This is a genomic window from Stenotrophomonas sp. Sm10 (assembly GCF_030985515.1).
Classification (GTDB): domain Bacteria; phylum Pseudomonadota; class Gammaproteobacteria; order Xanthomonadales; family Xanthomonadaceae; genus Stenotrophomonas; species Stenotrophomonas hibiscicola.
This window is the reverse complement of sequence record NZ_JAPTFO010000006.1, coordinates 1-56,411: the sequence shown is the minus strand read 5'-3', so window position 1 is coordinate 56,411 and position 56,411 is coordinate 1. Positions and strand designations below refer to the sequence as shown.

51 protein-coding genes and 3 pseudogenes are annotated in these 56,411 nt (G+C 66.6%); 40 read left to right on the top strand and 14 right to left on the bottom strand.

Translation table 11 applies throughout. The features are described 5' to 3' along the window. The first annotated feature begins 26 nt into the window (after positions 1-26). Positions 27-1,055 (top strand): methionine synthase, encoded by a 1,029-nt coding sequence (locus tag O0J15_RS03110; protein WP_308305060.1) that lies wholly within the window; start codon positions 27-29, stop codon positions 1,053-1,055. Positions 1,056-1,795: 740 nt separating this feature from the next. Here the strand turns inward: O0J15_RS03110 and O0J15_RS03105 are convergent. Together O0J15_RS03105 and O0J15_RS03100 are read right to left on the bottom strand one after the other, a co-directional pair. Beyond that, positions 1,796-2,539 (bottom strand): FadR/GntR family transcriptional regulator, encoded by a 744-nt coding sequence (locus O0J15_RS03105; RefSeq protein ID WP_021202377.1) that lies wholly within the window; start codon positions 2,537-2,539, stop codon positions 1,796-1,798. A 107-nt stretch (positions 2,540-2,646) separates the two neighbouring features. Next, positions 2,647-5,538, bottom strand: a complete 2,892-nt coding sequence (locus O0J15_RS03100; RefSeq protein ID WP_308305059.1) for a TonB-dependent receptor — start codon at positions 5,536-5,538, stop codon at positions 2,647-2,649. 241 nt (positions 5,539-5,779) lie between these two features. On the opposite strand from O0J15_RS03100, the gene O0J15_RS03095 reads away from it, so the two are divergent. From O0J15_RS03095 to O0J15_RS03065, 7 genes are all read left to right on the top strand, one after another. Further along, the gene (locus tag O0J15_RS03095; RefSeq protein WP_308305058.1) at positions 5,780-7,219 is read left to right on the top strand and encodes a polysaccharide lyase 6 family protein; all 1,440 of its coding nucleotides are present in this window, start codon (positions 5,780-5,782) and stop codon (positions 7,217-7,219) included. After that, on the top strand, positions 7,216-9,444 hold the full coding sequence (locus tag O0J15_RS03090) for an oligoalginate lyase (protein ID WP_308305057.1): 2,229 nt from the start codon (positions 7,216-7,218) through the stop codon (positions 9,442-9,444). Before O0J15_RS03095 ends, O0J15_RS03090 begins: the two co-directional genes overlap by 4 nt. Beyond that, the gene (locus O0J15_RS03085) at positions 9,441-10,745 is read left to right on the top strand and encodes an MFS transporter (RefSeq protein ID WP_155029579.1); all 1,305 of its coding nucleotides are present in this window, start codon (positions 9,441-9,443) and stop codon (positions 10,743-10,745) included. The genes O0J15_RS03090 and O0J15_RS03085 overlap by 4 nt, the downstream gene beginning before the upstream one ends. A 46-nt stretch (positions 10,746-10,791) precedes the next feature. After that, positions 10,792-11,544: an SDR family NAD(P)-dependent oxidoreductase gene (locus tag O0J15_RS03080; RefSeq protein ID WP_021202372.1), complete on the top strand. Its 753-nt coding sequence runs from the start codon at positions 10,792-10,794 to the stop codon at positions 11,542-11,544. A 14-nt stretch (positions 11,545-11,558) separates the two neighbouring features. Next, a complete protein-coding gene (locus tag O0J15_RS03075; RefSeq protein ID WP_308305056.1) occupies positions 11,559-12,746 on the top strand; it encodes a GDSL-type esterase/lipase family protein in 1,188 nt (395 codons plus the stop codon). A 10-nt stretch (positions 12,747-12,756) separates the two neighbouring features. Continuing rightward, positions 12,757-13,776 (top strand): sugar kinase, encoded by a 1,020-nt coding sequence (locus tag O0J15_RS03070; RefSeq protein ID WP_308305054.1) that lies wholly within the window; start codon positions 12,757-12,759, stop codon positions 13,774-13,776. Positions 13,777-13,837: 61 nt separating this feature from the next. Further along, on the top strand, positions 13,838-14,767 hold the full coding sequence (locus O0J15_RS03065) for a DUF6708 domain-containing protein (RefSeq protein ID WP_308305053.1): 930 nt from the start codon (positions 13,838-13,840) through the stop codon (positions 14,765-14,767). A gap of 4 nt (positions 14,768-14,771) precedes the next feature. Here the strand turns inward: O0J15_RS03065 and O0J15_RS03060 are convergent, their stop codons facing one another. Then, positions 14,772-16,346: an alpha/beta fold hydrolase gene (locus tag O0J15_RS03060; RefSeq protein ID WP_227844313.1), complete on the bottom strand. Its 1,575-nt coding sequence runs from the start codon at positions 16,344-16,346 to the stop codon at positions 14,772-14,774. A 799-nt stretch (positions 16,347-17,145) separates the two neighbouring features. Here O0J15_RS03060 and O0J15_RS03055 point away from each other — a divergent pair. Both O0J15_RS03055 and O0J15_RS03050 read left to right on the top strand, forming a co-directional pair. Continuing rightward, entirely contained in the window at positions 17,146-17,886 is a 741-nt protein-coding gene (locus O0J15_RS03055) for a DNA/RNA non-specific endonuclease (protein WP_308305052.1), read from the top strand. Between the two features lie 104 nt (positions 17,887-17,990). Then, positions 17,991-18,686, top strand: a complete 696-nt coding sequence (locus O0J15_RS03050; protein WP_134729206.1) for an HAD family phosphatase — start codon at positions 17,991-17,993, stop codon at positions 18,684-18,686. 7 nt (positions 18,687-18,693) lie between these two features. Here O0J15_RS03050 and O0J15_RS03045 read toward each other — a convergent pair whose 3' ends face one another. The 4 genes and pseudogenes from O0J15_RS03045 to O0J15_RS03030 all read right to left on the bottom strand — a co-directional run bounded on the left by O0J15_RS03045 (position 18,694) and on the right by O0J15_RS03030 (position 20,741). Then, on the bottom strand, positions 18,694-18,924 hold the full coding sequence (locus O0J15_RS03045) for a hypothetical protein (protein ID WP_021202364.1): 231 nt from the start codon (positions 18,922-18,924) through the stop codon (positions 18,694-18,696). Beyond that, positions 18,921-19,346 (bottom strand): annotated as a pseudogene (locus tag O0J15_RS03040) (VOC family protein). The gene O0J15_RS03045 and the pseudogene O0J15_RS03040 overlap by 4 nt, the downstream one beginning before the upstream one ends. 10 nt (positions 19,347-19,356) lie before the next feature. Further along, positions 19,357-19,818 (bottom strand): helix-turn-helix transcriptional regulator, encoded by a 462-nt coding sequence (locus O0J15_RS03035; RefSeq protein ID WP_180876850.1) that lies wholly within the window; start codon positions 19,816-19,818, stop codon positions 19,357-19,359. After that, entirely contained in the window at positions 19,815-20,741 is a 927-nt protein-coding gene (locus tag O0J15_RS03030) for a LysR substrate-binding domain-containing protein (protein ID WP_021202361.1), read from the bottom strand. The genes O0J15_RS03035 and O0J15_RS03030 overlap by 4 nt, the downstream gene beginning before the upstream one ends. A 91-nt stretch (positions 20,742-20,832) precedes the next feature. Here O0J15_RS03030 and O0J15_RS03025 point away from each other — a divergent pair, with 91 nt between their 5' ends. The 4 genes from O0J15_RS03025 (at position 20,833) to O0J15_RS03010 (ending at position 23,657) form a co-directional block, all read left to right on the top strand. Next, the gene (locus O0J15_RS03025; protein ID WP_155029586.1) at positions 20,833-21,873 is read left to right on the top strand and encodes a twin-arginine translocation signal domain-containing protein; all 1,041 of its coding nucleotides are present in this window, start codon (positions 20,833-20,835) and stop codon (positions 21,871-21,873) included. Beyond that, entirely contained in the window at positions 21,870-22,751 is an 882-nt protein-coding gene (locus O0J15_RS03020) for a hypothetical protein (RefSeq protein WP_308305051.1), read from the top strand. Before O0J15_RS03025 ends, O0J15_RS03020 begins: the two co-directional genes overlap by 4 nt. A gap of 68 nt (positions 22,752-22,819) precedes the next feature. Further along, positions 22,820-23,356, top strand: coding sequence for a GFA family protein (locus tag O0J15_RS03015; protein ID WP_111101928.1), 537 nt, complete (start codon positions 22,820-22,822; stop codon positions 23,354-23,356). Next, entirely contained in the window at positions 23,349-23,657 is a 309-nt protein-coding gene (locus O0J15_RS03010) for a hypothetical protein (protein WP_308305050.1), read from the top strand. Before O0J15_RS03015 ends, O0J15_RS03010 begins: the two co-directional genes overlap by 8 nt. Here the strand turns inward: O0J15_RS03010 and O0J15_RS03005 are convergent, their stop codons facing one another. Next, on the bottom strand, positions 23,658-25,013 hold the full coding sequence (locus tag O0J15_RS03005; protein ID WP_111101926.1) for a sigma-54 dependent transcriptional regulator: 1,356 nt from the start codon (positions 25,011-25,013) through the stop codon (positions 23,658-23,660). A gap of 396 nt (positions 25,014-25,409) precedes the next feature. On the opposite strand from O0J15_RS03005, the gene O0J15_RS03000 reads away from it, so the two are divergent. From O0J15_RS03000 to O0J15_RS02925, 16 genes and pseudogenes are all read left to right on the top strand, one after another. Further along, positions 25,410-25,940, top strand: a complete 531-nt coding sequence (locus tag O0J15_RS03000) for a hypothetical protein (protein ID WP_197575001.1) — start codon at positions 25,410-25,412, stop codon at positions 25,938-25,940. Further along, a complete protein-coding gene (locus O0J15_RS02995; protein WP_171953057.1) occupies positions 25,937-26,554 on the top strand; it encodes a hypothetical protein in 618 nt (205 codons plus the stop codon). Before O0J15_RS03000 ends, O0J15_RS02995 begins: the two co-directional genes overlap by 4 nt. 43 nt (positions 26,555-26,597) lie before the next feature. Then, positions 26,598-27,914 carry a hypothetical protein gene (locus tag O0J15_RS02990; RefSeq protein ID WP_049409613.1) on the top strand — a complete coding sequence of 439 codons (1,317 nt, stop codon included), beginning with the start codon at positions 26,598-26,600 and terminating at the stop codon, positions 27,912-27,914. A gap of 100 nt (positions 27,915-28,014) precedes the next feature. Next, on the top strand, positions 28,015-28,719 hold the full coding sequence (locus O0J15_RS02985; protein WP_308305049.1) for a C39 family peptidase: 705 nt from the start codon (positions 28,015-28,017) through the stop codon (positions 28,717-28,719). Between the two features lie 12 nt (positions 28,720-28,731). Beyond that, the gene (locus O0J15_RS02980) at positions 28,732-29,481 is read left to right on the top strand and encodes a hypothetical protein (protein WP_021202351.1); all 750 of its coding nucleotides are present in this window, start codon (positions 28,732-28,734) and stop codon (positions 29,479-29,481) included. A gap of 46 nt (positions 29,482-29,527) precedes the next feature. After that, the gene (locus O0J15_RS02975; RefSeq protein WP_308305048.1) at positions 29,528-30,820 is read left to right on the top strand and encodes a transporter; all 1,293 of its coding nucleotides are present in this window, start codon (positions 29,528-29,530) and stop codon (positions 30,818-30,820) included. A 45-nt stretch (positions 30,821-30,865) separates the two neighbouring features. Then, positions 30,866-31,339, top strand: a pseudogene (locus O0J15_RS02970) (NAD(P)-dependent oxidoreductase); the annotation flags it as partial. Beyond that, on the top strand, positions 31,328-31,756 hold the full coding sequence (locus O0J15_RS02965) for an NAD-binding protein (RefSeq protein ID WP_306341177.1): 429 nt from the start codon (positions 31,328-31,330) through the stop codon (positions 31,754-31,756). The pseudogene O0J15_RS02970 and the gene O0J15_RS02965, both read left to right, overlap by 12 nt. Positions 31,757-31,857: 101 nt before the next feature. Continuing rightward, positions 31,858-32,997, top strand: coding sequence for an SPFH domain-containing protein (locus tag O0J15_RS02960; RefSeq protein WP_308305047.1), 1,140 nt, complete (start codon positions 31,858-31,860; stop codon positions 32,995-32,997). A 20-nt stretch (positions 32,998-33,017) separates the two neighbouring features. After that, the gene (locus O0J15_RS02955) at positions 33,018-34,370 is read left to right on the top strand and encodes a TFIIB-type zinc ribbon-containing protein (protein ID WP_308305046.1); all 1,353 of its coding nucleotides are present in this window, start codon (positions 33,018-33,020) and stop codon (positions 34,368-34,370) included. Next, positions 34,367-34,624, top strand: coding sequence for a hypothetical protein (locus O0J15_RS02950; protein WP_308305045.1), 258 nt, complete (start codon positions 34,367-34,369; stop codon positions 34,622-34,624). Before O0J15_RS02955 ends, O0J15_RS02950 begins: the two co-directional genes overlap by 4 nt. Positions 34,625-34,833: 209 nt before the next feature. Beyond that, the gene (locus O0J15_RS02945) at positions 34,834-35,418 is read left to right on the top strand and encodes an AprI/Inh family metalloprotease inhibitor (protein WP_308305044.1); all 585 of its coding nucleotides are present in this window, start codon (positions 34,834-34,836) and stop codon (positions 35,416-35,418) included. A 69-nt stretch (positions 35,419-35,487) separates the two neighbouring features. Then, positions 35,488-36,447 carry a cation diffusion facilitator family transporter gene (locus O0J15_RS02940; RefSeq protein WP_134729180.1) on the top strand — a complete coding sequence of 320 codons (960 nt, stop codon included), beginning with the start codon at positions 35,488-35,490 and terminating at the stop codon, positions 36,445-36,447. A 72-nt stretch (positions 36,448-36,519) separates the two neighbouring features. Then, entirely contained in the window at positions 36,520-37,155 is a 636-nt protein-coding gene (locus O0J15_RS02935; protein ID WP_155029598.1) for a DNA-3-methyladenine glycosylase, read from the top strand. Beyond that, positions 37,155-37,349 (top strand): hypothetical protein, encoded by a 195-nt coding sequence (locus tag O0J15_RS02930; RefSeq protein WP_111200977.1) that lies wholly within the window; start codon positions 37,155-37,157, stop codon positions 37,347-37,349. Before O0J15_RS02935 ends, O0J15_RS02930 begins: the two co-directional genes overlap by 1 nt. Before the next feature lie 120 nt (positions 37,350-37,469). Continuing rightward, entirely contained in the window at positions 37,470-39,188 is a 1,719-nt protein-coding gene (locus tag O0J15_RS02925; RefSeq protein ID WP_164143798.1) for a diguanylate cyclase, read from the top strand. Here the strand turns inward: O0J15_RS02925 and xth are convergent, their stop codons facing one another. Next, positions 39,189-39,980 carry an exodeoxyribonuclease III gene (gene xth, locus O0J15_RS02920; protein ID WP_308305043.1) on the bottom strand — a complete coding sequence of 264 codons (792 nt, stop codon included), beginning with the start codon at positions 39,978-39,980 and terminating at the stop codon, positions 39,189-39,191. It abuts the gene before it with no gap. On the opposite strand from xth, the pseudogene O0J15_RS02915 reads away from it, so the two are divergent. Next, positions 39,931-41,727 (top strand): annotated as a pseudogene (locus O0J15_RS02915) (alpha-amylase family protein). The gene xth and the pseudogene O0J15_RS02915 sit on opposite strands and share 50 nt — an antisense overlap. Here the strand turns inward: O0J15_RS02915 and O0J15_RS02910 are convergent. Continuing rightward, positions 41,697-42,683 (bottom strand): TIGR03885 family FMN-dependent LLM class oxidoreductase, encoded by a 987-nt coding sequence (locus O0J15_RS02910; RefSeq protein WP_308305042.1) that lies wholly within the window; start codon positions 42,681-42,683, stop codon positions 41,697-41,699. The pseudogene O0J15_RS02915 and the gene O0J15_RS02910 overlap by 31 nt on opposite strands. Positions 42,684-42,742: 59 nt before the next feature. Here O0J15_RS02910 and O0J15_RS02905 point away from each other — a divergent pair, with 59 nt between their 5' ends. The 3 genes from O0J15_RS02905 to O0J15_RS02895 all read left to right on the top strand — a co-directional run bounded on the left by O0J15_RS02905 (position 42,743) and on the right by O0J15_RS02895 (position 44,693). Then, complete coding sequence (locus O0J15_RS02905; protein WP_058982857.1) at positions 42,743-43,126, top strand: sensory rhodopsin transducer; 384 nt, start codon at positions 42,743-42,745, stop codon at positions 43,124-43,126. Positions 43,127-43,226: 100 nt separating this feature from the next. Continuing rightward, positions 43,227-44,093 (top strand): SDR family oxidoreductase, encoded by an 867-nt coding sequence (locus O0J15_RS02900; protein ID WP_308305041.1) that lies wholly within the window; start codon positions 43,227-43,229, stop codon positions 44,091-44,093. 6 nt (positions 44,094-44,099) lie between these two features. Beyond that, positions 44,100-44,693: a mechanosensitive ion channel domain-containing protein gene (locus O0J15_RS02895; protein ID WP_164143801.1), complete on the top strand. Its 594-nt coding sequence runs from the start codon at positions 44,100-44,102 to the stop codon at positions 44,691-44,693. A 252-nt stretch (positions 44,694-44,945) separates the two neighbouring features. Here the strand turns inward: O0J15_RS02895 and O0J15_RS02890 are convergent, their stop codons facing one another. Together O0J15_RS02890 and O0J15_RS02885 are read right to left on the bottom strand one after the other, a co-directional pair. Continuing rightward, positions 44,946-46,058: a crosslink repair DNA glycosylase YcaQ family protein gene (locus tag O0J15_RS02890; RefSeq protein WP_239502409.1), complete on the bottom strand. Its 1,113-nt coding sequence runs from the start codon at positions 46,056-46,058 to the stop codon at positions 44,946-44,948. Between the two features lie 12 nt (positions 46,059-46,070). Next, on the bottom strand, positions 46,071-46,673 hold the full coding sequence (locus O0J15_RS02885; RefSeq protein ID WP_164229131.1) for a TetR/AcrR family transcriptional regulator: 603 nt from the start codon (positions 46,671-46,673) through the stop codon (positions 46,071-46,073). Positions 46,674-46,929: 256 nt separating this feature from the next. On the opposite strand from O0J15_RS02885, the gene O0J15_RS02880 reads away from it, so the two are divergent. Further along, complete coding sequence (locus tag O0J15_RS02880) at positions 46,930-49,125, top strand: TonB-dependent siderophore receptor (protein WP_308305040.1); 2,196 nt, start codon at positions 46,930-46,932, stop codon at positions 49,123-49,125. A 97-nt stretch (positions 49,126-49,222) separates the two neighbouring features. Here the strand turns inward: O0J15_RS02880 and O0J15_RS02875 are convergent, their stop codons facing one another. Both O0J15_RS02875 and O0J15_RS02870 read right to left on the bottom strand, forming a co-directional pair. Further along, positions 49,223-49,579 carry a hypothetical protein gene (locus O0J15_RS02875; RefSeq protein WP_111098504.1) on the bottom strand — a complete coding sequence of 119 codons (357 nt, stop codon included), beginning with the start codon at positions 49,577-49,579 and terminating at the stop codon, positions 49,223-49,225. A 458-nt stretch (positions 49,580-50,037) separates the two neighbouring features. Next, positions 50,038-50,703 (bottom strand): TraX family protein, encoded by a 666-nt coding sequence (locus tag O0J15_RS02870; protein ID WP_164143804.1) that lies wholly within the window; start codon positions 50,701-50,703, stop codon positions 50,038-50,040. Between the two features lie 114 nt (positions 50,704-50,817). On the opposite strand from O0J15_RS02870, the gene pip reads away from it, so the two are divergent. The 5 genes from pip to O0J15_RS02845 form a co-directional block, all read left to right on the top strand. Beyond that, entirely contained in the window at positions 50,818-51,765 is a 948-nt protein-coding gene (gene pip, locus O0J15_RS02865) for a prolyl aminopeptidase (protein ID WP_164143805.1), read from the top strand. Between the two features lie 206 nt (positions 51,766-51,971). Next, complete coding sequence (locus O0J15_RS02860; RefSeq protein WP_019337231.1) at positions 51,972-52,271, top strand: hypothetical protein; 300 nt, start codon at positions 51,972-51,974, stop codon at positions 52,269-52,271. Positions 52,272-52,561: 290 nt separating this feature from the next. After that, positions 52,562-52,861 (top strand): hypothetical protein, encoded by a 300-nt coding sequence (locus tag O0J15_RS02855; protein ID WP_155029611.1) that lies wholly within the window; start codon positions 52,562-52,564, stop codon positions 52,859-52,861. A gap of 63 nt (positions 52,862-52,924) precedes the next feature. Beyond that, positions 52,925-55,684 (top strand): magnesium-translocating P-type ATPase, encoded by a 2,760-nt coding sequence (gene mgtA / locus O0J15_RS02850; RefSeq protein ID WP_164143806.1) that lies wholly within the window; start codon positions 52,925-52,927, stop codon positions 55,682-55,684. Positions 55,685-55,714: 30 nt separating this feature from the next. Continuing rightward, positions 55,715-56,411: MgtC/SapB family protein (locus O0J15_RS02845; protein WP_308305039.1), on the top strand; the 697-nt coding region annotated here is incomplete at its 3' end.

Sequence of the window (56,411 nt, the reverse complement as noted above, 5' to 3'; positions counted from 1 at the left end):
TCGCATACCAGGACAACCCGACACCGATGAAGAAACTGCTCCCCACCTCCACCGCCGGCAGCCTGCCCAAGCCGTCCTGGCTGGCAGAACCCGAAAAGCTCTGGTCGCCCTGGAAGCTGCAGGACGAAGGCCTCGCTGAAGGCAAACAGGATGCGCTGCGCCTGTCGCTGCAGGAACAGCTACACGCGGGCATCGACATCGTCAGCGACGGTGAGCAGACCCGGCAGCACTTCGTCACTACCTTCATCGAGCATCTCAGCGGCGTTGACTTCGAAAAGCGCGAAACCGTGCGCATCCGTAACCGCTACGATGCCAGCGTGCCCACCGTGGTCGGCGCCGTGAGCCGTCCGAAGCCGGTGTTCGTGGAGGATGCGAAGTTCCTGCGCCGCCAGACTGCGCAGCCGATCAAATGGGCGCTGCCCGGCCCGATGACGATGATCGACACGCTGTACGACGCCCACTACAGGAGCCGGGAGAAGCTGGCCTGGGAGTTCGCGAAGATCCTCAACGAGGAAGCGAAGGAGCTGGAAGCGGCCGGCGTGGACATCATCCAGTTCGATGAGCCGGCCTTCAATGTGTTCTTCGACGAAGTGAACGACTGGGGCGTGGCCGCCCTGGAGCGCGCGATCGAAGGGCTGACGTGCGAGACAGCAGTGCACATCTGCTACGGTTACGGGATCAAGGCCAACACCGACTGGAAGCAGACGCTGGGATCGGAATGGCGCCAGTACGAGGAATCGTTCCCGAAACTGCAGGCCTCCAGCCTCGGCATCATTTCGCTGGAATGCCATAACTCGCACGTGCCGATCGACCTGATCGAGCTGGTCCGTGGCAAGAAGGTGATGGTAGGCGCGATCGACGTGGCCTCGAGCGCGGTGGAAACACCGGAAGAAGTGGCCGACACCCTGCGCAGGGCGCTGCAGTTCGTGGATGCCGACAAGCTTTACCCCAGCACCAACTGCGGCATGGCGCCGCTGGCCCGCACCGTGGCCAGGGGCAAGCTGCGCGCGCTCAGCGAAGGGGCCAGGATCGTGCGTGAGGAGCTTTCGGCGTAGCGCTTGCCAGGGCTGTGGGCGTCCTGCCGGGTACCGACCACGCCTGACACGTTAACTGCCCCAAGGGCCTGGCAGGCTGCCGCGGTGCGAGCGCCTGCTTGATGCGTGCCACCTCCCCTGTCCCGGCCTCGGCCAGGCGGCGCGCCTGCTGGCGCTGCTCCCGTGTGAGCGGCGGCGGCCGCGCCGCGCCTGCCGAAGGCGCGGCGCCCACAAGACAGGCGACCGCGTCGCGCAGCCGCAACCGGGGGCAAAGCCGAGCCGCGCACCAGCGCTCGGCATAGCGCCGGGCTTGCCGCGCATTCACCGCGTGCACCACCTTGGCCGGGGACATCCTGCGTGCATCCAGGTACACCTGGAAGCCGAGCAATGCGTGCGGGACGATGCTGGCCACGATGCGGCCGCTCCACCATAGATCCCAGCGCTCACCGCGTTGCACCCAGCCGGAGGACGCGTGGACTGCCGGGAGACCGCGAAGATCGGAGAAGGAATGCATGCAGGAAGGATACGGGCTGCCGTCGCAGGGGATGAGATTCGAATGGGCACGTAGCCGCGGCCGTGAATCGTTCAATGGAAACGCAACGGTGCAGTATGGTCGCTGCCCTCTCGGCACCGGCATGCATCATTGGCATGACACATCACCGGCGATCACCCGCCGGCATGCTCAACGATGCAACAGCCATTACCCCCGGCGCTGGCCAGGTCGCGGCACGCAGACGCTCGGCCGGTGTCCGCTCCGTCGTTCAGATCCGCGTCGTGGCCAGGAACCGTTCACGATCCTGCTGCGTGCGCCGGCGGATCTCCTCCAGCGCCTGGCTTTCGGTCGCCTGCAGCATGGCCTCGAACAGGCGCTGGAAGTGATGGCGCATCGCATTGCGCGCGGCCACCGGATCACGTGCGCGCAATGCTTCGAAGATGGCCATGTGCTCGTCGGCACGGCTGGCGCCATCATCATGGCAGACCCGCGCATAGACTTCGGTTACCCGCGGCAACTCGCTGCGCATGCGCCAGATCTGCTGCACGAAGAACTCCACCACCGGGTTGCCGGAGAGGCGCGCGATGGTCAGGTGGAAGCGGCGGTCGTACTCGCCGGCTTCCGCGTCGCTCAGGTCGCGACGGCACAGCGCTTCGGCCAACGCCTGAAGCTCGGCAATGCCGGCATCATCCAGATTGCTTGCCGCCAGAGCGGCGGCCTCGGCCTCGAATACCGCGCGGGCAGCGGTGAGGTCGAAGGCGCTGACATCCGGCAGCCCGCCGGACGCCTGCGTCGGGCGTGGCTTCACGTGCACGCCCGAACCGATACGGATTGCAATCCAGCCCTGTGCCTCCAGTGCAATCTCCGCTTCGCGGATGGTGACCCGGCTGACGCCAAACCGTTCGGCCAGCTCGCGCTCGCCCGGCAGCCGCGAGCCCGGCGGGAATTCGCCGTCCTCGATCAGCTTGCGGAGCTTGGCAGCGATGGTCTGGTAAAGGCGGTTGGCGGACATGCGGCTGACCCTTGGCAATTCAATTCCTTCCGGGTCCCTGCCCTGCCACCGCGGCCGGCGAGGGTCCGGTTGGAGCGACGGCGCGGCCACTGGCCGCGCCGCCCTGTTCAGAACTTGTATCGTACACCGAAATACGCACGCCGCCCGTAGGTCACTACTTCGCGGAAGTTCCCATAAAGCGGCTGGTAGGCCACGCGCGGCTCGTTGGTCAGGTTCATCAACTCCAGCGACAGCGACAACTGCTTGTTCACCCGGTAGCGCAGGCGCAGGTCCACGCTGGTGTTGTCATCGTAGTAGCGGTTCTGCTGCGCGGTGTTGCCGGTGAAGTCCTGGTAGTAGTGCGAGCGGAACTTGCCGATGGCCTGGATGTTGAAGCGCCCGACGTCCCAGTAGATCGAGCCGGACAGGACGTGCCGCGAGAAGCCGCTGAGACCGGCCGGCGGCACGATCGCCGGAATGATCGTGCCATCACCGGCCAACTGCTCACCCAGCCGTGAATCCTGGGTCTGGTAGTCGGCATCGGCATAGTTGTAGCTGACCTTGAAGCCCAGCCCGTCGAACGGCTTGGGCAGGTAAGACAGTCGATGGGTGGCGGTCAGCTCGAAGCCGGTCAGCGTGCTGTCCTCGTCGGTGGTTACCTGCTGCCGCACCGGCACGGTCACGCTCCGGCCGTCGATGGTGTAGGTCTCAGGCACCAGCGCGGTGGCGGTGCCGCCGTTGAACTGCTTCCAGTACACCGCGCCGGCCAGCATCGTGTCCGGGTTCGGGTACCACTCCAGGGAGAGGTCACCGTTCCAGGACATCAGCGGCTGCGCAGCGGGGTTGCCGCTGGCACTGATGTCATCCAGCGCGTCGGCCAGATTGCCGTAGGTGGCATCACTACTGACGTTGATGGTGCGCCCGGCGCCCAGCGCGGCGATGTCCGGCCGTGACATAGCGCGGTATGCACCGACCCGCAGCAGTACGTCCGGGCGCAGTTCGAAGGCCGCGTTGAGGCTGGGCAGCAGCTTGTCGTTGCCCGCCTTGAACACCTGCGTGCTGTACGCACCGGTGGGTTGCAGGCGGATCGTGCCGTCACCGTTGTCCTCGATACGCAGCCCCGTACGCACGCCTTCGGAGCGAACGTCGGTCTTGACCCAGCGCAGGCCCAGGTTGCCGGTCACCGGCAAGCCGAACAGGCTGCTGCTGAACTCACCCAGCAGATAGAGCGCGCGTGTCTTCTCGGTGATATCGACATTGTTCGGATCCTGGAAACCCGGATCCAGCCCGCTGTCGAGGCTGCCACGGAACGACTGGTACAGGCAGTCCGGATCGAAGTACGCCCACGAGGAGATCGTGTTGCCGCTGGCGGCATCCATGAAGTCATCCTGCGGGAACGGCGCACGGCAGGCCTGGTTGGCGGCGATGATCTTCGCCTTGTCGGCCGCCACGCGCTGGTCGTAGTCGGTTACCAGGGTGTTGTCGCGCAGGCGGTAGTCGGCCTGGCTGGCACGCACGCCGCCCTTGATGCGGGTGAAGAAACCGGACTCGGGCATGAAGCTGGCATCGAAGCGGCCGGCCTTGATCCTGTGGTCGTTCTCCGTTGCGCTGGACGTGACGCGCGCCGCGCCGGTGTAGGCGTCCCAGTTGTTGGGGTCGAAGTTCGGCGCCAGCGCAACACTGGGCACTTCGCCGCGCCAGTCCCAGTCATAGTCCACGTAGCCGGTGGCACCACTGCTGATGCCCGGCACGATGGCATTGTTGACGTCGCGCTGGTTGGCGCGCAGGCGGGTCATGCGCTCGCTGTCGAGGCGATTGGTGTGCGAGTACGAAAGATCGGTGGACAGTTCCCAGGCCGGGGTCGGTCGCAGGATCAGGTTCAGGCCACCCCCGGTGTATTCCTCGCCACGCCAGTAGCGGTTTGAGGTGGAATCAATCGAGGTGCTGCCATGCAGGTGGCGCACGATGCCGTCCTCGTCCACCTCGCGCCGGGTGATGCCACGGCGGGCGTTGGACAGGCTCAGGTCGCTGCGGTTCTCGTACCAGTTGCGCTCGGTGTGTTCGAAGTCGAGGTTCACTTCAACCACGTCATTGGGCCGCCACTGCAATGCGGCGAACTCGCTCTGCCGGTCGTTGCGCTCCTGCTTGAGCCGGTAGATGCGGCTGCTGGGCACCAGGTAATAAGGTGCGCCGTTGGCGATGGCCTGCGCGGACACTTCACTGCAGTTGGCATTGCTCACGTTCTGCGTGCCATCGCAGGCATACCAGGTGGAACCGCTGGTGATGCTCTCTTCCGGGTCGGTGCCATCCAGGCGCTGGAAGCCCAGCGAGATGCCCAGCTTCTGCCCGTTGCCGAACTCGAACTGGTCGATGTAGCTGGCGGTGCCGCGATAGCCGATGCCGTCGTCGTCGCGGTACTTCTTGTCATACTCGGCCCAGCTGCCGCGCAGGTCCAGCTGCGCCGCACGCTTGCCGTACTCCAGTGGGCGCACTGTTTCCAGGCCGATGGTGCCAGCCACGCCGCCTTCGATGATGTCGGCGCGCTGGGTCTTGTAGATGGCCACCGTATTGATCAGCTCGGCGGGGAACATGTTGAAGTTCACCGAGCGGTCGCCGCTGCCGTTGGTGATCTCGCGGCCATTGAAGTTGGTGCTGCTGAGGAAGGCCCCCAGGCCACGGATGGATATTTCCGAGGCGCCGGTCTTGTCGCGGGTCGAAGCGGCGCCGGTCAGGGTCTCGATCGCATCGGCCAGCGATGGCGCCGGCAGGTCGCCGATGTCATCGGCCGAGAGCACGTCGGCAATGACGGTGTCGTCGCGCTTCTTGTTGATCGAACTCTGCATCGATTCGCGGATGCCGGTGACCTGCACCTGGTCCAGCGTGGTGGGATCCTGCCCTGCCGCGTCCTTGCCGGATTGCGCGTGGGCAGCGGGCAGGCCAGCCAATGCGGCAAGCAGCGCCACGATCAGGGGTGTAGGGGACAACGAGATGCTGTGCACTGCTCCGGCGGGTCGCCGCATGGTTTCCTCCTCCCAAAGGATCGCCTGCATGCCAGGCGTGGGACGCAGCTTCGGCACGGCGACATGAAAATGTCAACCAATTGGTATGCGATTGTGCAAATGCCTTTGATCCATACCAGTTGATCGCAATTCAATGTGCTCATGCAGCATGACTTTGCGCGAAAGCTGGCTTACAACAGACCTGAAAGTGGTATGCAGGCCCACCCTGAAACGACGGCCCGGCCGTCCCTGGAAGGATTTCATGCGCATTCACTCGCTGGCGCGTCACCGATCCAATGGTTCATGGCTGTTTTGCCTGACCACTGGTCTGGCAATGTGCCTGACCACTCCAGCAGCAAGTGCAGCCAGCTGGCTCGTCCACGATGTCGCGGAGTTCGCTACCGCCGCCTCGGCGCTGCAGCCCGGCGATGAGATCGTGCTGGCTGACGGCACCTGGACCGACGCCCGGCTGCTGCTGAAGGGCCAGGGCACGGCGGATGCCCCGATCGTGCTGCGCGCGCAGACCGCCGGCAAGGTCATCTTCAGCGGGCGCTCGGACCTGCGCCTGGCGGGGAGCTACCTGCAGGTGTCCAACCTGGTGTTCCGCAGCGGCTATGCGCCGGGTGATGCGGTGGTGGCGTTCCGCGAATCCAGCAAGGCGGTGGCCAGCCACAGCCGGGTGACCGGCCTGGTGATCGACGACTACACCAACCCCGATGCCAGCGACCAGGACTACTGGGTGTCGCTGTATGGCAGCCACAATCGGTTGGACCACAGCCAGCTGCGCGGCAAGACCAATGCGGGACCCACAGTCGTGGTGGTGCGCGATGCAACCCAGGGCCTGGACAACCAGCACCGCATCGACCACAACTGGTTCGGGCCGCGCCCGGCGCTGGGCGTCAATGGCGGCGAAACCCTCCGCGTCGGCACCAGCGACAGCTCACTGAGCGATTCCAACAGCACGGTGGAGAACAACTGGTTCGAAGGCTGCGACGGCGAGACCGAGATCATCAGCAACAAGTCCGGCGGCAACACCTACCGCGGCAACGTGTTCTATCGTTCCGCCGGCGCACTCACCCTGCGCCACGGCAACGGCAACCGGGTGATCGACAATGTCTTCCTCGGCGATGACAAGGCCGGCACCGGCGGCGTACGCATCATCAACGCCGACCAGACCGTCAGCAACAACTACTTTGAACGGCTGGCCGGGTCCAGCAACCGTTCGGCACTGGCGGTGATGGATGCGCAGGCCAATCCGCCGCTGTCCGGCTATGCGCCGGTGGTGAATGCCACGATCAGCCGCAACACCTTCGTGGACGTGGCGAAGATCAGTTTCGGCGTCGGCCATGATGAGGCGAAGGGCATCGTGGTGGCCGCCAGCAACAGCCGCTTCACCGGCAACCTGATCGTCAACCGCGACAACCGGAATCCGCCCACTGCCGCCAGTTCGCTGGCCGGCATCGACTTCAGCGGCAACGTGCAGTCGCCGGCAGCCAGCGCCGTGTTCCCGGGGGGCATAGAGGGCCGTGGCGTCAGCCTGCAGCAGGCTGCCAGCGGACTGTGGGTGGCCACGTCTGCCCTGCCCGCCGTGGGCGCCGATCCTGCCTTGACGATGACCGCACGCGAGGCGACCGGCGTCGACTGGTATCCCAAGGTGGGCGAAGCCACCCTCTCACGCACCCGCACTGGAGTTGATCGATGAGGTTGCAGCCGCTGTTCGTTTCCTTGGCTTTGGCCGCCCCCTTCGCCCTGCTGCCGAGCGCATCGCTGTTCGCAGCCCCCACTGCTGCCGTGCGACAGGCCGAAGCCGCGCCGGTGCTGGTCACCGCCGCACAATGGCAGCAGATGGCCAGCGAAGGCCGCCGCTACCCGTGGTTTGCCAAAGAGCAGGCACGCACCGAGGCAACGCTGAAGAAGATGATGAAGGCCGGTATCGACGTGCCGGTACCCAAGGACAAGGGCGGCGGGCGCACCCATGAACAGCACAAGCGCAACTACCAGGCGCTGCTGGCGGCGGGCACGCTGTACCGGCTGACCGGCGACAGGGCCTACGTGGACTATGCGCGCGACATGCTGCTGCAGTATGCCCAGCTCTACCCGACGCTGGGCCCGCACCCGGAAGGCCGTGGGCAGATCCCCGGGCGCGTGTTCTGGCAGGTGCTCAACGATTCGGTATGGCTGGTCAACGCCATCCAGGGCTACGACGCGATCCGCGACGCGCTGTCCGCCGAGGACCGCGACACCATCGAATCGAAGGTGTTCCGGCCGATGGCAGAGTTCCTCGTCAGCGAACCGAAGAACTACGACCAGATCCACAACCACGCCACGTGGGCGGTGGCCGCCACCGGCATGACCGGCTACGTGCTGCGCGACCAGGAACTGGTGGAAAATTCCCTGCGCGGCAGCCGGAAGGACGATCAATTCGGCTTTCTTCGGCAGATTGACCTGCTGTTCTCGCCCGATGGTTACTACGAGGAAGGCCCCTACTACCAGCGCTATGCACTGGCGCCGTTCCTGCTGTTCGCCAATGCCATCGAACGCAACGAACCGCAGCGGAAGATCTTCGCGCGCCGCGGCGGCGTGCTGTTGAAGGCCGTGGATGTGCTGGTGCAGTCCAGCTACAACGGCTTGTTCTTCCCGATCAACGACGCCATCCTGGACAAGGGCATCGACACCGAAGAGCTGGTGGCCGGCATCGGCATCGCCTATGCGCGTACCGGTGATGACCGCCTGCTGTCCGTGGCCCAGCAGCAGAAGCGCCTGCTGTTGTCGCCCGAAGGCCTGCAGGTGGCGCAGGCGCTGGCGGCGAACAAGACCAGGCCCTTCGACTATCGGCCGATGCTGCTGCGCGATGGCCCCGACGGCGATCGCGGCGGCCTGGCGATCCTGCGCATGAACGGCGAACGCGGCCAGGCGCTGGTGCAGAAGGACACGATGCAGGGCATGGGCCATGGCCACTTCGACAAGCTCAACTGGCTGTTCTACGACAACGGCAATCCAGTGGTGACCGACTACGGCGCGGCCCGCTTCCTCAACGTGGAAGCCAAGCGCGGCGGCATCTACCTGGCCGAGAACCGCAGCTGGGCCAAGCAGACCGTGGCGCACAACACCCTGGTGGTGGACGAGCAGAGCCACTTCAAGGGCGACTGGAAACGCGGCGAGGAACACGCGCCGCAGGTGCGCTTCTTCCAGGCCGATGCCGATACCCAGATTGCCTCGGCAACGATGCGCGACGCCTACCCCGGCGTGGTGTTCACCCGCACCCAGGCGCTGCTGCGCCATCCCGACCTGGGCCTGCCGGTCGCGCTGGACCTGCTGCAGGTGCACGGCGGCAAGGCCGCGCGCTACGACCTGCCGCTGCACTTCAACGGCCACATCGTCACCACCGGCTTCGAAGCCGAACACTTCCCCGCCCAGCGCCCGGTGCTGGGCAAGGACAACGGCTACCAGCACCTGTGGCTGGATGCACGCAGCAAACCCGGCAGCGAGCCGCGGTCGCTGGCATGGCTGCTGGACGGGCGCTTCTACACCTACCGCTTCGGCAGCAGTGCGCCGGCACAGGCGCTGCTGGTGGAAAGCGGCGCGAACGATCCGGAATTCAACCTGCGCCGCGAACCGGCCCTGCTGCAGCGCGTGGACGGACAGAAGGACGTGACCTTCTTCAGCGTGCTGGAGCCGCACGGCGAGTACAACGGCACCGCCGAATACGTGCACGGCGCGGACAGCCGCATCAAGGACATCGTGCGCAGCCGGGGCAACGATGCCGAGGTGATCGAGCTGCGCCTGGCCAGCGGTGCACGAATCGCCCTCGGCGTGGCCGACGACAGCAGCGCCAAGGGCGAGCACAGCGTGAGCGTGGACGGCCATGCCTACCGCTGGAGCGGCAGCCATGCGCGCATGGACCGCAGCAAGGTTGACGGCAAATGAACGGCCCTGCGGTGGTGGCCAACCTGCGCAAGGTGCCGGTACGGTCGGCCGTGCGCTGGCTGATCGTGGGCCTGATCGCCGTGGCCACGGTGATCAACTACATCGACCGCAACGCACTGGCGGTAATGTGGCCGGAAATCGCCAGGGAAGTGGGCGCGACCAAGGATGACTACGCCCTGCTGGTGACGGTGTTCATGCTGTTCTACGCCGCTGGCCAGTTCCTGTTCGGGCGCCTGTTCGACATGATCGGCACGCGCCTGGGTTTCGCCCTGTCGATCAGCGTGTGGTCGATCTCCATCGCCCTGCACGCGATCACCCATTCGATGCTCTCCTTCAGCCTGGTGCGGGCGATGCTCGGCATCAGCGAAGCCGGGGCGTGGCCGGGCGCGGTCAAGGCCAATGCCGAGTGGTTCCCGGCGCGCGAGCGCGCATTGGCGCAAGGCGTGTTCAACGCCGGCGCGTCGATCGGCGCGATCGTCTCCGCGCCGGCCATCGCTGGCCTGTACCTGTGGCTTGGCTGGCGCGGCACCTTCGTGCTGGTCGGTGCGATCGGCTTCCTGTGGCTGCTGCCTTGGCTGTTTGTCTACCGCGCCGGGCCGGACAAACACCCATGGGTGAGCGATGCCGAGCGCCGGCTGATCCAGGAAGACCAGGCCGGGCAACAGGCGGTGGTGGCGCCGAAGGCCAGCGTACGTTCGCTGCTGGCCCATCGGCAGAGCTGGGGCATGCTGGCCTGCCGCTTCCTGCTCGACCCGATCTGGTGGCTGTTCGTGTCCTGGCTGCCGATCTATCTGGCTGAAACCTTCGGCTTCGACATCAAGCAGATCGGCCTGTTCGCCTGGGTGCCGTTTGTCGGCGCGATGCTGGGCAGCCTCAGCGGTGGTTGGCTGTCCGGGCGGATGATCCGCGCCGGGCACAGCGTGGACCGCGCCCGCAAGCTGTCCATAACGCTGGGCTGCGCGGTCATGGCTCCTGCCCTGCTGGGTGCCGTGCTGGCCAACCAGCCGCTGCTGGCGGTGCTGGCAATCGCTGCGGTGCTGTTCGGCTTCCAGGTGGCCATCGGCAACATCCAGACCCTGCCGGGCGACCTGTTCGACGGCCGCTCGGTGGGCACGCTGGCAGGCCTGGGTGGCCTGGCCGCCGTGGCCGGCACCTTGATCACCACCTGGCTGGTGCCGGTGCTGACCCGCCACTCCTATGCGCCGATCTTCATCCTCGTCGCCGCCCTGGTGCCGCTGTCGCTGGCCGCGCTGTGGTGGTGGACCGGCCCGATCCACAAGCTCGACCGCCGCGCCGGCTGAGCCTGCATCTCTCTTCAGTTCCCCCGCAAACCAAGGAGTTTTCCCCATGTCGTTCCAGGACAAGGTGGCCATTGTCACCGGCGGTGGCCGCGATATCGGTCGCGCCGTTTCGATCAAGCTGGCTGCCGCCGGTGCACGCGTCTGCATCAACTACGCCAATGATGAAGCCAGTGCCCAGGAAACGCTGGCACAGATCCGTGCGGCCGGTGGCCAGGCCATCGTGCACCGTGCCGACGTCACCGACGCCACGGCCGTCGCCGGCTTGGTCGCTGCGGCACAGGCCGCGTTCGGCGAGCGCATCGACCTGCTGGTGAACGTGGCCGGTGGCATGGTGCAGCGCCGGCCGCTGGCCGACATCGACCCGGCGTTCTTCCACACCGTGATGGATCTGAACCTCACCTCGACCTACCTGACCACGCACGCGGTGGTGCCGCACATGCGCGAAGGCGCGGCCATCGTCAACTTCGCCTCGCAGGCCGGTCGTGATGGTGGCGGCCCGGGCGCATCGATCTACGCCACCGCCAAGGCGGCGGTGATGACCTTCACCCGCGCCATGGCCAAGGAGCTGGGGCCGAAGGGTATCCGGGTGAACGCACTGTGCTGCGGCATGATCGCCACCCGCTTCCACGATGAATTCACCAAGCCGGAAGTACGCACGGCCGTTGCCGGCGCCACCCCGTTGCGCCGCCAGGGTGCGCCGGACGAAGCCGCTGACGCCGCTGTATTCCTGGCCTCGGATGCGGCGGCGTTCATTACCGGTGCGAATCTGGACGTCAACGGCGGCACCTACTTCTCCTGACTGGAATCCTGCCCATGCAGCGCTGGACACTTCTGTTTTCATTGACGCTCTGCTCCGCCATGACGGCGCCCGCTGCATGGGCCGCACCCGTGTGGGTCACTGCCTGGACGGCCGCGCCCGCGCCCGACCGCAAGGACGGAACGTCCGATGCGCCGGTTCAGTTCGCCGCGCAGACCGTGCGCCAGGACATGCGTGTCGGCAGCCGTGGCGATGCGCTGCGGCTGCGCATCAGCAACGAGCTCGGCACGGCGCCGCTGCGGGTCGAGGACCTGCGCGTGGGAGTGAAGAACGGCAAGGCCGCACCGCTGCCGGTAACGGTGGATGGCAGCGCGGTCATCGAGGTGCCGGTCGGCGCCGCGCTGCTGAGCGACCCGGTGCGGATGCCGGTGGCGGCGCTGCAGGAGATCAGCGTGAGTGCCTATTTCCCGCAGCCCACCCGCCCCGCCGTGCGCCGCACCGAGCTGCGGGTCGCAGATGGCAGGCAGACAGCCGTCGCCGACAGCGTGCGGCTGAGCTACCAGCAGAACGTGTTCTCGGCAGTGATGGTGCAGCGTGATGATCGTCCCCAGGTAATCGTGGCGCTGGGCGATTCCATCACGGAAGGCGCCACCGCACGTCGCGGCACCTTCAACCAGTGGCCGGAGCGATTGGCGCAGCGCCTGCAGCAGGCCTGCCCGAACCGGTTCGTGGTACTCAACCAGGGCATCAGCGGCAACAAACTGCTCGACCATGGCCGCAGCCACAGCGCCCTGTCACGATTGGATCGCGATGTGATCGCCGTGGCCGATGCCGATCAGGTGATCCTGTTCGAAGGCATCAATGACATCCGCCACGGCGGTGGCGCGCAGCCGCTGCCTGGACGCAGTGCGGCGGACATGCTGCTGGGCTATCAACAGGTCGCGGCGCGGCTGCATGCGCACGGCATCCGCGCCTGGCTGGGTACGTTGACCCCGTTCGGCGGTTCCGAGCGCTACGAGCCCGTGTCCGCCGCCACCCGCATCACGATCAACCAGTGGGCACGCGGCGGCAACAGCGGCTTCGACGGCATCATCGATTTCGATGCCGCGCTGCGTGACCCGAAGGCAGCCGAATCGCTGCCCGACGAGATCACCCGCGACCATCTGCACCCCAACGACGAAGGCTACCGGCGCATGGCCGATGCCATCGATCTGCGCATGCTGGGCTGCACTACCCCCGAGTGAGAGAGAACCGATGAACCACGTCGTTTGTTTCGGTGAGTTGCTGCTGCGCCTGGGCGCACCCGGTCGTGAACTGCTGCTGCAGACGCCGCAGCTGCAGGTTCACGTGGGGGGCGCCGAGGCCAACGTAGCGGTCTCGCTGGCATGCCTCGGCCACGATGTGCAGATGGTCAGCACGGTACCCGGCAACGCGCTGGGCCGGCATGCCGTGGCCGAGCTGCGGCGGCATGGCGTGGACGTGGCCGCCGTGCGTGAAGTGGCGGGTGACCGCATGGGCCTGTACTTCCTGGCGACCGGTGCGGTGCAGCGCGCCAGTGAAGTGGTGTATGACCGGGCCGGTTCTGCATTCGCAAACAGCAATGCCAGTGACCATGCGTGGCCCGCCCTGCTGTCCGGCGCGCACCTGTTGCATGTCTCGGGCGTGAGTCCGGCGCTGGGCGCCAACGTGGCCGAGTCGGTGCTGGGTGCCGTGCGTGCGGCTCGCGCGGCCGGTGTGCAGGTGTCCTTCGACGGCAATTATCGTCCCTCACTGTGGCGACGCTGGGATGGCGACGCAGCGGCGATCCTGCGCGAGGTCTTCGCCGAGGCCGACATTGTCTTTGCCGACCATCGGGACATCGAACTGGTGCTGGGGCTGCACTTCGCGCAGGACGATGCGGTCGCCCGAACCGAGGCCGCTGCGGCCGCTGCCTTTGCCGCGTTCCCGCACCTGCGGTGGCTGGCCTGCACCCAGCGCGAGGTGATCAGCGCCGACCATCACGTGCTCGGCGCGCTGCTGCTGGGACGCGATGGAACCCGCGCGCAGGCCGCTCCGAGGCCGCTGCCCGGCATCGTTGATCGCATCGGCGGTGGCGATGCCTTTGCCGCCGGCATCCTGCACGGATTGCTGTCCGGGCTGGACGCAGAAAGCACCGTGCGCTTCGGACTGGCCGCAGGCGCGTTGAAGCACGCCATTCCCGGCGACTTCAGCCCTGCCCGCGAAGCTGAAGTCCGGGCACTGATGGAGAGCCACCCGTTCGACGTTCGTCGCTGATCTCCCCCCGGGAGAATCCCGCTAGAATCCAACGGGCGCTGGAATCGCGCAGGGATCGCCCATGGATTACACCGGATACACGCGCAAGTTTCCCAACAACCGCCCGCTGAATGCGTTTGAACGCGAGCACCGCCTGCTGCAGAAGAAGCGGCTGGATGTCGTGCCGTTGGCGCAGCTGTGCGTGGTGAAGATGAATTCGAACGGCCTGGTTTCGGTGGATCGCTGGTTCGCCGCGCGTGGCTTTGCAGCCCTGCTGGGCGCGATCGGCATTGCCTTTGGGCTGGGCGGCATGCTGATGCTGCTCTGGTCGCTGGTCGTGAACAGGCTACCCAACGAAAACGGCCTGTGGGAGGCGATATTCATCGGCATGGCGATGCTGGCCGCCTTCACTGCAGCGAGCATCTGGGTGGCTTGCCTCGAGCTGTTCCGCTGGACGTACTATCCGATCGCGCTCGATCGCAAGCACCGGCAGATACACGTGTTCCGGCTGGATGGCACCACCCTCAGCGTGCCCTGGGACCGGGTCCATTTCACGCTTGGCCGCGGAACCGGAACCTTCGGATGGTACAACTGGGATGTCCGCGGACTGATCCTGGACGCGGATGGCGTGACAGTACGGGAGACGTTCGCGTTCTGCATCGCGACCTCCCGCATCGAGAACGCGCATGCCCACTGGGAGTTCCTGCGGCGCTACATGGAAGAAGGACCGGCAGCCGTCGTGGACGCGGTGCACTGCTGCATGCCGCTGGACGGCAAGCGCGAGAGCTTCGCGTCCGGCAAGGAGCGCATCTTCGCCGAAGACGCGCGCCTCCCGGGTTTCATGTGGCTCACGATGCTGCCACTCAACTACCTGCACACGATCATGCGCTGGGTGGTGATGCAGACCAGCAGGATTCCGCGGTTTCCACCGGACATCGAGGCGCGCCTGACACCGGGCGCCGGTGATCCCTGTGTCCGCGACGCTTCGATGAATCCACCGGACCTGCGATGACCCATCAGTGCAAAGGCAGCTTCAGTACCGACGGCGCGTTCGCCGGTGAACTGAAGGTTACCGTGCCACCCAACTGGCTGATGCCCGCATAACGCAGGTCCACCGTGTCCACCACCAGGGTCAGGCGAGTGCCGGCCGGCACCTCCCAGCTGCTGGCCTCCAGCCGCAGGTCGATGGTCTTCGCCTGCCCCGGCGTGGCACCCCGCAGCGTATAGGGCTTGTGACTGATCAGCTGGCCATTGCCCAGCACGTCCTCGGCATAGAGATAGGCATACAACGTGGTGTCGGCGCGGCTTGGCGTGACCGTCATCCGCACTTCCGGCGCGCCATCCAGACGGCGCGCACTCCAGTAGATCGGCCCTTGCCAGACTCCCGCGGCGTTGCGTCCGACGAACGGCACATACGCGCCCGGTGGCAGGTTGATCATCTGCAGCGCGCCGGACGCCATCACCACGCCGGAGTTGGCAGCCGTCAGCAGGCCGCTGCCGATGCGGTAGCTCCAGCCGGTGCCGCCACCGTTCGCCACCAGTCCACCGGTGGGTTGCAACAGCCCGCTCGGCGCGGTCAGCCCGTAGCTGACCGCGCCCGTCCGGGTAGCCTGCCAGTCCGGATAGTAGCTCCAGCTGCCCTTCTGCGACTTCAGCTGCACCGTCGCCTGGCGGTCGATTCCATTGGTCACCCCCTTCAGGTAGTGGTCGAACCAGTCGCCCGCGGCGGCATACACCTCATTGGGAATACCGAAAGCGCCAAGGGCCTCGTTGAGGGCGTGGTCGCCATGGCGCAGCTGCAGCTGCTTGGGGCCCTTCAAACGGTTGAAGAAGTCCACCAGCTGGCCCGGCGGGAACAGGCTGTCGTTGAAGGCGTTGGCCAGGAATACCGCTGGCTGGTTGGCGTTGATCTCATCGATGCTGGACCCGGGGCTGCGCTGCGCCGCCACCGGCAACAGCGAGTCCACCGCGCCCTGGTAGTTGCCGACCAGCACATTGCGATTGATGGTGGACAGCTCCGGTCCCGGGCGACCGGTGGCCAGGCCCGCGGCAACCAGCAGCGCGATGCCCTGCGCGCTGGGGGTGTCGTTGCTGTACAGCGAGGCCTGCAGGTCGGCCCAGCCGCTCAGTGCAGCCACTGCCTTGATGCGCGGATCGCGTGCCGCCGCCAGCAGACTGGTGCCGGCCCCATAGGAGATGCCCGATACGCCGATTCGTGACGGGTCGGCGCGGGTGTTGTCCAGCGCCCAGTCAATCAGCGCACTGACGTCCTCGACCGTGGCCGGCCCGGCGATGTCGATGCTGCCGCCGGACTCCCAGAAGCCACGCGAACTATAGCTGATGACCACATAGCCGCGCCGGGCCAGTGACTGCGCCACGCCCACGTATTCCACGCTGGGCACCGCCCAGCTGCTGGGCATCACCAGCAAGGGATACAGCCCGCTGCCCGCGTCCTGCGGTTCGATGACGAAAGCCCCGAGAGGCGTTCCATCCCAGCTGGGAATGGTGCGATGGGTGGTCTTGACCGTGGCCGCCCAGGCGGTGGGCGCCAGCCCAGTCAGCAGGATCAACAGCAGCACTACCTTGCGCATCGTGGTCTCTGCCCGTCGGTGGTGGTGCAACGGATCGGACCGTACCAGTGCGAATGGTGGGTGGCACCTTGCGACGCAGCATGGCGCTTTCGAACCCGGCGCCCGGCTGGATCGATGCAGGACCACATTCAGGCGCGGTGGATCACCCACGCCACCAGGCCTGCAAGTGGCATCAATGCAAGTGTGCCAACGACGCCCAGGCATCCGGACGCCCCGCGGTGCGGCGCGGAAGCCTGTGGATGCGATCGCAGCCAAGCGGCATGACAGGCCCTGCAGTAGAAGCGCTGCTTCCCGGCGCGCCAAGCGCCACGGGTACGTTCGTCATGGAGGGCGGCGTTGCCGCAGCGCCCACACTTGAAACTGCGATGTGGCGGGCGTCTCTGCCGACGCAGCGCAGCCGCGATTGCAACCCCGATCAGCGCAGCAGCAGCGCCCCCTGCAAGCAGTTCACTGTTGATCATTCGCCTTGCTCGATCCTGCGGTTTCCGGTCCTGCTGCGCAGGATATCGAGTCGTACACCCCCTGCGCTACGACGCCCTAGCACGCGCGCATGTCACCCACGCGCCGTGTGATCTGACACCTCTCCAGTGCTTGCGGGCGGTCACAGCTTCGTCTTTTCGTCGTTGACCGAAAGACGACAGCTTGTGACGCTTACGACACCGCAGGGCCTCCACAGCCCAACAACGCGGTCACGTCCCACCGCAATCCGCTGCACCCGACTCCGCACCGTCTCCCCGTGACCTCGCCCTGCCAGGTCGTGGCGGACGGCTGCGCCCTGAACTTCTGCTGGAGAACCGCAATGCGCCTTGCAAGCTTCTTCTTCGTGTTCGTCCTCAGTGCCTTCGCCGGCGCTGCCCAGGCCCAGGTCGTCACCCTCAACAAGGGCGGCTTCGTGCTCACCTACGACTGCAGCATCCACAGCGCCACCCGCTACGAATACACCCTGACCGCAGACACCGGTTCGGCCGCGCGCCCGTCCAGCTTCTACAAGGATCCGGACCTGCCGGCAGGCTGCCTCGGCCAGACCAGCACCGCCTCCTACGCCAGCATCACGTCCGGCTATGACCGGGGTCATCTGGTGACGTCCAATCACATGGACTACAACGCGACCTACATCCGCCGCGCCAACTACATGACCAACATCGTCCCGCAGGTGTCCAGCTTCAACCAGGGCATCTGGGTGAAGGCCGAAAACGTGGCCGAGTGCTACCGCGACATCGCACCGGTGGATGTCTATGGTGGCGTGGTCTACGGCGACGCCTCCAACGACTATTTCCTTTCCAGCCACGGCATCCCGACCCCGGAGTTCTTCTGGAAGACGATCATCACCCGTGATCCGAACACTGGCACGGCCAAGGCGATCAGCTGGATCATTCCCAACGAAGCCAATCTGGGCAGCCTCGACAGCTACCTGGTGACCATCGCCGATCTGGAGGAGCTGTTGGGTGCGAGCTACGTTGCGATCAACGCACCGGCCTCGCTGAAGAACGTGCTGCCGGCCAGCACCTGGCCGCAGCCGGCGGGGTGTGATCTGGGCTGACCGGTCTGCCGGGAATGGGTGGCACCCGGTCCGGGTGCCACGCAAGGATGGCTGTGGGAAAATGGCGGGCAATTGCACCACCGCATTGCCCCCTGGAGCTGTAGATGTCCTGTTTCCCCTTCGATGCCGTGCTGTTCGACTGCGACGGCGTACTCGTCGATTCCGAGCCGCTGGTCGCCCGCGTTCTCTCGGAAATGCTGACCGCACGCGGCTGGCCGCTGACCCCGGCGCAGGCGGGTGAAGTCTTCCTCGGGCAGTCCGTGGCCCATCTGGCAGGGCTGATCGCAGAGCGCACCGGCAAGCCGTTCACCGAGGAATGGCTGGAGGAGTTCCGCCAGCAGCGCAACCGGGCGCTGGAACGGGATCTGGAGCCGATCCGGGGGGCGCCCGAGGCCGTGCGTGCGATCGCCGCAGCGACCGGTGGCCGCATTGCCTGCGCGTCCGGTGCCGACCTGATCAAGGTGAAACTGCAGCTGGGCAAGGTCGGCATCCTCGATGCATTCGGCGACCACGTCTACAGCGGCCAGGACATGCCGAACACCAAGCCGCACCCGGACGTCTATCTGGCGGCCGCTGCCGCGCTGGGTGTGGATCCGAAGCGCTGCGCGGTCATTGAAGACACCGTGACCGGCGCGACCGCCGGCGTGGCGGCAGGTGCCACCGTGTTCGGCTTCAGCGAGGGCGGCCCGCACCACAGCACACCCGAAGCTCTGCGCGCGGCCGGTGCCCAGGTGATCTTCCAGCGCATGGAAGATCTTCCCGCACTGCTGGCGGCCTACGCCGCCGACGCTGCCGCCTGACCCGGCGTCAACCCGCAGCGCCCTGCCCGGCGCTGCGGCACCTGCCGCTGTAGTGCAGCGCAAACAGGTACAACCCGGTGAACAGTTGCAGGAACAGCGGCGGCAGCGGCGCATAGGTGATCCACGCTGCAGGTTCGCCCTGCCCCAGCCCGCGAACGGCGAAATTGGCGATCACCGCCAGGGTGAACACGATCGAGGTCCAACGATGCACGGGCCGTGCCCAGCCCCCCCGGCTCATTGGCGGCGCCTCGCTTCGGAGCGGGCTTCGATCATCTTCCAGCCATTGCCGGACGGGTCACGGAATCCCGCGTCGACGGCGCCATAGCGCTCGATCGGCTCCTGGGTGAATTCCACGCCCTGTGCCAGCCATTGCGTGTAGCGCGCCTGGCAGTCATCCACGGCCAGCACCAGCGGCGGCATTGCGCCCTTGGCCACCAGCTGCTGCAGCGCAAGTGCGGTAGCGGCGTCGTGGGTGGGCGGGCCTGGCACGAACAGGCCCAGCTGGAAACCGTCCTGGCCCGGGCTGCGGACCGTCAGCCATCAGTAGCTGCCATTGCGTACGTCGGTATGCACTTCGAAGCCGAGCTTGCCGACGTAGAACGCCAGCGCCTCATCCTGGTCGCGCACATACAGGCCGACAGTGTTCACAGTGTTCGTCATGGGACCTCCCTCAGGTGGGGTCCACGTTAGCAACCGCCTCGCGGCGGCGCTTCTCCAAAACTGCGATCTTCAGGTCCGGGCGCTGCGCGGCGCGTGCATGGCATTCCGGCACGCTGGCCGACGCCGCCCGGGTTGCACGCTCACGCTCACGCACATTGCCCGGGCTGTCACCGGTGATGGCACGGAAGATGCGGCCGAAGGTACCCAGGCTGCTCCACCCGGTCTGCGCGGCGATTTCGGTGACCGGCAACTCGGTGTCACGCAACATCGCCACGGCCCGTTCGATGCGCCGGCTGAGGAGATAGCGGTGCGGTGGCAGCCCGAAGGCCTGCTTGAACGAGCGGGCGAAGTGCGCCGGCGACACCGCACTGACCTCGGCCAGGCGCGCGACCGGCCATTCCTCATGGCTGGCGCGGTCCATCCGGTCCTTGGCACGCAGCAGGCGCCGCAGCAGTTCGGGGCTCTGGTTCATGGCACCACCGCCTGGGCCAGGTAGTGGCGTGCCGCGTGCCGCGCCTCAGCGGCCTGCTCGACCAGCCAGTCACGCAATGCAATCACCTTGGCACTGCCATTTCGCGCCGTGGGTGCCACGAACCAGAAGCTGCGACCGTCGCTGGCGACACCCGGATGCGCCTGCACCAGCCGCCCGCTGTCCAGCTCGGCCTGGAAAAGGATCGGCGAACCAATGGCGATGCCTTGCCCGGCGATCGCGGCGCCGACATCCAGATGCTCGACGGCAAAGGGCGCGACGAAACTCTCCGGTGCCGGCGGTGGAATGTGCCCGTGCGCGGCAAACCACAGGGCCCACCAGTCCGGCCGCCCGAGCAGGGGAATCTCCAGCGCGCTGCTGCCCAGCCCACGCGCCTCGTGCAGCAGCGCCGGCGCACACAACGGTGTGAACACGCTGGGAAACAAAGGAGTTGCCTGAAGACCCGGCCATTCGCCCTGGCCATTGCGGATGGCGGCATCGAAGTGACCGGCGGCCAGATCCTGCGGCGCTGCCGACAGGTCCAGTTCCAGCACGAGCTGCCGGTGGCGGGCACGGAACGTGCCCAGTCGCGGCGTCAGCCAACTGGTGCCCAGCGTGGGCAGCACGGACAGGCGCAGTCGCGCCGCATCCATGTCTGCGGCGCGCATGAAGCTGGCGCGCAGTGCATCGAATGCCCGGGTGGCCTCCTGGGCGACGCTGGCACCCGTCGCTGTCAGTTCTACGTGCTGTGCATGGCGCAGGAACAGGCAGGTACCGGTCTGGGCCTCCAGCCGCCGCACGTGGTAGCTCACCGATGCCGCACTGGTGTCGAGCTCTTCGGCGGCACGCGCGAAGCTGCCCAGCCGCGCCGCCGCCTCGAAGGCACGGATGGCGGCAAGCGATGGCAGCTGGCGTTGGGTGACCATAAGTGTGACTTAGCCTGAGCCCCGATATCTGCGTGGTCAATCCCCCTGGTACGCGCAACGATGGAGGCACCTTCGACAGGGGATCACGCACATGGATCGACGGCAGTTCCTGGCCACCCTGGCCGCCGCGGCGGCATCTACGGCGCTGCCCTCCGGGTGGGCCCTGCCCAGCCACAGCGAAGACTGGAAATGGTTGCAGGGCAACTGGCAGGTCCGGCACCGACGCCTGAAGGAGCGCCTGGTCGGCGATACCCGATGGGAGTCCTTCACCGGTTCCAGCGCGGTCTGGCTCACCCTGGGCGGACTCGGCACCATCGATGACAACGTCATGGCGCTGCCTTCGGGCCCCTACAGGGGCCTGGGCGTGCGTGCATTCGATCCGGTGTCTTCCACGTGGTCGATCTGGTGGATCGATGGCCGCAACCCTGCCCATATCGAAGCCCCTGTGCGCGGCGCTTTCAAGGGCGATGCCGGCAGCTTCCGCGGCACCGACCGGATCGACGGGCGCCCCGTCGAGGTCTGGTTCCGTTGGCATGACATCCACGGCGAGGAGCCGTGGTGGGAACAGGCGTTCTCCGACGATGCCGGTGCGCACTGGGAAGTGAACTGGCGCAACTGGTTCCGCCGCACTGCTGCGGTCCCCTCTCCGCTTCCGAAGCTGCCGGATGCACCGGGCGATTTTGATTTCCTGGTGGGCCATTGGAACGTGCGCCATCGTCGCCTGCGCGCTCGGCTGGCAGGCAGCGATGCATGGGACGCGTTCAACGGCACCCTGCACAACTGGCCGGTCCTGGGAGGATTCGGCAACGTGGGTGACAACCTGATGGACATGCCTGGAGCGCCGCTGCGAGGCATGGGCATCCGCGCCTGGAATGCGGCGGAGCGGCACTGGCTGAGCTGGTGGCTGGATGGCCGGGAGCCAACCCGGATCGGCGCGCCACTGCGTGGTGGTTTCCATGCCGGTGTCGGCCGCTTCTTCGGCGAAGACCAGCACGACGGTCGAACAATCCAGACACGGGTGATCTGGTCACACATCACCCCGCGTTCGGCGCGCTGGGAACAGGCGGCCTCGACCGATGGTGGACGCAGTTGGGAAACCAACTGGGTCAGCGACTTCGAGCGACAGGCATGAAGGCGCTGCTGGCCGTGATGCTGCTGGTTGCTGCGTCGCCTCCCGCGTCGCCATCCAGGGTGCTGCGGATCGTCGGCCCCGCCGAGCGCTTTGCCCCGGGCGTTGCATCCACGCAATACGACGAGATTCGACTGACCTTGAGCCCGGACGGAAAAACCGCACTGTGGTTCAGCCGCAACCGGCCCGGCGGGCCGGGTGGGTATGACATCTGGGTCTCCCACAACGATGGGCAGCGCTGGCGGCCGGCGATGCCGGTGCCGTTCAACTCGCCGGGGCGCGACTTCGATCCCGCTTTTTCCGCCGATGGCCGCGTGGTGTATTTCTGTTCGGATCGCGCAGGCGGCCTGGGCGGCGACGATCTGTACCGGGTCAGCATTGGGAGCGACGGTCGATTCGGGAAGCCGGTCAATCTTGGCCCGGCAGTGAACAGCGCGGCCGATGAGTTCGCGCCGATGCTCTCGCCGGACGCAGCCACGCTGCTGTTCTCCAGCGATCGCGCAGGCGGTGCGGGTGGCCATGACCTCTACGTCGCAGCGATTGTCCGTGACATGGCGCAGCCGGCACGGCCGCTGCCGGGAGACCTCAATACCGCAGCGCAGGAGTTCGATGCCACCTTCCTGGGCGACGGCCAGACGCTGGTGTTTGCCCGCGCCCTGGACTTCGGCAGTGCACCGGTACGCCAGTTCATCGCCTACGAGCGTGGAGGCCGGTATGACGCGGGCCTTGCATTGCCCTCCCCCTTGAACGAGGCCTCCGGCGACAGCTACGGCGCGATGCTGGATGGCTCGCAACCCGACACCTTGACCTATTCGGCGCGGCGCGCGGACGGTGCAGGGTTGGACCTGTACCGCATCCGCTATCGGATGATGCGCCCTTGAAGGCAGATGTTGTCGATTTTCCGCGCCCCGGTTCATCGAGAGGATGACTACCCCAGGAGAAAACGCAGATGGCCTCACACCAGTCCCTTGCCTGCGCCTGCGGCCAGGTACGCCTGACCGCCACGGGCCAATCCATCGCCACCGTCGAATGCTGCTGCGACAGCTGCCGCAAGGCCGGCGCCATGCTGCAGTCGATGCCCCGAGCACCGGACGTGCTGGGCCCGCACGGCCAGACGCTCTTCGTAATGCACCGCAAGGATCGCGTCAGCATCGATGCCGGGCATGCCATGCTGCGTGCCTTGCGATTGTCCAGCAGGGGCGGCAGCCGCCGCGTGCTGGCCGGCTGCTGCAATACGCCGCTCTTCCTGGAGTTCAGCGGCGGCCATTGGCTGAGCCTGTATGGCCTGTTGTGGCCGGCATCGACAAGACCTGCCGTGGAGATGCGGACCATGGTCAGTGATCTTCCTGATGCGTCTGTGCTTCCTGACGATGTGCCGAACCTGAAGACCCGGTCGCTGCGCTTCTATGCGCGGTTGATGAAGGCGTGGATCGCCATGGGCTTCCGCAGCCCACGCATCGAGGTCGCGGGAGATACCCATGCCTGAGCCAGGACGGATCGAGATCGAAAGCATCACCACGCCCGGGCACATCCAGCGCGTGGATCGCGCCAAGTACCTCGCCATGCGCCATGCCTTGCTGCGGGCGCTGCCCGCGCAACCGCCCGGCCTGTCCGTCGCGCAGGCGAAACAGGCACTGCTGCCACACCTGCCCGCCGCGCTGTTCCCGGCAGGTGCCACCGCCGGCTGGTGGTTGAAGGCCGTGCAGCTGGACCTGGAAGCCAAGGGCGTGATCGAGCGCGTCGCGGGCAAACCGGTGCGCCTGTTCAAGCACCTGGCGGCCGGCTGATCAGCGCTGTGCAGGCAGTTCCAACCGGTGCTTGCGGCACAGGCGATACACCGTGACCCGCGATATCTGCATCTGCCGCGCGCACTCGGAGACGTTGTAGCCGGTCTGGCGCAGGGTCTGCAGCAGTACATCGCGCTCGGCCTGGCCGCGCGCATCGTGCAGCATCGCCGCGGGCAGGGCCGCTACCGATGCGCCCAGCTCCAGGTCACGCTCACTGATCAGCTCGCCTTCGGCCATGATCGCTGCACGCTGCACACGGTTCAGTAGTTCGCGTACGTTGCCGGGCCAGTCGAAGCGCCGCATCGCCTGCAGTGCGGCCGGTGCGAAGCCGCGTGCACGCACGCTGTGGCGCAACCGGAAGCAGCGCAGGAAGTGCTCGGCCAGCAGCTGCACGTCGGCACCGCGCTCGCGCAGCGGTGGCATCAGCAGGCGCAGCACGTTCAGGCGGTAGTAGAGATCGCTGCGGAACCGCCCCTGCGCCACCGCGTGTTCCAGTTCGACGTGGGTCGCGGCAAGTACCCGCACGTCCGCGCGCAGCGGCTGGCTGCTGCCCACGCGCTCGAAGGTCCCCTCCTGCAGCACGCGCAGCAGGCTGGTCTGCGCTTCTGCCGGCAGATCGCCTACCTCATCAAGAAACACCGTACCGCCATGGGCGGATTCGAACACACCGATCTGCCGCTTGTCGGCACCGGTGAACGAGCCACGTTCGTGGCCGAACAGCTCCGACTGCACCAGGCTGGCCGGAATCGCACCACAGTTCACCGCAATGAAAGGCCTGCCGGCGCGCCCCGACAGCGCATGCAGCGCATGTGCAGCCAGTTCCTTGCCTGTACCGGTTTCGCCGGTGACCAGCACCGGCAGTTCCACCGGCGCGAACTTGTGCAGCACCGTGCGCACCGCATGCAGCGCGGCGCTTTCGCCAATCAGCGCGTGCGGTCCGTGCCCACCGCAGGTTGCGTCGACAGGCGGATCATCCGCATCGAACTGCTGGCGCATTGCGCAGACCAGGTCCTGAAGGCCGAACGGCAGCGTGAAGCGCGCGCCACATCGCTGCAGCAACGGCAGCCAGGCCGGCGATGTGGGTCCGGCGCCCGGTGGCAGTACCGCCAGCCAGGGCAGATGCTGGTGCTGCTCGATCCACGGTTCCAGCAGCTGCAGCGACGCCGCATCGAGATGGCGCAGATCGAGCACGGCGAGCAATCGATCGCGCCCACGCAGGCCTATCGCCATGGCGGGATCGGGATGGATGCTGCGCACATGCCAGCCTGCTGCCGCCAGCGCACTGCGCTCGTTCGCCAACGGCTCGCCAAACCAGAGCACGCAACGTGACGTAGAAGCCTCCGGGACCGCTGCCATGCTTCCCCCAGCATCCGGACACCGTCGGCGGACTGTCAGGCAATCGCCGGCGTGCCGCCCCCCGCCGGGACCTCTACGGCCACCGGGGCGGCCTTTGTTGGGCGGATCCTAGCGCTTCCCTAAACGGCGGCGCAATGAGCAATGCGTCAAGAAATTCGTGGCTGAACCGGCACCGTTGCAGACGGCGGCGCCACCTGTAACACCCATGCAACAGTTGCCCGCCGCCCTTGCCCTGCGGTGCCTGGGGCTTCGAAATCCCAACGATTCCCCGACGTGCCTGTAACACCGTGGCAGCAGCACGGTCAGGTGCTGCACGGTCCCGACATTGGCGGCTGGGCACTTCCAGGTTGGCACGGTTGATGCGTGGTTCCGCCGCACCCATCGCGGGAGATCGGCATGGACGGCACCACCCTGGTTCGCGGCCTGGCCGCAGCACTGGCAATCGCCCCGCTGTTGGTTGGCACGGGCGCATCCGCGTCCGGCGCCCGCCAGGGCGTGAAGGCACAGCCGGGCGAAATCGTCCTGTTGCGGGACGTCTCCGCGCGGCCGGCCTATCGCATGGCACCACCGGGCATGGCCCTGATTGCCGACCCGAAGCCACAGCGCGAGATCGCCACCGCATTGGGCGCCGGTGGCACGACGAACGGCATGGACGAGTTGAGCGATGAGGACTATGCCGGCATGGGTGCCGGCCAGGCAGCGTCCGTCGCGACACCGGGCGGCACTACCGTTGAACGGGTCACCCAGCAGGCCCTGGGCGGCACGCTTGGCCGCGGTGGCGATGGCATGGTCGGCAGCAACCTCGGGGGCGCCATGAGCGGTCCGCTCGGTGCGGTCGGCAGCAGCACCCGCGGTATCGCCGATACCGTGCGCGGCGCACTGGCCCAGTTCCCCCTGCAGGGCACGGCCCCGGCAGGTGGAAAATGAAGGCCCTGCACGGCGTGCTTCTGCTGCTCGCTGCCGCGCCCTGGGCGACCCGGGCCGATGACTACAGCGGCATGCTCGCCTATCTCGACGTGGCCCGCATCGACGGCCACGCACTGGCCGGGGCGACAGGTGCCATCGCCGTCAACCAGGCCGCCGGCGACCTCAACGTGCAGGCCAACCTGCGGGGTATCGCCAAGGGCGATCGCGCCGACGTGGCGATCAATGCCCGGCAACTGCAGCAGGGCAACCGCGTGCTGTCCGGGCCGCTGCAGGCCACCGCGTTCATTGGCGGTGACGCACTGGCCGGTGCCAGTGGCATCGCATCCATCAACCAGGCCAGCGGCATCGCCAACACGACGCTCAACGTCGTCAGCGCGACGCTGGCCCGACAGGGCATACGCGAAACCGACGATACGGCCTTGGCCGCCGAGGGTTCCGCGTTGGCAGGGGGGCGGGACGACACCGGTTACGGCGTCGCGACGGGCACCCGCAGCGCCGGTGTAGCCAGCACCGCATTGCGGGGATTCGACGGGGTCCTGCAACTCAATCAGATCGCGGGCAACGGCAACGACACGGCCAACGTACTGGGCCTGGTCGTGCAGGACCGCCCGTGACAACCACCCAACCGATGCACCACCTGATGAGAGAGAGGGCACCATGAAAGCGACCGTCAAAAAGACCATGCTCGCCATGGCGATTGCCACTGCCTCGACCGCCGCTGCGGCCAATGGCTGGGACAACCAGAACGCCAACGCGAACATCAACCACAACCACACCGTCAGCGAGACCCGCAACGACACGCACAACCACACCGACAACGACGTGCGCAACCGCACCGTCAACGTCAACGTGCAGAAGCACAGCAACATCCAGGCCGACGAACGCAAGGAAAAGAACAACCACGGCGTCGACGTGAACCTGGAGAAGGACCTGCGCCTGAGCACCGACATCAATTTCTCCGGCGACCCGAACATCACCGGCGACATCGACCTCGACTCGGCGGCCATTGCCGTGATCGACAACCGGCAGTCGATCAGCAACAACGCCACCAGCAACAGCCTGGTCACCAACAGCGCGTCGATCGGTGACAGCGTCGGCGCCGGTGCCTCGGGCAATCTGGGCTTCAATGTCGTCTCCGGCGACAACAATGCGCAGGACAACGCGGCCTCACTATCTGCGGCCGATGCGTCCTTCAGCTTCGGCATGGCCGACGCCGAGGTATTCGTCAACCAGGCCGGCTTCGGCAACGCCACCATGAACTCCGGTGTCACCAACGCCGCAGGTCTCAGCGGCAACGCCTTTGGCGGCGCGTCCGGCAACATCGGCGTGAACATCGCCTCGGGCAACAACAACGAGCAGAAGAACGCCCTCGCGGCCTCGGTCGCGACCACGGCGGTGGCCCAGTCGAGCATCAGCTCCAACCAGGTCTCCACCGGCAACACGGTCAGCAACGCCGGCTTCGTGCAGTCCTACACCGATACCGTGCAGGTCGGCATGCGTGGCGGCGTCAGCGGCCTGACACTGGCCTATGGCGCGGGCACCTACCGCGGCACCGGCAACGCCTACCAGATGGCCAACTACTACCTGGATACGTGGAGTGGCGAGCTGCCGCACCCGGGTGGCAACAGCACCGGCCATATCGATCTGGACAACCAGATCCAGAACGCCACGATGAACCCCAACCGGCCGGGGGTGGGCGGCCTGGGCTTCGATACGCGTGAGAGTGGCACCAGCCAGTTCGTCGAACTGGGCGTGGCTGACCTGTATGCCAGCCTCAGCGGCACGGTCAGCACCACGCGGTGGGTGAACGTCAATGCGACCAACACCTCGGCCTTGTCCGGCAGTGCCTTCTCGGGCGCCTCCGGCAACATCGGCGTGAACGTTGCTGCGGGCACCGGCAACCTGCAGGCCAACAGCCTGGCCCTGGCAGTCGCCCAGCCCAGCACCGGCGGCGGTGGTGGCAGCGGCGAGTAAGCGCAACACCCCGGCCGTCCGCCAATGGCCGGGTCCCCGGGAGCCCCTGTTCCTCCTCCCCCTTGGAACGGGGGCTCCCCCCTGCTGCCGGAGAACGTAGATGATCCGTTGCCCTCCATCGATGCGCCTGCTGGCCTGCCTGTGGCTGCTGGGCACCGCATCGGCGTGGGCCGGCGAGGTCCACTTCGCCGGCGTGCTGCCCAACGGCGCGCTGCTGCAGCAGAAGGTCGAAAGCATGCAGGAGCGGCGCTACCGCAACGTGGTGCGCCAGCACACCGATTACAGCTGCGGGGCAGCCGCATTGGCGACCATCCTGCGCCATGCCTATCACCTGCAGACCGACGAAGCGACGGTGATCGAAGGAATGATGGGGGTTTCCGATCCAGCGCTGGTGGCCGAACGCGGCTTCTCCCTGCTCGACATCAAGCGCTACGTGGAATCGCTCGGCATGCGTGGCCGGGGCTACCGCATCGATGAAACACGACTGCGCACCCTTCGCGTGCCAGGACTGGTGCTGATGGACGTGCGCGGCTTCCGCCATTTCGTGGTGCTCAAGCAGGTGCGCAACGGCATCGTGGAAGTGGCTGACCCGATCCTCGGCAACCGCAGCGTGGCGCTGCCGGAATTCCTGGCCGCCTGGCCATCGCGCGCGGTCTTCGTGGTGATCGGCAGCGACTTCGATCGCAACACCGTTCTTCTGCAACCCAGCGAACGGCCAAGCGCCCGCGCGCTCTACGCGCGGCAAGGGCCGATCACCGATGCCGAACTGGTCGACTTCGGCTTCAGCCACGCCGACCTGTTCTGAGGAGGTACGACCATGTTCCGTCAACACGTATGGATGGCTCTGCTGCTGATGGCCCCTGCCCTGCCCCTGCAGGCCGCCGACGGCAGGACGGGGCGTGGACTCACGGAAATCCCCGACCCGGAGCTGAGCCTGATGCGGGGGCGCTACACCGTGGGTGGCAACAACGTTGCCTGGTTCGGGGTCACCATGGTGTCGCAGTGGCAGGCCAGCAACGGCACGACCCTGCAGGGCAGCCTGACCCTGGGCATGGACTTCCGTGGTGCTGGCGCGCCGAAGCTCAGCTTCCAGCCCAGCGTGCATGTCACGGCAGCCGATGCGCCGCTGCCCGATACCCACGGACGCAGCATCGACAGCAGCGGCCTGGCCAATGCCAGCGGCCTGGTGCAGAGCGTGCAGGTGGCCGGCGATGGCAATGTCGCGCGCAACGTCACCACGCTGACCGTCCGCGAGGGTGGCGTGCCGGCTGTTCTCTCTGATGGCGCAGGCAACGTCACCGCGCAGCCGGCCGGCGCCAGCGCGACGGCCGTGCTGGAAGGCAACCAGGCACACCTGCTGCTGCAGGTGGATGGCCAGGGGCTGGTGCAGCAGTGGATCCGCAATGGCAGCGTCGGCCAGGGCATCGCCCTTACCGGTGACGGCCAGATCGCCAGCAACCAGCTGCGGCTGGAGCTGGTGCGCAACGCCGTGGGCGGCAATCTGCCGTTGAGCCAGAACGTGGCCCAGGCGATTGCGTTGAACCGCGGCATGGGGCCGGGCCAGTAGCAGGGCCTGGCATTGGGGGAAACGCTCCACAACGCAGGACACGAACATGCACACCCTGATGAGGATCACCCCGTTGGCGCTGGCGGCGCTGGCGGGCACCGCCCTTGCCGTGCCGCCGACGCCTGACGATGGCGCCGACGTGCAGGCCCTGGCCAACCAGCTGGAACAGCTGAAAGCCAACTACGCACAGGAAGTGCGGCGGCTGCGCGAACTGGACATGCAGGTGCAGGCCATGCAGGCGCGCCTGGGCGGGCGGGTTGGCCCGGCTTCGACCCCACCGGCCGCGCCATTGGCGCAGGCGGCGGCCGCCGCGGTTCCACCGAGCAGCGAGGGCTACGCCAGTACCGCTGCCGAGGCCCAGCAGGCCAGGCAGGAGTCGCGGCGCAGCGTGGACGACGTGAAGCAGCAGCAATCGGCCCTGTTCTCCCGTCGCTTCACCGTCGAGAACAGCCTCACCTACGCCCGCTATGACCGCAAGCAGCTCACCCTCAACGGCTTCCTCGCGTTGGACGCGATCTTCCTCGGCAATATCGCCATCGAGAACGTGGAGTCCGACTCGCTGACCTATAACGTGGCAGCCCGCTGGAGCGTCAGCCCGAACCTGACGCTCAACCTGGATGTGCCCTACCTGGCGAGGCGCACCGTGTACCAGAAAGGCGGCGCCGGCGGTGCAGCGGCGGCCGTCGCGCAGGAGCAGACCAACGGCAACGGCCTGGGCGACATTGGCCTGAGCGCGAACTACCGGCTGTTCGGCGAACGCGGCTGGCGCCCTGAGACCGTGCTCACGGCCGGTGTCACCGCCCCCACCGGGCGCGCGCCCTACGGCCTGGACTGGAAGGTGATCGAACGCGATGACGACGACTACATCCGCTTCGCCGTGCCGCGCGAGCAACCCACCGGCAACGGCGTATGGCAGGCCAACCTCGGCCTGTCGATGGTGAAGACCGCCGACCCGGCCATCCTGTTCGCCAACATCGGGTACGTGCACTCCATCCCTCGCGGCTTCAACGACATCGACAGCAATCCGGATACGGTCAACCCAGGCGACGTGAAGCTGGGCGGCTCGGTGTACTTCGGTGCAGGTGTTGCCTTCGCATTCAACGAGCGGACCAGCCTGAGCCTGTCCTTCAGCGACCGCATCAGCGCCCGCGCCTCCACCCGCTTCCAGGGTGGCAAGTGGATGAAGGTGATCGGCAGTGACGCCAATGCGGCATCACTGAACCTGGGCGTGACCTATGCGTTGAACCAGCACACCACGCTGGTAACGTTGCTGGGCATCGGACTGACCCCGGACGCACCGGACTTCACGCTGGCGTTCAAGATTCCTTACATGCTCTAGCGGCCGCTGCCCATGGCATGATGGGCGCTCTGCGGCCAGCGGACGTCCATCATGCGCATCGGATTCCTGGGACTTGGAGTGATGGGAACGCCCATGGCGGCCCATCTGGCTCGCGCAGGTTACGAGGTATGCGGCTGGTCGCGCTCCGACCGCAACCATGCGGCCGCGCGCACCGCCGGCATCAACGTCTGCGAGGCGGTGGACGAGGTATTCGCGGCCTGCGACACCCTCGTCCTGATGCTGGCCAATGACGATGCCATCGACAGCGTGCTCGATCGGCATGGCGCGGCGTTTGGCGAGCGGGTCGAGGGCCGCCTGCTGATCAACATGGGTACCAGCTCGGCAGCGTACTCACAGGCGCTGGCCGAACAGATCCGTGCCGCGGGCGGCCGCTACGTGGAAGCGCCGGTGTCTGGCTCACGCGTGCAGGCCGAAGCGGCGCAACTGGTGATCCTGCTGGCCGGTGCCGATGTCGACCTCGCGGCAGCCGCCCCACTGGTTGCACCGATGGGCAGGCAAACGGTGTGCTGTGGTGCAGTGCCGTCCGCACTGCGCATGAAACTGGCGGTGAACCTGTACCTGATCACCTTGGTCACCGGCTTGGCCGAAGCGGTGTACTTCGCCGAAGCACACGGCATCGAGCTTGACCGCTTCGCGCAGGTGCTCAACGCAGGGCCGATGGCCAGCGAAGTATCGCGAATCAAGCTGGACAAAATGATTCGTGGTGACTTCAGCGTGCAGGCGTCGATCACCGACGTGCGCAAGAACAGTGGGCTGGTAGCCGCTGCCGCCCATGAGGTGGGCATGCATGCGCCCTTGATCGACGCCAGCGACGCGCTGTTCGCACAGGCACTGGCGTCCGGATCGGGGGCGCTGGACATGGCGGCCGTGCTGCAGGCGGTACGGGCCGGGCCAACCGGCACTGGCCGGCGCTGATCCGGATTCATGTTCCGGCACTACTGTCGTCCTCCACCGCTGCTATATTCAGTCCAGCTCGGCAGGCATGGTGCCTGCCCTCGAATCACAGGGAGTTGGACATGGGTCTGGTACAGGCGGTGAAGGGGGCGGTTGGCGGTGTGCTGGCCGACCAGTGGAAGGACTTCTACACCGTGCCGGCGGGCCTACCGTCCACGGCCGCCCTGTTCGCGGCGGTGCCGCAGGGCACCAATGCCGGCCGCGGCTCCAACACCAGCGGCTCGTCCAACATCATCACCAACGGCTCGAAGATCATCGTGCCCGAAGGTTACGGCCTGCTGCTGCTCCAGGACGGCGCGATCACCGCATTCGTCGCCGAACCGGGTGGCTACGAATGGCGTTCGGACGCCCTGAACTCGCAGTCGATCTTCGCCGGCGACGGCCTGGTCAGCACCTTCATCAAGCAGAGCTGGGAACGCTTCAAGTTCGGCGGCCAGCCGGGCGCGCAGCAGGCGGCCTACTTCGTCTCGCTGAAGGAATTGCCGGACAACCGCTTCGGCACCCAGTCGGAAATCTACTGGGACGACGGATTCCTCAATACCCAGGTCGGTGCGATCACCCGCGGCTCGTACACGCTCAAGATCGTCGACCCGATCCTGTTCGTGAAGAACTTCGTGCCGGCCAGCTACCTGCGGCCGGGCCAGGTGTTCGACTTCACCGATCTGGACAACGCCGCTGCCAGCCAACTGTTCAATGAAGTGGTCGGTTCGCTGGCCCCGGCCTTCAGCCTGTATACCAACGATCCGGGCAAGGGCAACCGCATCACCAAGCTGCAGCAGGACTCGCTGGGCTTCGCGCAGAGCCTGTCCGCCGCCGTCGAGCAGGGTTACCAGTGGAAGTCGGATCGCGGCCTGGCCATCGTCAAGACCGCCATCGTCTCGATCGAGTACGACGCCAACACCCGCGAACTGCTGAAGACCGTGCAGCGCGCCGATGCGCTGTCCGGTTCGCGCGGCAATTCCAACCTGCAGGCCAGCGTCGCCCAGGGCATCCAGTCGGCCGGCGAGAACGGCGGTGCGGCGGGCCTGGTCGGTGTCGGCATGGCCTCGGGCATGTTCGGTGTGGGCGGCATGCAGCAGCCGGTCACCCCGGCTGCGGATGACCCGGTGGCCAAGCTGAAGAAGGCAAAGGAAATGCTGGACCTGGGCCTGATCACCCAAGGCGACTATGACGCCCTGAAAGCCAAGGCACTGGGCCTGTAACAGCAGAACGCACAACCCACATGTCCGATCCCAGAAACGGCCCACCGCCGCTGCCCGGATCCGTGCCCGCGACGCCGCCGCCCCTGCCGGCGGCGTCGTTGGATGGGCCCGGTTCGCCGCAGGACGTCCCTCCCCTGCCCGGCAGCTTCCCGCTGGACACGTCGACTCTGCCACAGGCCATCCGCGAGGAAGTGGAAGCGCCCGATCCTGTGGCCCTCGATACCTCGGCCAGCGAGCTGAAAGACGGTCTCAACCGCTGCCCGAAGTGCGGCGCCACCGACATCCGGCCCAAGGCCGGCACCGATATCCTGGTCTGCCTGTACTGCCGTCACGAATGGCATGGCGCGCGCGTGGAGGAGGAATTCGGGCTGGGCGAGGCCATCGACCAGCTGCGTGGTACGGTCATCGCCTCCGGCGCGCGTGACATCGATGCCGACACCTCGGCACTGATGACGTTCAAGTGCACCGGGTGCGGCGCCGAAGTCACGGTCAATACCGAGAGTACGATGACGGCGCGTTGCCACTGGTGCCGCCACGTCTTCGGCGTCAACGAGCAGATCGCCAACGGCGCGGTGCCCGATGCGGTGCTGCCCTTCCATATCAAGAAGGACGATGCGGTCGCGCGCATCCGCCAGTTCGTCGACAAGCGCCGCATGTTCGCGCTGAAGGCATTCAAGGATCAGTTCACCCCGGAGAACGTGGTGGGCGTGTTCCTGCCCTACATGATCGTCGACAGCAATGTCAGCGCGGCCGTGGCCGGCAAGGGCGAGATCCAGACCCGGCAATACACGGTCGGCACCGAGAAGAACAAGCGCACCCTGTACGACGCAGATGTCTACCAGGTCGAACGCCAGGTCGATTTCACCGTTGATGACCTGCCCCTGGAATCCTCGGCCGAGCGCGGCAATCTGGATACCCGGGCCAACACCAACAACATCATCAACACCATCCTGCCATTCGACACCAAGAACGCGGTGAAATGGAACGCTTCGTACCTGGCCGGCTTCACCTCTGAAAAACGCAATCTCGACGTGGAAAAGCTGCGGCCGCGGCTGGAAGACCAGCTTCTGTCGATTGCCCGCGCACAGGTGGAAGGTTCGGTGAGGCGCTACAACCGTGGCGTGCGTTGGGAACAGGAACAGCTGGAGGTGCATGGAACGCGCTGGATGTCGATGTACCTGCCGGTGTGGTTGTACTCGTATCACCAGCCCGGAAAGAACGGCGGCATGCTGCACTACATCGCGGTGAACGGCCGTACCGGCGAAACCATGGGCAGCGTGCCCGTGCAGCAATGGAAGATGCTGCTGGCGGCACTGGCCACCGGCACCATCATTGAAGCCCTCGCAATTGCCTTCCTGGTAGCATCGACATGAGCGACGACAGTGGACTCTGGCTGTTGGTGGCAGGTCCAGCCGGCGCGACCGCGCTGTATTGGGCGCTGTACCGCTATTACCGCAACACCGACAAATCGCATTCCTTCGAGCACGAGACCGAAATCGAGGCACAGCCCGTGACCGGTTCGGACCAGCAGGTGGGCCGGGTCACCGGCACCGAGGAAAAGCGCATCCGCGGTGACAACGTGTACGAGTACCGGAAACGGGTGGTAAGGGTGAAACCCGACCAGTAGAGCCAAGCCATGCCTGGCTGCGGGAGGTGCCGGCCGCGGGCCGGCATTCCTTCGGCTCTGGGCGTCAAAGGGGAGCCGGCCAGCGGCCGGCACTACCCTTCAGCGGACAGCACCTGTTCTTGGCTGGCTTGCCTCAGGGCGCGCCCTCACACCGTCTCCCACCCCACCGGTTCGATACTCGCGCGATCCACCCTTCCGAGGATCCTGCGATGGCTGCTCTGCTTGCCCGTAGCTGCCTGTCGGCGCTGTACTTCCTGGCCCTGCCCGCCCTTGCCCAGGACGCTTCGTTCGGCTTCGGCGAACAGACCACCCACACCGACCAGACCACGCAATCCAGCAGCACCCAGACCCAGACCAGTGGTTCGATGACCACGCAGACCACCACCAGTGGCAGCTCCCAGTCCGAGTCGCGCACCGAAAGCAAGGAGATCGACGTGGGCTTCGGTTTCCACGACGACAACGACGACTGGAACCATGACCGCCACCGCGGCGACCGCGATGTGCGCGACAGCGATCTGTTCGGCAGCTGGACGCTGGGCCAGGAGAACGGCAGCACCTGCACCATCGAGCTGAAGAACAGTGAGTGGTTCGGTGGCTACAGCGCCTACGTGCCTGCCGGCTGCCCGGACGGCTTCTTCTCGGCCAACCGCTGGGTACTGTCGGGCAACCAGCTGCTGCTGACCGATACCAACAACACCGTATTCGGGCGCTTCCGCGCGTCAGGAGGCGGGCGCTGGTCGGGGTTCCGCGAGCCGGATGGAGCCCGGCTTTATCTCAATCCCAGGGGGCGTTGACCGCGACGTGCACGCGATGGGCACGGGCAGACCGCGAAGATCAGCCGTCCACCGTGCCCCGCTGCTGACATGTCCGCTCCCACCGGTTCCCGCCTTGTCATCTATGCCGCGCTCGCGGGCAACCTCGCCATTGCGATCGCCAAGTTCATCGCCGCCGGCATCTCCGGCAGCTCGGCCATGCTCAGCGAAGGCGTGCATTCGCTGGTCGACACCCTCAACGAGGTGCTGCTGCTGTACGGGCTGCGCCGCGCCGGCAAGGCGCCGGACCCGGTACATCCGTTCGGCTATGGCCGCGAACTGTACTTCTGGAGCTTCATCGTCGCCCTGCTGGTGTTCGCTGCCGGCGCCGGTGTGTCGGCCTACGAAGGTATCCAGCACATCCGCCAGCCGGAGCCGGCCACCAACCACGCGTTGAGCTACAGCGTGCTGGGCATCTCCATCCTGTTCGAGGGTGCCTCCTGGTTGGTGGCGCTGCGCGAGTTCCGGCGTACCAAAGGCAAACTTGGCTACTTCGAAGCCTTCCGCCGCAGCAAGGATCCTTCCACCTTCACCGTACTGCTGGAAGACAGCGCTGCGTTGCTCGGGCTGGGCTTCGCACTGATCGGCCTGGTGGCCGCGCAGGTGCTGGACATGCCGGTGCTTGATGGCGTTGCGTCGCTGTGCATCGCTGGCGTGCTGGCCGCCACCGCCTTCCTCCTGGCCCGTGAGACCAAGGGCCTGCTGGTCGGAGAGCCTGCCCATCCCGCAGTGGCCGAGCGGATCATGGCGGTGGCCGAAACCGATCCGGATCTGCGCCGCGCCAATGGCGTGACCACCATGCAGATGGGCCCGGAACAGGTCGTGGCCATGCTCAGCGCCGAGTTCGAGGATGACCGGCGGACCCCGCAGATCGAAGCCTGCATCACCCGCATCGAAACGGCGGTCAAGCGCGAGTATCCGGAGCTGGTGGCACTGTTCATCAAGCCGCAGACGCCGGAGGTGTATGCCGCCCGGCGCGCTGCATTGGCCGCACCGCCTGCGCCGGAATGACCCGGCGTCTGCGCCCGTTTCACCTGATCGATGCCACAGTGCCACAGTCTTTCTCCCGAGCCTGCCACCACCGTGCCGGATTGGTTGCCCGCCTCCCTGCAGATCCTGCCGCGCCGCTTCTACCGGCGTCCATCGACCGACGTTGCGCCGGAGCTGCTCAACAAGCTGCTGGTGCGCGACGATGGTCGCGCTGGCCGCATCGTCGAGGTTGAAGCCTATGCCGGCAGCGACGATCCCGCCGCGCACTCCTATCGCGGGCCAACGCCGCGCACGGCCAGCATGTTCGGTGAGGCCGGCCACCTCTATGTCTACTTCACGTACGGCATGCACTGGGGCAGCAACGTTGTCTGCGGAGAGGTCGGTGAAGGCGTGGCGGTGCTGCTGCGGGCCGTCGAGCCGCTGGCGGGCCTGGAGCGCATGCGCGAACTGCGCCCCGCTGCGCGCCGCGACCACGATCTGGCCAGCGGGCCCGGCAAGCTCTCGCAGGCCTTCGGGCTGGACCGCAGCTTCGACGGCGCCGATCTGGTGACAGGCAGCCATGGCATCGTGATCGCCAGCGACGGCACCCCGCCTCCGTTCGACCCGGAAGTTGGTCCACGGATCGGCATCACGCGCGCCGTCGATTTCCCCTGGCGATGGCATGTCCGTGACCACCGTCACGTATCGGTGCGGCGACGCCGCATCTCCGCCCCCGCAAGGAGACGTTGATGACACCTCTCGACAAGCCGTTGCGACGCGAACTGGAGATCGATGGCCAGCCCTACACCCTGACTGTGGACCCTGAAGGCCTGAAGCTGGTTGAGAAGGGACGACGCAAGGGCATTGCGCTGCGTTGGCAGGATCTGGTGTCCGGAGACGCGGCGCTGGCGACCGCATTGCAGGCATCGCTGCGCGAGCACTGAACCGACGCACCCACCTCACGCCGGCATCACCCTGCCATGGCGATACATAACGCCGCACGCACTACCGTGATCCAAGACAGCCGCCGCAAGCGCCCTCGCCACCCAGCCCTGAAAAGCGCCATGGACGAAGCCGAACGACTGCTTGAAATCGAACGACTGCACCTGTTGGATACGCCCCCGGAGCCGGTGTTCGATGCCATCGTCGCCGCCGCCCGCGCCGCGACCGGCCTGACGATGGGCCTGATCACCGTGGTGGCCGAAGACCGCCAGTGGTTCAAGGCCAACATCGGCCTTGAGGGCGTCAGCGAGACGGCTCGCGAAATTTCCTTCTGCACCCATGCCATACGCCAGGACGAGCTGTTCGAGATACCCGATGCGCGCCAGGATCCACGTTTCTCCACCAATCCGCTGGTGACAGGTGGGCCGCGCATCCGCCACTACGCTGGCATCCCCCTGGGCTCGGCGCACGGCGCACGTATCGGCACGCTGTGCCTGCTCGACCCGATGCCCGGCGTGCTGTCCCCCTCCCAGCGCGAACTGATGGTGCACCTGGCGCGGGTCACCACCCAGGTGCTGGAACAGCGCAGTACCCTGATGGCGCAGGTTGGCCAGGCGAAAGCGCTGCATCGCGAGCTGAAACGCAGCGAAGACTTCCTGGAGCGCACCAACCGCGCGGCGCGGGTGGGCGGCTGGGAGATGGACCTGGTCACCAACGAAGTGCGCTGGACCCGCGAGACCAAGCAGTTGCACGGCGTGCGCAGCAACTTTGAACCGACGCTCGACACCGCGCTGTCGTTCTATCGCGAAGACAGCCGCAACATCATCCGCGCGGCAGTGCAGCGTTGCATCGACGAAGGCACGTCCTGGGAGGTGCAGTTGCCAATGACGACCGCCGACGGGCGCGCGATCTGGACCCGGGTGGTCGGCAGCCGGCAACAGGTCGACGGCCATCCGCGCCTGGTCGGGGCCATCCAGGACATCACGGATGAGCGAGCCGCGCTCGACGCGCTGGAAGCCAGCGAAATCCGCTACCGGCGACTGTTCCACTACAGCCTGGGCCTGATCTGCACCCACACGCTGGACGGGACATTGACCTCGGTGAATCCGGCGGCGGTGCAGTCGCTGGGCTTCGAGGAAAGCCAGATGATCGGGCGCAGCCTGTGTGACCTGATGCCACCGGAAAAGCGCGAGGGCTTCAAGGCCTACCTCGCCCGGATCCAGGCAAACCACACCGACGCTGGCGTGATCGAGCTGATTGCCGCCGATGGTACGCGCCACTACTGGGCGTACCACAACGTGCTCGACAACGAAGCCAGCCCGCCCTACGTGCTGGGGCATGCGCAGGACGTCACCGCGCTGAGGATGCAGGAGCAGCAGCTGCGCGACATGTCCTTCAAGGATCCGCTCACGCAGTGCTACAACCGGCGTTACCTGCACCGGCTGGATGAACTGATTGACGAGCGCTGGGCGTGCGTGATGTTCGATCTGGACCATTTCAAGCACATCAACGACACCCAGGGCCACCGCCGTGGCGATGCCGTGCTGGTCGAGTTCGCCACCTTCCTGCGCTCGCCGCTGGGCAAGGACGAGACCGTGGTACGGCTGGGTGGCGACGAGTTCATGGTGGTGCTGGTCGCGCCCGAAAATGGCCGGTTGAGCGAACTGGAACACTGGTACCAGGACCACGCCGCGCTTTCGCCCAGCGCGTTCTCGATGGGTGCGGCCATCAACACGCCCGGCGAACCCGTGGCCGACACCATCCAGAAGGCGGACAGCCGCCTGTACCGCACCCGCGCGCGGGTACGCCGCGAGCGGCGCGAAGACCCAGCCGCACGCTGATCACGCCCTGACCGTCACCCAGGCTGGCGCGTGGTCGCTGGCCTTTTCCTGCGGTCGTACCCAGCGGTCGACGCCGGCATCCTTCAGTCGCTCCGCCAGTATCGGATTCAACAGCAGATGATCGATGCGCAGCCCACGGTCGCGCTCGGCATGTTGGCGGAAATAGTCCCAGAAGGTGTAGATCGTGGCGTCGCCGTGCACCTTTCGCAGCGCATCGGTCCAGCCCTGCGCCAGCAGCCGCTCGAAGGCATCGCGAACCTCGGGCAGGAACAGCGCATCGCGGCGCCAGGCCTTGGGGTCGTAGACGTCGGCTTCGGTGGGAATCACGTTGAAATCACCCAGCAGCAGCGCCGGGTGCGGCAGCTCGACCAGGCTGCGCGCATGCCGGATCAGGCGCGCCATCCAGCGCAGCTTGTAGTCGAACCTGGGCCCGGGCTGCGGGTTGCCGTTGGGCAGGTAGAGAGCGCCCACCACAATGCCATGCGCCGCCGCCTCCAGGTAGCGGCTCTGGGTGTCCTTGGGCTCGCCCGGCAATCGGCGGCGGCTTTCAACCGGCGTGGCCCCCCGTGCAAGAAGCGCCACCCCGTTCCAGCGCGCCTCACCCTGCCAGAGTGCACCGTAGCCGGCCCCTTCCAATGCCGCAGCGGGAAACGCGGCGTCGGTCGCCTTCAGTTCCTGCAGGGCAACCACATCCGGCGATTCCCTGTGCAGCCAGTCCAACAGCTGCGGCAGGCGTGTGCCGATGCCGTTGACGTTGAACGTCGCAATACGAAGCGTTTTGCGGCGGGACATGGCTAGAGGCTCCTCGGCGCATCGAGTGAGCGTTCACAGTGCGCGTCCGGGCATGCAGGGGCCGTGGATGCCGCGTCATGATGCGGTGCCGTCCGGTTCACGGACCGCTGCCATGTCGCGCAGCAGGCTGGTCACCCTTGAACGGTGCTGGAGCGGCCCAATGGCGGTGCGTCCGCTGCGCGCGATCTACCAGGTCGACCCCTACCTCTTCCGCGACAGCAATGGGCGCGGCTGGGGCACTCTGGATGGCATCACCGAAAAGCTGGACTACCTGCAATGGCTCGGCATCAGCCACCTGTGGCTGCTGCCGTTCTACTGCAACGCCGGCCGTGACGGTGGCTACGATGTCACCGATCACTACCGCATCGATCCACGCCTGGGTGACGAGGCGGCGTTCCAGCGCCTGGTCGATGCTGCCGCCGCACGCGGTATCGGCATCATCGTCGAGCTGGTGATGCAGCACACTGCCAGCGCCCACCCGTGGTTCGTCGCCGCGCAGCGGGGCGACCCGGCATGGCGCCACTGGTACCTGTGGAGCGACCACGTGCCCGACGACGGCCTGCAGCCGATGTTCCCGCCGATCGAGGCGTCTGCCTGGACATGAGACGCCGAGGCCGGCGCGTTCAACCGGCACATGTTCTACCGGCACGAGCCAGACCTGGAGCTGGCCCATGCGCCGGTACGCGAGGAACTGCTGCGGGTGATGACGTTCTGGATGCAGCGCGGCGTGGCCGGCTTCCGCGTGGACGCCGCTCCGTACATGGTCGAGCGCGCGCGACACGCCGACCCCCGCGACGACGGGCTGTGGCTGCTGGAGGAAATGCGCGCCACGGCAGACGCGCAGCAGCCAGGCCTGCCGCTGATCGGCGAAGCGGACGTCCCCGCGTCGCGCTACGGTGACTTCCTCTGCCAGGGCCGGCGGCTTTCGCACCTGCTGGATTTCCACCTCAACAATCATTTCTTCCTGGCCCTGGCGCGCGGCGACGCCAGCGAAGTGGCCCGGGTCATGGCCGAATACGGACCGCAGGCGCCGCCGCACACCCGCATCGCCTGGCTGCGCAACAACGATGAGCTTGACCTGGAGCAGCTGGAGCCGGAGGAGCGCGAAGCGGTGATGGAGCGCTTCGCCCCTGAGCGTGGCATGCGCATCTATGACCGTGGCATCCGTCGCCGGCTGGCGCCGATGCTGGAGGGCGACATCGCATGGCAGGGTATGGCTTGGGCGGCATTGCTGTCGCTGGGCCAGGTACCGGTGATCCGCTATGGCGAAGAGATCGGCCTCGGTGACTGCCTGGAGCTGCCAGAGCGCAATGCCGTGCGCATGCCGATGCACTGGCACGGTGGACCAGCGGCGGGGTTTACCGATCAACCGCGGCATGCCTGGCGCGCACCACCGGCAGACGGCCCGTACGGTTACCGCACGGTGAACGTCGAGGCGCAACGCGCGACGCCAGGTTCACTGCTGCTGCGGGTGCGCGAGCTGCTGCAGCAGCGCAATGCACATCCCGTGCTGCAGCAGGGTCCTCACACGCTCGACCCGCCATCTCCCGCGCTGCTGATACTCCGCTACGGTGAGGCACCCCATCAGGCGCTGGCACTGATCAACTTCGGCGACGAGCCGGTCGAGGTGGACGTGCCCCTGCGCGGTCCGTTGAACACGCTGGTTGGCCGCGGCGCCAAGCTGCAGGATCGCCGCTGTTACCTGCAGGGCCATGGCTATACGTGGCTGGCCGCCGAGGGTGCCTGAGTGCGCAGCGCAGGCAGTACGTGCTCGGCGAAATCATCGATGAAGCGTTCCTGCTCGCGGTTCACGTTGTGCAGGTAGATGCGATCGAAGCCCAGTGACTGCAGTTCCTGCAGCCAGGCCCGATGCTGGCCGAGGTCTGCCGAGACATGCACGTGCTGGCGCACCACCTCGGCGCTGACCGATCGGGCCTGTGCTTCGAACTGTTCGGGCTGGTCCAGGCCTTCGGCCAGTTCCGGTGGCAGCACGTTGGCGCTCCATTGCTCCATCGCACCTTCCAGCGCCGCCTGTTCGGCGCGCGCGTAGGACAGCTTGGCCTGCAGGTACATCGGCTTGCCCCTGCCACCGCCTGCCTCGAACGCTGCCACCACACGCTGTAACTGCGCCAGCGGTTGGCTGATGGTGATCAGGCCATCGGCCCAGCCCCCCATCCAACGTGCAGTCTCCTCCGTGACCGCTGCACCCAGCAGCGGCAGGGGAAGCGCCGGTCGGCTGTACAGTCGCGCCTGGCGCACCTGGAAGCCACCGCTGTGGTCGACTCGCTCGCCACCCCACAGTCGCCGCATCACCTCGGCCGCATCGCGCAGTGCCTTCTGCCGCTCTCGCTTGGCTGGCCACGGCTGGCCGGTGATGCGCTCGTTCAGGGCCTCGCCGGTGCCCAGCGCCAGCCAGATCCGGCCCGGCGCCAACTGCTCCAGCGTCGCCGCTGCCTGTGCCACCAAGGCCGGGTGCTGGCGCAGCATCGGGCAGGTCACCATGCCCAGGGTCAACGCGCTCTGCACCGCCAGCGCGCCGGCCCATACCCAGCTGTGGCCGGACTGCCCTTGCGCGGTCGTCCACGGGTGGAAGTGGTCCGAGCACATCAAAGCCTCGAATCCCGCCTGTTCGGCGCGCAGTGCCAGGCCCAGCAAAGTGGCGGGCGGGAACTGCTCATGCGATGCGTGGTAGCCGATGGTCATCACGGATTCCGTGCGGGGACTGGACACGATGGCAACACCCGCCGGGCTAAAACGGCGTCATGGAAACGAACGCTTCCTGCATCGGGCATCGACGCTGGGCTATCGCCGAAGGCTACATTCCAGCCTGGAGCAACGGCCCGTCACCGGAGATGCAGAGTCACGAAACCTGCTGTGTCCTCAATGCCGGCAACGAGGACGCGCATGTCACCCTGACCCTCTACTTCGAAGACCGAGATCCCGTGGGCCCCTACCGGGTCACCGTGCCGGCACGACGCACTTGTCACCTGCGCTTCAATGACCTGCAGGATCCGGCGCCGGTACCGCGCGGCACCGGCTTCGCTACCCTCGTCGAATCCGACCAGCCGATCATCGTGCAGCACACGCGACTGGATTCGCGTCAACCGGCCAACAGCATCATGACCACCATCGCCCATCCGCTGTGAAGTCCTGCGCGCACACATCCACGCGGCAACGACACCGCGCCCTCCGGCCGTTTACCGCCATGGCGGGAGACTGGCCCCGGTTTCCTTCCGGAGAGTGACGATGGCCCTGCCCGACTACCCACGCCCGCCCTTCCCCGCCCAACAGCAATCCTTCCCCGGCAAGACCGCGCAGATGCAGCCCCGGCCGGACCACGGCGAGGACAGCTACCGCGGGCATGGACTGCTGCAGGGCAAGAAGGCACTGATCACTGGCGGTGACAGCGGCATCGGCGCGGCGGTGGCGATCGCGTTCGCGCGCGAAAGCGCCGACGTTGCCATCGCATTCCTCGATGGAGAGCAGGACGACGCCCGCCATGTGCAGCAGCAGATCGAACAGGCCGGGCGCAAGGCCGTGCTGGTGCCCTGTGACATCAGCGACCCGGCGCAGGCGCGCTCGCTCGTAGACCGCGTGGCCAGCGAGCTTGACGGCCTCGACATCCTGGTCAACAACGCGGCCTACCAACGCTACTACGAGCATTTCGACGACATCACCCTGGATGACTGGAAGCGGACGTTCGATACCAACGTGCATGCCGTGTTCAATCTGACCCGGCTGTGCGTGCCACATCTTCGCGGTGGCGGCGCGATCATCAACACGGCGTCGGTCAACTCCAAGCGGCCGACGCCGAACATCCTTCCCTATTCTGCAACCAAGGGTGCCGTCGCCAACCTGACGCTGGGGCTGGCCGGCCTGCTGGCCGAACATCAGATCCGCGTCAATGCCGTGCTACCCGGCCCGATCTGGACGCCGTTCATTCCCGCTGGCATGGCCGCCGAAGAGGTCGAACAGTTCGGCGCGCAGACGCCGTTCGGCCGCCCCGGACAGCCGGCCGAGCTGGCCTCAGCCTATGTGATGCTGGCTTCGGACAGCGCCAGCTATACCTCCGGCGCACTGCTGACCATCTCCGGCGGCGCGGCAACACTGTGACCCCTCATGGCCGGATTGCCCGCCTGGATCCAGGATTGGCTGACCGTGGTTGTGCCGGTGGCCGAGGTGCTGGCCATCCTCGGCGTCGCGTGGGTGATGGTGCGCGCGCTGGCGTGGCTGCTGGTGCAGGCCCGGCAGCGCGGCAGGCTGGCTCCAGAGCTTCATGTGGGCCTGCGCCGCGGCGGTGCATTGCTGCTGTATCTGGCGGCCGCGCTGCTGATACTGGAGCGGCTGGGCGTTTCGCGCTCGGTGCTGTGGACCGCGCTGACCGGGTTCATGGCGGTCGGTGCGGTGGCGTTCTTTGCAGCGTGGAGCGTGTTGTCCAACCTGTTCTGTTCGTTCCTGATCGTGGCTACGCGCCCGTTCCGCATCAATGACACCATCGAAGTGCTGGAAAGCGTGGACAAGCCGGGCTTGTGCGGTCAGGTGGTTGACATCAACCTGATCTACACCACGCTGAGTGATCGTGGCGAAGGCGCGCGCGGTTGCCTGCTGCGCGTGCCCAACTCGTTGTTCTTCCAGCGCATCACCCGGCACTGGGGTGACGGCGGCTATTCTCAGCTGCCGGGAAGCGTGCCGATCAAAGGCAAGGTGCGCTGAGTAGCTGTAGAGCCGAGCCAATGCTCGGCTTGCTGCGCGCAGCGCTCGGTACGGCGCGACCTGAACGGAGTGCAGCCGAGCGCGGGCTCGGCTCTACAGGTGCATAGCGGGCGGCCCTATTCCGCCGTCAATGCCTGGATAGGGTCCAGCTGTGCAGCACTGTGTGCCGGGAAGCAGCCGAAGCCCAGCCCGATCACAGACCAACACATCAACGCGGCCAGCACCAGATAGGTACCCATGCGCCGCTTGACGCTACAGGAACTCCGCCATGCGCTGCAGCTCGTCGTCCAGCGCGCCACCAAACACCTTGTCGCGGGCCAGCGACTTGCCGGCATAACCCACGTTCGACACCAACTCACCCTCGCGCACGCTGAGATTGGCCCAGCCCACCACCTGGTCGTGCCACAACACCGGCAGTGCGTAGTAGCCATACTGGCGCTTCGGTGCAGGCGTGTAGGCCTCGAACTTGTACACCCATCCCCACAGCAGCTCGAAGCGACGGCGGTCCCACACCACCGGGTCGAACGGCGCCAGCAGGCGCACCTGTTCGTCCGGTGCATAGCGGCGCGAACGCGGATTCTCGTCCGCCGGCCAGTACCAGGTGGTGCCCTCCAGCGTGCAGCTGGCCAGCTGCTGCTTGGCCAGCGCCAAAGCCTTGCGGGTCTGCTCGGCCAGATGCGGTGCACCATAGCCCAGCAGGCGCACCAGATAGGTCAGGCTGGCCGACGGCAGCGGCGCGTACTTGCGCACCACCAGGTCGATCAGGGCGGCGGCGCGCTCGACCTGCGCTTGTTCGCTGGCGTCCGGCTCGGCGTGCTCGGCCACTGCATAGATGCGGGTGCCACTATCGCGCCGCTGCACCCGCAGCAGGCCACGGTAGTGCATGCCGTCAAGCAGATGCGTGCTTGCGTTGCTGGTGCCGCCCCAGTAATTGGTCACCCGCCCATGCGCGAACGCCTGGTCCACCTCACGCGGGTGCACGCTGCCGCGCTCGCGCACGAAGGCCAGCACGTCGGCGGCGCGGCGTTGGGTCTCGGCGTCCCATTCGCGCTTGGACACGCGCGGGTGCATCAGTGCCAGATGCTCGCGCGGCAGGAAGCCGTAGTTCACCAGGCAATCCTCTTCCACCGGCAGGCGGGTATACCGGCGCTCAAGATCGCCTGCGCGATAGTCCTTCACCCGGTGCCGCAGGGTCAGGTCCTGCGCGCGCGCCGGTGCCCTGATCGGGTCGGCCTGCACGAAGCCCAACCGTCGTATCGCGGTCAGCAGCGTGGTCGGCTTGAACAGGGTGCGCGCCACCGCGTAGCGGCGAAGGTCATCGAGAGTGGGCGTGGCAGGCATGGCCGCATTGTAGAGCCACGCCATGCGTGGATGGGGTCACGGCAATCCGTCCCCGTCGTCCGCATCCAACAACTGCAACGACCCGATTACCAGCGCCCGCATGCCCTGCTTGAACTCGGTGATGACCTGCCCCTCCTCGTCATCCGCAATCGCGTAGATGGTGTCGGCGCCGGCGATGCAGTAGAACGCGATCGTGGCCAGCAGCCAGCGCGCCTTGTCCACCGGCAGGCCGAACACCTCGGCCACGTGTGCCTGGTGCGAGGCGATCTTTTCCAGCATCGGCGCGGTCGCCACCGTGCGCCGCAGCAGGTACGGGGGCAGCCCGGGATGCGCCTTCACCACCTCGCACAGTGACTCCACGAACACCGTCAGGTAGCCCTGCAGGCCACCCGCCGCATCGGCCGAGGCGCGGGGGATCTGCCAGCGCTGGAACACGGCTTCGGCCACCAGCCGCTTCAACGCCTCCAGGTTGGCCACGCGCTTGTACAGCGCCGCCTGGGTCACCGCCAGTTCGGCGGCCACGTTGGCCATGGTCAGGTTGGGCAGGCCCAGACGGATGCCGATGTCGGCCAGGCGCTCCGGGGTGATGGTGGGCGGGCGGCCACGGGTCGGCGCCGTTGGATCGGGGTGCGTGCTCATACGGTGCGTGTTCATACCCTGCCGAGGGTGCCAGCAAAGGGACCCTCTTGTCCGCTTCGGTATATTTAGTTTAATTTACTCAACTAATTCGGAATGCGTCTGGTTCGCACTCATGGCGCCGCCCGGATCGAGCCCCGTGGCTCACTTTCCGCCAGGTCCCCACCCAGCCAACAACCCTGCGCTGCGCCCCTCTTCCCGTGCGTGCCGATGGCCGCGCGCGAGGCGCGCTCGCCCTCGCGATTCACAGGACCCTGGCATGACCGTGTACCCCTTCTCCTCTCCACAAATCCGAGCTGCCGCCGCGTCCTGCAGCCAGCCACTCCCACACGGCCTGGCGCGGCGCTACCGCGCATCGGCGCTCGCGCTTGGCCTGATGGCATCGTGCGCCGCGCTGGCCGAAACCGCGCCGTCCACCCTGCCCTCGGTGCAGGTGCAGGAACAGCGCCGCGTGACCGGCGACTATGCCGGCGGTCAGGTGGCCGCCGGCGGCCGTATCGGCCTGCTCGGCGACAAGGATTTCATGGACACGCCGTTCAGTACGGTCAGCTATACCGAGTCCTTCATCCGCGACCGCCAGGCCAAGGACCTGACCGACGTCATCGCCGCCACCGACCCCACGGTGTTCAGCAACGGCGTCACCGGTGCGTGGAGCGAGAACTACGCGATCCGAGGCTTTGCCTCCAACACCAGCGACACCACCTTCAATGGCCTCAGCGGCATGGCGCCCTACTACCGCACCTCGCCGGAAATGTTCGAGCGCATCGAAGTGCTGAAGGGCCCCTCCGCGCTGCTCAACGGCATGCCGCCGGGTGGTTCGGTCGGTGGCAGCGTCAACCTGGTCCCCAAGCGCGCAAGCGAGCAACCGCTGCTGCGGGTCAGCGCCAACTTCGCCTCCGATGCGCAGTTCGGCACCCATGTGGACATGGGCCGTCGCCTCGGCGCCGACAAACAGTTCGGCATCCGCTTCAACGGCGCGTACCGTGATGGCGATGGCGCGGTCGGCAAGCAGCGCAAGAAGGTGCAGCTCGGTTCGCTGGCACTGGACTGGCGCGGCGAACGTGCGCGGCTGTCGGCCGATCTGTACAGCGCCGACGACCGCGTGGACGGCCCCGCGCGTGGCGTCGGTCTGGCACCCGGCGTCGCCATTCCGCGGCCGCCACGCGGCGATACGCTGATCAACCCGGACTGGGCCTACGTGGACAGCCAGGACAAGGGCGCGATGCTGCGCGGCGAGCTGGACATCAACGATAGCCTGATGGCCTATCTGGCCTACGGCACCAGCAAGACCGACTACCGCTACAACGGTTCGATCAGCGCGCAGATCCTCAATCCAGCTGGCGACTTCACCACGGTGATCGGCCAGCTCGCCTTCAATATCAAGAAGCAATCCGCAGATGCTGGTCTGCGTGGCAGTTTCCGCACCGGCGCTGTCGGCCACCAGTGGGCCGCCAACGTGACCCACTACCAGCACACCCAGAACGACTACGGCCGGCGCAGCGTACCCGGCTGGGACTGGACCACCAATCTGTACAACCCGGTATGGGGCCCGGCCGCGCCGTTCGTGGCACCGCACATCTCGCATACCGAACTGCGGCTGGACAGCCTCGGCGTCGCCGACACGCTGGCCTTCGCCGATGATCGCGTGCAGTTGACGCTGGGTATACGCCGTCAGCAGGTGGTCAGCGAAACCTTCAACGTGGCCAGCGGCGCACGCACCTCACGCTACGACGAGAGCGCCACCACCCCGGCTGCGGCGCTCCTGCTGAAGGCCACCGACACGATCTCCCTCTACACCAACTACATCGAAGGCCTTAGCCAGGGCGCCACCGCGCCGATGACCGCCGCCAATGCCGGCGATGTGTTCGCACCGTTCCGCACCAAGCAGAAGGAGCTGGGCGTGAAGCTGGACCTGGGCACCTTCGCGCACACCTTCAGCGTGTATGAAATCAAGCGACCGAGCAGCTACACCGACCCGGTCACGAATATCTTCTCGTTTGGCGGCGAGCAACGTAACCGGGGTGTGGAATGGGGCTTCTTCGGTGCACCGATGGACGGCGTGCGCCTGCTCGGTGGCATGGCCTATGTACAGCCGAAGCTGACCCGGACGGCTGGCGGCGTGAATGAAGGCCGCATGGCCACGGCAAATGCGCAGCGGCAGGCCAAACTCGGTGTGGAATGGGATGTGCCCGCGCTGGAAGGCCTGACCCTCACCGGCACTGCCACGGCGATGTCGAAGCAGTACATCAGTGCCGACAACCGCCTGTCGGTGCCTGGGCGGACGTTGTTCGATGTCGGCGCGCGCTACAGCACCACACTGGCCGGCAGGCCGCTGGCGCTGCGCGCCACCGTCAACAACGTGACCAACAAGGCGTATTGGGGCATGCCGTTGTTGTCGAGCCTGGCGCTGGGTGCACCGAGGACGGTGCTGCTGTCGGCAACGATGGATTTCTAAGCTGGCGTGGAACCCCTGTAGAGCCGAGCATAGGCTCGGCTCTACAGGTCGTCAGGCAATCCGCGAACGGCATCCACGCATGGCGTGGATCTACGTGTCATTCCGGATGCAGGCGATAGATGGCGTGGCTGGTCAACGCCAATGCCGCCAGCTTCAGCCCTTCCATTACGCGATCACCCACGTACTGTTCCGGGCCGCCATTCTGGCGGGCGCGTTCGGCCGCCAGCAGGATCTCCTGCACCACACGCAGCCCGGCCAGCGCACCGTCGGCGTCGGCCAACGCCAGGCACCGGCCCGGCAGCTGGTGGCGCTCGGGCCAAGGCTGGCCGTCAGAAGCCGCGCCCAGCCCGATGCTGTGCAGCAGGGCCGTCAGGTTGTTGGGATCGGGCGGGATGTCGTGCCCCTCATCGGCATTGGCCGGGGCGCGCTGATGGGGGAACTCCGATGCGTTCATGGCAGGTCTCTGTGCAAGGCATGCGGGACCACCGCCCTTAACAAAGGCGGCGGACGGTACGTGTGTGGAAACCGGTAGCTAAGCGTCATTACCCGGTGGGTTCGCTTGCGCGCACCCCACGTACCGCCCGCCATAGAACGCGAACGGAATGCCAGCCGGCGCCGCGCAAGGCGACGCCGGCTGGCAAGCGTAAACAACGCATAGCTAAACGGGTTTCCACACCCGGCCACCCTTTTTCGGTGGCAATCCATCATGTGCCCAGCGGGGTGGCAGGCGCCAACAACCCAAGTGCAAAGACAGCAACGTTCACGCAGTGGCAGCATTGTCGCATATCGACAATCGCGCCGAAAATTCAATAACTTGCAGCATGCCGATGGCGGCATGCTTCACCCGCATCGGCACCGCGCGTTCCTTGACCGCATCCGGCATTCAGGACATGCCACATGCCAGTTCCGACATTACGCAAGCAGATGGGCAACCAATGCCAGCACCGCCAGATGCCCAACGTAGTACCCATAGAACGCCCAACGCCAGCGCGGCAGTTGCCTCGGCACCCGCGTCGCCAGCACGACCATAGGAACAGCCAGCAATGCCCAGCCGTTGTGGTTGGCCCAGCACACCGCTGCGAGCCCGACCAGCAACAGCCACCACGCGCGATGCCGGAACGCGATCCATCCCAGCAGCACGCAGCCGACACCCGCCCACTGGTAATCCACGAACATCGGCAGCACGCCGGCAGCCAGCAACAGCAGAACGGGCCGATGGTTCGCCAGCGCATGAACGGCCACGACCGCCAAAGTGAAGGTAAGCAGGATGTTGAGCGGCAGCCAGGAACCAAACGCGAATGCGTGCAATGGCTGCGCGATCAGCCCCCACAACGCGAGCCGGCGTATCGATTTGCGCAGGTCGGCCCCGGGCTGGGCCAGGTTGCAGGCCATCACCAGCGCGAACAGCGGGAAGGCAATGCGCCCCAGTTCGCTGACCACCGGTAGGTAGCCGCCAAAGACCACCTTGGCCACGTGATCACCGGTCATGGCCAGCAGCGCGATCCACTTCAACAGCTCGCGCGCGCCGCTGCCGAGGCTGAGGTTGAACGTGGACGTCCCGGTCGTGGTCGCTTGCATCGCGGAAGCTTATGCGCATCGGCCAGCGCATTTCCAGCGCCGCGCAGGAGCCCGCCACTGCAAGCCGTAGATGGCGGCGCTATGCTGGCCGACCCTGCTTGTGAGGCCCCCGCCATGCGCACCCTGTACCCCGCCATCGAGCCCTACCGCGAGTTCACCCTGAAGGTGAGCGATCTGCACACGCTGCACATCGAAGAGTGCGGCACGCCGGAGGGCATTCCGGTGGTGTACCTGCACGGCGGCCCAGGCGCCGGCATTTCACCCACCCATCGCCGCTTCTTCGATCCGGCCCGCTACCGCATCGTGCTGATCGACCAGCGTGGCAGCGGACGCTCGACGCCGTTCGGCGAGCTGCGCGACAACACCACGCAGGACCTGGTGGCGGACATCGAAAAGGTGCGCGAGCGCCTGGGCATCGAGCGTTGGCTGGTCTATGGCGGCTCCTGGGGGTCGACCCTGTCACTGGCCTATGCGCAGGCGCATCCCGAGCGCGCCACCGGCCTGATCGTGCGCGGCGTATTCCTCGGCCGCGAAATGGAGAACCGCTGGTTCGCCGAGGCCGATGGGGGTGCGCGCTGGATCTTCCCGGAGCGCTGGGACCGCTATGAGGCCTACATTCCAGAGGCCGAGCGTGGTGACATGATCGCAGCCTACTGGTCGCGGCTGGACAGCGCGGACGAGACGACCCGCATCGAAGCCGCGCAGGCCTGGCTGGGCTGGGAAGACAACGCCGCCACCCTGCAGCACGACGTGGATGCGCAATCCACCGATGATCCGCTGGATACGCTGGCCAAGGCTCGTATTGAAGCGCACTACTTCCGCAACGGCATCTTCCTGGAACCTGACCAGCTGCTGCGCGATATCGATCGCATCCGCCACCTGCCCGGCGTGATCGTGCAGGGGCGCTACGACATCATCTGCCCGCCGCGCAGCGCCTGGGACCTGGCCAAGGCCTGGCCGGAAGCGCGGCTGGAGATGGTGACCTCCGGCCACAGCGCGAACGAGCCGGCCACGGTGGATGCGCTGGTGCGGGCGACGGATGCCTTTGCCGACCGTTTCTGAGCAGATGGTAGTGCCGGCCGCTGGCCGGCATCCCACCGTTCGAGGGTGGCGTCGACTCCGCGCAATCGCTGCTGCGCGGCCAGGTGAATGGCCACCCACCGGCAACGGGCCACGGCCCCATTTTTCGCAGCCCGCTTACAGCTCCGCGCAGAAGATCCGGCGGTGACCACCGCACCGGTGGTTCGCCCTTTCCCCAGGAGCACGCCATGACCGGTTATCGCTGCCTTCCCATCGCTCTCTCGCTATCTGCGGGCCTGCTGCTGGGCGCCTGTTCCAATCCCCAGGAGGCCAGCAAGGCCACCGCCGCCGAGGACGTGACAGAAGTAAGGCTCATCCCTGCCTACGAATCGCTGGACAAGGACAAGGACGGCATCGTCACGCTGGCCGAGGTGGATGCCGTGGCACCGGACTGGGCCGAACGACTGCACGCCTGCGACACCGACCGCAACAAGACGCTGAGCCGCGGCGAGTACGACGTGTGCAAGCAGACCAGCGCTTCGCATTGATCCATCATTGAGCCCTCGACTGACGCTGCGCATGCCGGCTATACCAAGGTATAGCCGGGCTAACCCACGAGCCTCTAGGCCCGTCCCATTCAGGGGCGGACAATAGCGCCACTGGCCAGGGCAATCCTGCCCGGCACCCTCCCTCATGGAGACGCAGATGGACCCCGACCCTGCCGGGCGCACCGCGCCCCGGATGACCGCTTGTTGCCTGTTCCTGGCGCCTGCCCGCCGGTTCCTGCCTGCCTGAGTGACGGGGGACCGCCAGGCGCCCCCTGCCTGGAGATCGCCCCATGTCCTACAAGATCCTCTACATCACCCTGCGCCGCCTGATTGGCGAGCGCGATGTTGCCGCCCTGCGCAGCCAGCTGCTGCAGCACGGCCCGGTCATGTTCGCCCGTTCGCTGTCACTCGGTTCGCCACGCGTGGTGGCCGACGCGCTGTCGCTGCTGCCGATCAGCGAGCGCATCACCGTGCTGCGCCACCTGCCCTATCCCCTGCGCGATGCAATGAAGCCGCTGTGCGTCGGCGGCAGCCAGCGCCTGCACATGCAGCCGTGGTCGCCGGCAGTGCTGGCGATGCGCCACGCCTGATCTGCCTCACCCATTCCGTTCGTGTTCCGGCTGCGGCCGGCTCTGACATTCGAGGAGCGTCCCATGAGCCTGCTCAATGCCTGGTTCAACGCCTTCCTGCGCAGCCGTCGCGCAGGCAACCTGTTCCGCCGCCGCGCGATGCCCGAAGCCGGGTTTGGCCCGGGCAGCGCCGAAGCGGCGCCGTTCGCGCTTACCACCGGCCTGGTCACCCTTGCCCAGCAGGATGAAACGCAGCTGCTGGCCACCTTGGAATCGCATGCCGATGGCCTCAGCCCGCATGAGGCCGAGGAGCGACTGGCCACGCTCGGCCCCAACGAGGTGGATCACGAAAAGCCGCTGCCGTGGTGGCGCCATCTGTGGCAGTGCTACCGCAATCCGTTCAACCTGCTGCTGACCGTGCTGGCGGCGGTGTCCTGGCTGACCGAGGACATCAAGGCGACGATCGTGATTGGCGCGATGGTGCTGTTGTCGACGCTGATCCGCTTCGTGCAGGAAGGTCGCTCGAACCGCGCCGCCGAGCGGCTGAAGGCATTGGTCGGCAATACCGCACGCGTGCTGCGCCGCAATCCGGGCACCGAGGCTGCGGATGTGGCCGACCAGTACTTCGGCGCGCACCTGCACAGCCGGCGCCCGGCGCGCCTGCTGGACCTGCCGATCCGCGAACTGGTGCCCGGTGACCACATCGTGCTGTCGGCCGGCGACATGATTCCAGCCGATTGCCGCGTGCTGACCGCCAAGGACCTGTTCGTCGCTCAGGCAGCGATGACCGGCGAATCGCTGCCGGTGGAAAAGTTCGCATACCCCGGCGATGGCCTGGCTGGCCTGCTGGAACAGCACAACTTACTGTTCATGGGCACCAACGTGGTGTCCGGCACCGCCGCTGCCGTGGTGCTGGCCACCGGCAACCGCACCTACTTCGGCACGCTGGCCCAGCGCAGCACCGCCACCGACCATGCGCCCACCGCGTTCCAAGCCGGCGTCAACAGTGTCAGCTGGCTGCTGATCCGCTTCGCGCTGGTGATGGTGCCGTTCGTGCTGCTGATCAACGGCTGGACCAAGGGCGACTGGACCGAGGCGTTCCTGTTCGCGCTGTCGGTGGCGGTGGGCTTGACGCCGGAAATGCTGCCGATGATCGTCACCTCCACCCTGGCCAAGGGTGCGGTGCTGCTGTCGCGGCGCAAGGTGATCGTCAAGCGCCTGGATGCCATCCAGAACTTCGGCGCGATGGAAGTGCTTTGCACCGACAAGACCGGCACCCTCACCCAGGACAGGATCGCGCTGGAGCGCCACACCGATGTGTTCGGCCACGATTCGGAAGACGTACTGAAGTTCGCTTACCTCAACAGTCACTTCCAGACCGGCCTGATCAACCTGCTCGACCGTGCAGTACTGGAACACGTGGAGCTGCAGAGTTCGCTGCGGCTGTCGCAGGACTACCACAAGGTGGATGAGATCCCGTTCGACTTCGAGCGCCGCCGCATGTCGGTGGTGGTCTCCGAGCGCGAGGACCACCACGAGCTGATCTGCAAGGGGGCGGTAGAAGAGATGCTGGCGGTGTGCAGCACCGTGCGCGAGAACGGCCAGGACATGCCACTGGACGAGCACCGCCTGGCCCGCGTGCGGCAGACCACCGAGGAACTGAACGAACAGGGCCTGCGCGTGGTGGCGGTGGCGATGAAGGAGACCGCCGCGAGCCAGACCACCTATTCGCAGGCCGACGAATGTGGCCTGACCCTGGTCGGCTACGTCGCCTTCCTGGACCCGCCGAAGGAATCGGCAGCGCAGGCGCTGCAGGCGCTGGCCGCGCATGGCGTGGAGGTCAAGGTGTTCACCGGCGACAACGAACTGGTGACCGCCCGTGTCTGCGCACAGGTGGGGCTGGACGCGGACACCATACTGACCGGCCCGCAGATCGAGCGCATGGATGATGGCGCGCTGTCGCGGGCGCTGCACCACCATCGCGTGTTTGCCCGGCTGACGCCGCTGCACAAGGAGCGGCTGGTACGCGAGCTGCGTGCGCAGGGCAAGGTGGTCGGCTTCCTCGGCGACGGCATCAACGATGCACCGGCGCTGCGCGCGGCCGACATCGGCATCAGCGTGGACAGCGCGGTGGACATCGCCAAGGAGGCGGCCGACATCATCCTGCTGGAAAAGAACCTGATGGTTCTGGAGGAAGGTGTCATCCAGGGCCGGCGCACGTTCAACAACATGCTGAAGTACATCCGCATGACCGCCAGCTCCAACTTCGGCAACGTGTTCTCGGTGCTGGTAGCCTCGGCCTTCCTGCCGTTCCTACCGATGCTGCCGCTGCAGCTGCTGGTGCAGAACCTGCTGTACGACATCTCGCAGATCGCCATTCCGTTCGACAACGTGGACGAGGAACTGGTGCGCAAGCCGCTGAAGTGGAACCCGGCGGACATCGGCCGCTTCATGGTGTTCTTCGGGCCGATCAGCTCGATCTTCGACCTGACCTGCTTCGCGCTGATGTGGTACGTGTTCGATGCGCGCACCGCCGGCGACCAGAGCCTGTTCCAGTCCGGCTGGTTCGTGGTCGGCCTGCTGACCCAGACCCTGATCGTGCACATGATCCGTACGCCGAAGGTGCCGTTCCTGCAGAGCATCGCCGCGCCGCCACTGCTGCTGATGACCGGCCTGATCATGGCCATTGGCGTGGCCCTGCCGATGAGCCCGCTGGCCGGCTACTTCAAGCTGCAGGCGCTGCCGGCCGGCTACTGGCCGTTCCTGGTGGCGATCCTGTTCGGCTATGCGGTGCTGACCACCGCGCTGAAGAAGTTCTACATCCGCCGGTACGGCTGGCAGTAAACGCCCGCCGCTTGTCCAGGGAGAAACACAATGGACATCAATCCCAACCTGCCGGCCTTCAACGCCGGCGCGACCTTGAGCTCGCTGATCAGCCTGTCGGTGGCGTTCGTGCTGGGCACGGTCATCGGCCTGGAGCGGCAGCTGCGCCAGCGCACCGCAGGCCTGCGCACCAACACGCTGGTGGCGGTGGGCGCGGCAGTGTTCGTCGATCTGGCCGTGCGCTTCCATGACCTGTACGGTGGTTCACCCTCGCCGCTGCATGTGGTGGCCTATGTGATCTCCGGCGTCGGCTTCCTCGGCGCCGGTGCGATCATGAAGGACGGCGCCCAGGTGTCCGGCCTGAACACCGCCGCCACCCTGTGGGGCTCGGCGGCGGTGGGTGCGTGTGCCGGTATCAAGCTGCTGCCCGAAGCGGTGCTGGCGGCAGTGTTCGTGCTGGCCGCGAACACCCTGCTGCGGCCGGTGGTGAACCACATCCAGCGGCAGCCGCTGCCGGAAGCGTTCAGCGAGGCGACCTATGCGATCAACGTGGTCTGCCAGCGCGAGCAGCAGGCCGAGGTGCTGGACCGGTTGTTGCTGCTGCTTGAGCAGGCGCAGTACCCGGTGCGCGCGGTGGACCAGCGGCCATTCGGCGAGCGTGACGTGGAGATCGAAGCGGTGCTGGCGGCAGTGTTCGTGCTGGCCGCGAACACCCTGCTGCGGCCGGTGGTGAACCACATCCAGCGGC

Bases quoted from the DNA above. Each gene is read 5' to 3' on its own strand.
- O0J15_RS03110 (WP_308305060.1), top strand. From the start codon at position 27: ATGAAGAAACTGCTCCCCACCTCCACCGCCGGCAGCCTGCCCAAGCCG.
- O0J15_RS03105 (WP_021202377.1), bottom strand. From the start codon at position 2,539: ATGTCCGCCAACCGCCTTTACCAGACCATCGCTGCCAAGCTCCGCAAG.
- O0J15_RS03100 (WP_308305059.1), bottom strand. From the start codon at position 5,538: ATGCGGCGACCCGCCGGAGCAGTGCACAGCATCTCGTTGTCCCCTACA.
- O0J15_RS03095 (WP_308305058.1), top strand. From the start codon at position 5,780: ATGCGCATTCACTCGCTGGCGCGTCACCGATCCAATGGTTCATGGCTG.
- O0J15_RS03090 (WP_308305057.1), top strand. From the start codon at position 7,216: ATGAGGTTGCAGCCGCTGTTCGTTTCCTTGGCTTTGGCCGCCCCCTTC.
- O0J15_RS03085 (WP_155029579.1), top strand. From the start codon at position 9,441: ATGAACGGCCCTGCGGTGGTGGCCAACCTGCGCAAGGTGCCGGTACGG.
- O0J15_RS03080 (WP_021202372.1), top strand. From the start codon at position 10,792: ATGTCGTTCCAGGACAAGGTGGCCATTGTCACCGGCGGTGGCCGCGAT.
- O0J15_RS03075 (WP_308305056.1), top strand. From the start codon at position 11,559: ATGCAGCGCTGGACACTTCTGTTTTCATTGACGCTCTGCTCCGCCATG.
- O0J15_RS03070 (WP_308305054.1), top strand. From the start codon at position 12,757: ATGAACCACGTCGTTTGTTTCGGTGAGTTGCTGCTGCGCCTGGGCGCA.
- O0J15_RS03065 (WP_308305053.1), top strand. From the start codon at position 13,838: ATGGATTACACCGGATACACGCGCAAGTTTCCCAACAACCGCCCGCTG.
- O0J15_RS03060 (WP_227844313.1), bottom strand. From the start codon at position 16,346: ATGCGCAAGGTAGTGCTGCTGTTGATCCTGCTGACTGGGCTGGCGCCC.
- O0J15_RS03055 (WP_308305052.1), top strand. From the start codon at position 17,146: ATGCGCCTTGCAAGCTTCTTCTTCGTGTTCGTCCTCAGTGCCTTCGCC.
- O0J15_RS03050 (WP_134729206.1), top strand. From the start codon at position 17,991: ATGTCCTGTTTCCCCTTCGATGCCGTGCTGTTCGACTGCGACGGCGTA.
- O0J15_RS03045 (WP_021202364.1), bottom strand. From the start codon at position 18,924: ATGAGCCGGGGGGGCTGGGCACGGCCCGTGCATCGTTGGACCTCGATC.
- O0J15_RS03035 (WP_180876850.1), bottom strand. From the start codon at position 19,818: ATGAACCAGAGCCCCGAACTGCTGCGGCGCCTGCTGCGTGCCAAGGAC.
- O0J15_RS03030 (WP_021202361.1), bottom strand. From the start codon at position 20,741: ATGGTCACCCAACGCCAGCTGCCATCGCTTGCCGCCATCCGTGCCTTC.
- O0J15_RS03025 (WP_155029586.1), top strand. From the start codon at position 20,833: ATGGATCGACGGCAGTTCCTGGCCACCCTGGCCGCCGCGGCGGCATCT.
- O0J15_RS03020 (WP_308305051.1), top strand. From the start codon at position 21,870: ATGAAGGCGCTGCTGGCCGTGATGCTGCTGGTTGCTGCGTCGCCTCCC.
- O0J15_RS03015 (WP_111101928.1), top strand. From the start codon at position 22,820: ATGGCCTCACACCAGTCCCTTGCCTGCGCCTGCGGCCAGGTACGCCTG.
- O0J15_RS03010 (WP_308305050.1), top strand. From the start codon at position 23,349: ATGCCTGAGCCAGGACGGATCGAGATCGAAAGCATCACCACGCCCGGG.
- O0J15_RS03005 (WP_111101926.1), bottom strand. From the start codon at position 25,013: ATGGCAGCGGTCCCGGAGGCTTCTACGTCACGTTGCGTGCTCTGGTTT.
- O0J15_RS03000 (WP_197575001.1), top strand. From the start codon at position 25,410: ATGGACGGCACCACCCTGGTTCGCGGCCTGGCCGCAGCACTGGCAATC.
- O0J15_RS02995 (WP_171953057.1), top strand. From the start codon at position 25,937: ATGAAGGCCCTGCACGGCGTGCTTCTGCTGCTCGCTGCCGCGCCCTGG.
- O0J15_RS02990 (WP_049409613.1), top strand. From the start codon at position 26,598: ATGAAAGCGACCGTCAAAAAGACCATGCTCGCCATGGCGATTGCCACT.
- O0J15_RS02985 (WP_308305049.1), top strand. From the start codon at position 28,015: ATGATCCGTTGCCCTCCATCGATGCGCCTGCTGGCCTGCCTGTGGCTG.
- O0J15_RS02980 (WP_021202351.1), top strand. From the start codon at position 28,732: ATGTTCCGTCAACACGTATGGATGGCTCTGCTGCTGATGGCCCCTGCC.
- O0J15_RS02975 (WP_308305048.1), top strand. From the start codon at position 29,528: ATGCACACCCTGATGAGGATCACCCCGTTGGCGCTGGCGGCGCTGGCG.
- O0J15_RS02965 (WP_306341177.1), top strand. From the start codon at position 31,328: ATGGGCAGGCAAACGGTGTGCTGTGGTGCAGTGCCGTCCGCACTGCGC.
- O0J15_RS02960 (WP_308305047.1), top strand. From the start codon at position 31,858: ATGGGTCTGGTACAGGCGGTGAAGGGGGCGGTTGGCGGTGTGCTGGCC.
- O0J15_RS02955 (WP_308305046.1), top strand. From the start codon at position 33,018: ATGTCCGATCCCAGAAACGGCCCACCGCCGCTGCCCGGATCCGTGCCC.
- O0J15_RS02950 (WP_308305045.1), top strand. From the start codon at position 34,367: ATGAGCGACGACAGTGGACTCTGGCTGTTGGTGGCAGGTCCAGCCGGC.
- O0J15_RS02945 (WP_308305044.1), top strand. From the start codon at position 34,834: ATGGCTGCTCTGCTTGCCCGTAGCTGCCTGTCGGCGCTGTACTTCCTG.
- O0J15_RS02940 (WP_134729180.1), top strand. From the start codon at position 35,488: ATGTCCGCTCCCACCGGTTCCCGCCTTGTCATCTATGCCGCGCTCGCG.
- O0J15_RS02930 (WP_111200977.1), top strand. From the start codon at position 37,155: ATGACACCTCTCGACAAGCCGTTGCGACGCGAACTGGAGATCGATGGC.
- O0J15_RS02925 (WP_164143798.1), top strand. From the start codon at position 37,470: ATGGACGAAGCCGAACGACTGCTTGAAATCGAACGACTGCACCTGTTG.
- xth (WP_308305043.1), bottom strand. From the start codon at position 39,980: ATGTCCCGCCGCAAAACGCTTCGTATTGCGACGTTCAACGTCAACGGC.
- O0J15_RS02910 (WP_308305042.1), bottom strand. From the start codon at position 42,683: ATGACCATCGGCTACCACGCATCGCATGAGCAGTTCCCGCCCGCCACT.
- O0J15_RS02905 (WP_058982857.1), top strand. From the start codon at position 42,743: ATGGAAACGAACGCTTCCTGCATCGGGCATCGACGCTGGGCTATCGCC.
- O0J15_RS02900 (WP_308305041.1), top strand. From the start codon at position 43,227: ATGGCCCTGCCCGACTACCCACGCCCGCCCTTCCCCGCCCAACAGCAA.
- O0J15_RS02895 (WP_164143801.1), top strand. From the start codon at position 44,100: ATGGCCGGATTGCCCGCCTGGATCCAGGATTGGCTGACCGTGGTTGTG.
- O0J15_RS02890 (WP_239502409.1), bottom strand. From the start codon at position 46,058: ATGGCGTGGCTCTACAATGCGGCCATGCCTGCCACGCCCACTCTCGAT.
- O0J15_RS02885 (WP_164229131.1), bottom strand. From the start codon at position 46,673: ATGAGCACGCACCCCGATCCAACGGCGCCGACCCGTGGCCGCCCGCCC.
- O0J15_RS02880 (WP_308305040.1), top strand. From the start codon at position 46,930: ATGACCGTGTACCCCTTCTCCTCTCCACAAATCCGAGCTGCCGCCGCG.
- O0J15_RS02875 (WP_111098504.1), bottom strand. From the start codon at position 49,579: ATGAACGCATCGGAGTTCCCCCATCAGCGCGCCCCGGCCAATGCCGAT.
- O0J15_RS02870 (WP_164143804.1), bottom strand. From the start codon at position 50,703: ATGCAAGCGACCACGACCGGGACGTCCACGTTCAACCTCAGCCTCGGC.
- pip (WP_164143805.1), top strand. From the start codon at position 50,818: ATGCGCACCCTGTACCCCGCCATCGAGCCCTACCGCGAGTTCACCCTG.
- O0J15_RS02860 (WP_019337231.1), top strand. From the start codon at position 51,972: ATGACCGGTTATCGCTGCCTTCCCATCGCTCTCTCGCTATCTGCGGGC.
- O0J15_RS02855 (WP_155029611.1), top strand. From the start codon at position 52,562: ATGTCCTACAAGATCCTCTACATCACCCTGCGCCGCCTGATTGGCGAG.
- mgtA (WP_164143806.1), top strand. From the start codon at position 52,925: ATGAGCCTGCTCAATGCCTGGTTCAACGCCTTCCTGCGCAGCCGTCGC.